Source organism: Reinekea sp. G2M2-21, from assembly GCF_015687175.1.
In the GTDB taxonomy this organism is placed as follows: Bacteria; Pseudomonadota; Gammaproteobacteria; order Pseudomonadales; family Natronospirillaceae; genus Reinekea.
Genome location: NZ_JADPQG010000003.1, coordinates 288358 through 346028 on the forward strand (window position 1 = coordinate 288358; position 57671 = coordinate 346028).

Genomic DNA, 57671 nt, shown 5'->3' on the forward strand with positions numbered 1-57671 from the left:
AACGCTCGACTTGCGCAAACATGATGTTAAACATGTTTACTGGAACCGAGATTAACACCACCTTCGATTGCCGAAGCAGGCTGACGGGCAGATTCAGAATCGCCAACCCACCCATGGAGTGCCCGATCAGCGCGTGCACTTGCTTACCACTGGTCTGCAAGTGAGTAATCACCAACTCAAGAGTCTCAATGAATGCAGGTAAATGGGCGCGGTTTCCTGCAGATGTGCCATGACCGATATGATCGATCGCTGCGACACTGAACCCCTGCTCCAACAACGATTCCACCAACGCCTGAAAGCTGCCGCTGGTATCGCCCCAACCGTGGCTGAGCACAGCGACACGATTGCCATCACCAAAAAGATGCACTCGTACATCACCTGCCTGTGAGGCAACCACCATCGGTTTCGACACCAGGTCTGCCCCAAAGGTGACCGTTCTGGGGGCCTTTGGATTCAATAGCAACGCATGACCAATACGCGCGGTAAGGTGAGGAAACCAACGGCTGAGACCCCCGGTAAACGATAGCGAAACCCGTTGCAGCCAGAAATCTCGCTGTGTTTGCTGAAAATAGTCAAATGCCATAAACCCTCCAAAATAGAACAACTGTTCTTATTTTAAGAATAGTACGGGCGTACTATTTTTGCAAGGCTTTTTTTTACCGTTCAGGGTTTCAATTGTTCTGCAGATTTGGGTTTCGGCCTTAACAATCCCAGCCGCCACCAAAAAAGGTCTGATCACACGTCTCAATTTCGTCTTCGACAGATTGTTCGCAACCGTCAACCATGGCCGACGCTGTTGTTCAAGCACCGCTGTATATCCAACCAGTGAGACGCGAATTGCTTTGTGTAATGGTTTGAAAGGCCGTGAAACAACCTGCGCCACATTCTCAATAGATAAACTAACTTCCAAATTCTATTTAGCCCGACCAGGCGTAGATAATCATTCCGTCGCATTTGATTTGGCTGACAGAATTGACACGTTGCAACGGATTCAAGGGCATGGATGCCCTTGCAAGCGCCGCGTGTGTGCAGGGAAGCACGCTCAAGCGACCGTTCGAAAAAAGTGTCAAATAAGGCAGAAAACCAAAGCGGGCGACAAAAGGAGGGTTAAAATCGAATCGTCAGATCTGACTGTTTCTTCACGGCAAAGGACACACATTTAAAACAGGTCGTAGCTACTCTCAAATTGATAATTCACATGCCTCGTGAGCTTATGCAAGTACCATTCTGGACACCCGTATCCGCACAACCCAAAACCACTCTCTACCTGCAATATGCCGGTGCAAAAATAGGTTCACCACTTTCAACCCCAACGACGTACTATGGCGACCTGTTCAATTGGAAAAATGAGGAAAGCCAATGATCAAGCATAATTCTTATTTCGACGGTACTGTTCAGTCACTGGCACTGGAAGGGCATGAAAAACCGGCCACTGTGGGCGTCATGGCCAAAGGCGACTATGAATTCGGCACCGAAGCGGCAGAGTTGATGCAAGTAGTTGCAGGTGAATTGATCGTAAAGTTACCAGGTTCAGACGAATTTGAGTCATTCAAAACCGGTAGCGAATTCCACGTACCCGCCAACAGTAAATTCCAGTTGCAGGTACCGGTCGATACCGCCTACCTGTGCATTTACGGCTAAACATTCGAAACGCTTATAAAACTGAAGCCGCCTTTCGCGGCTTTTTTTAGCAAGGTTGTTTGATACTCGAAACAACCTGTTCACACAGCCGGTGCGTTGAACGCACACCTTCCAGGTAACCTTGTTGCGCAACGCCTGCTCGTACCGACGCAACAAACGCCTCTAACATGGCAACGAAACCTCGTTTCTCCAAGGTGCTGGTCCAATCGTCCACGAGTAACACATGTCGTTGATTATCACGCAGGTGCACACCCGTTGTCAGATTGTCGAGTTGCCAGGCCTCATTCAATTGGCTGATATCCAACCGTTCGCAGGTTTGTCCATAAAGCCGATTCATACTGGCACACACCGCTCGACCGTTCTCCTGCCAATTTACCTGCAGACTGCCCAATGCAACGTCCTGAAAATAAGCCGAAACCATCGGTTCACTGACCAATTCATTCATAGCAAAACGTACGAAATCCAGTACATGAATGAAATCGTCATACACAAAGGTTCGCACATCCCCCGGCAAATTATGTCGATTTTTCTGATAGTGGATTTGCAGGGGTCTGTTTGCGAGCACAGGTTGGTACAATGGCACATAGCGACGATTAAAACCGCAGAACAATGGCGTATTTTTACGCAAAGCCAGATCAATCAACGTTTCGGTTTGATCGAGCCTGTCGCTGATCGGTTTATCAACGAAGACAGCAATGCCACGTGTGAGCGCCTGTTCGATTAACGCAGCATGTGATGACGTAGCGCTGTGGATCATAACCGCATCGACAGGTTGGTTGAGCAGTTGCGCGTAATCCACATACGTCTCCGACACGCGATACTGCGCCGCAAACTGCCTGAGTATTTGTTCGTTTCGGGTACACAGTATGGGGCAGATATCCGCCCGCTGCGTCATTAACGGCAAATAAGCTTTCGCTGCAATGTCGCCCAAACCCACCAGGGCGATACGCAATTGTCGAGTCGATGATTGACTCATATATTTCTCCAACTTCTTTTGTCCAGAAACATCACCGGCCACTGCGTTGAGATGACAGATTAACGACCAAACTTTCTTGCAATTTATTTCACGTACACAATGTTTTAACTACGGGAGTAACAACGCCCGGCTCTACTCGCAGTGGAACATTTCATTGAAGTGCGCACGTGTTGGAATGCACATGAATGGCCAATGACATAAGCAAGGCTAGCAAAAAAAAATGCGGTAAGTATTGCAATGCCGCAGTAAAAAACCAATGCCATTGGGAATATTAGGGCTTAAATGGACGCCATAAAGAAAGAAAGCCGAAAAAACCGGGCTTGAACAGCCCGGTCAGTTTAAGTTTATTTTTCGAGAATGGTCACATCGAAATACTTCACCAGACACTTCTCATAGTCACCAGCTTCGAGAACACTGTAAGCGGTTTGATAACCCACCAATTTACACTCGAACGATTTGCCGCCTGGGTTTTCAGCAACATAACGCCAGTCTTGATCCCAGTTCAGCAGTAAACCACCTGCGCCTTCGACGACATATGCGTCTTGCCCTGCGCAACCGAGTTCTTCATCTGCGGCGATATCGACACCGAGATACGCGGCGACACCGCGATAATACTGTATACGATTGGCCGACTGCGGCTTCTCGTGTATTCCATCGGTTGACTGACCGCATTCAATGCCTCCGTTGACGATATTGGTCGTAGCGCCAAAGCCCTTTTTAATACCACGACTGGCATCCACCGCGTTTGGCTGCCATGTTCCATCCACAACGTGCAGGATCGAAGGTTTTGGTGACTGAGGTGTCACCGTAAACCAGATGGCCGAAGCAATGGGGTAATAGGATGTAGCAACCTTATCGGGTTCCTGCAGGAAAATCGATGAGTCACCAAACAGGGCGGTCGAGAACGGTCCATAGTTGAAGTTATAACTTAACTGCTTGTAACCACGTCCATAATATTGTTTTCCCGCACCGCAGGCCCACTTTTGCCCTTGCCAGGAATTCGGATCGCAAGTGACATCATAACCGCAGCCCGGTGCACCTTCGGTACAACCCGCTTCGCGCAGGTAATACATTGACTGACGCCATTGTTCGATACTCGCGTTGGGATCGTGCGCGCCGGTTTCCTGTCCACCGTGTGCCACCAGCGTCGCAATCAGCTTACGGCAAATTGCATCGGAGTCTTTTCCTTCGTAGGTTGCGCAATAGCCTGGAAACTTGCCAACGGCCTGCAAGAAGCCTTGATAGGTATAAGCAGGGTGCCGCATAGAAAACATATATTCAAAGGCTGCAGGCGTGACAATACGCTCTACCCGTTTGACATTTTCCGGGTTGGCTAAACGCCCGGGCGCGATTGACTGAGTATCCGACTCGGGTAAAACCTGGATATCTTTCTTGACTCGGACGAACAGATCGCTCGCGGTTTTGGCGGACTCCGAGGTTTCAATATCGGATCGGCACAGTGTGTACTGGCCATTTGCGTCCGTTTGAATACCGCAGTCGCTACCTGGTAAATCCGGGTCTGGATCAGGGTCGGGACCTGTTGCACCGGCCACCGAAATCGTCACCGCCGACGACTGGCTGCAACCGTCTGCTGTACATAAACGAGCGACCAGCGAGTAACTTCCTGCTTCAAAGTCGGCTACACATTGCCCGGTTTGGGCATTGTTGCCATTGGCCGCAATGGTGGCAGAGCAAATATCGGCACCATTGGCTGCGACAGCCCATTGTGTGCCATTCGTACCCCACCACATGTTCCAGGTAATCGAAATGCTTTGACCGCTGTCGTACGTTGTCGGCATCCAGCTGATGGAGGGTTTCGCGGGAACCGCGGCGTGCGCAATAGACGCAGCAATAACGGCGAGCATACTCGCCATAACCAAGTTTCGTTTTAGCATAGTCTGAGTGTTCCTTTGTTATTGTTTTGGTCGGAAGCCTACGAGGTTGGACCCACAGAAAAACGCAGCTCGTCTCGTATGTCGCCGGTCATTCGCCAGAGACAAATCTTCCGGCGCGGAACGTAGCACCGGTCATTTGTTGACCACAATAAAAAGAAAGTTTGCGTGCCAATATTTAGGACTGTGTCACATGAATTGGCTTTTAGAAAAAACACCTTAGAGACCAATGCATGATTAAATTACTGTCGCGTGGACAGCGACTAAAAATCCTTACTTTAACTAAACGAAGTTAAAAAGTAGCTTATTGAAACACTGAGGGTTGATACTTTAAAAACAACAATTGAAGCGACCCCAGCGACGATAACAACCAGATGAGCACGGTCAACGCCATTGCAGCCTTAATAAGTTTATTACTTACACGAACCTTTCGATACATAACCAATATCGATAAAAGCACTACACCGATGATACTAGCCAAATGGCCGAGATTAAACTGACCAACGACTATGAACACAGAAGTTGGTCCATCATCACCACCGATAATCCCTCCACCCAGCAGAAAGGCATAGAACTCAGGATATAAAACCGAGCTAAGGACTAGAATTAAAAAATACACGGGATACAGCAGTATGAACGTCAGTTCGAGCCTACGACAAATGGAAGGATTCATAGTTAATTTTCAGTCACTCAGGCTGGATTTTACGGCGATTCTGAAGCATATCGTTCAGAGTATCCATGTCCGGCATGTCAGGATGTTGCGTGCCAGAATCACCAATCTCATCCCAATGCGCCTTGGAACCTACGCACAGGTGATAGGCGACCCGGCTTGACACATCGCCTGGCAGTAAACCACCAGGCACCCAAACCTGGGTTTGATTACCCATCGCATGAGGCACCGTACTACCACAGGTTGAACAAAAGTCAGAGCGATACCCAGAAGGCAGCGCGAATTGCCGGATATTCGCCTCCCCTTTTCGCCACCGAAACTGCTCTTTGTTGAGGAAGGTAGCGGTATCGGACGCTGACGCAGAAAGCCTGCGACACAATGAACAATGGCACTGATAAAAGTCCGGCAGATCACCTGTAATTTCAAACTCAACGCTACCGCACAAACAAGATCCCACCAGCATAATTCAAACATCCTTACTAAACTGAAAACAACAAACGCACTTACTTTAATACGTTACTTAGTGGCAACTCAATAAGAAAAAAAAACGACGAAGTCAAAATACAGTTACTCAACGTTCGCGCTTCTTATTAGACGTTGCAGACTCTCAGGTGAATCACTTATCCTGTCGTACAACACGAGGAAATTAATCAAGAACATTGACTTCAGGAAAATTTACTCATCTGGAAGACCTGTCAGCCTCAGAAGCAATCTGCGACATCATATATTGGGCAAAATCGACCAGTTCTTTCTGGTCAAAATCTATAGATACTGGTTCATGGCTTTTGTATGCTATGAGCGCCTTTCGCACCGTCTGCGCATACAGTTCTGGCAAGGTACCTTGCGCCCACTCACCCCCTTCAGCTTTTGACGCAATACCGCCTACCCGCATATATCGAAAACTCCGGCAAAGGTTGAGGATATTGTATACAGGGTTAGCAAGTATATGTTCATCTACGCGATCAAGATCGTTCATAACAGAAGCGAGGAAATATTGCGCGGAAACCGGCTGAAACACTTCGCCAATAGGTTGACCGTATAAACACCGCCCCCGGCTAATCGTTACCGCAAAGTGTGCCGCCAGGTCCGGGTCTTCACCATCATCGCAAAGATAGTCTTTGTCCTGACGATAACGCTCCTTATAATCATCGGAGTAATGGAGAACAAAAGGCGTTGGGTACTTAAAATCAGCAAGCACCACTTGAGATACGATACTCATTTCCATACCATTTTCGGGGAACTTATTGGCCAGATCCAACAAAAAATTAATAATTTCCTTTTTTTCTGTCTTACTTATCTCATTATTAACAACAGCCAAATAATCAATATCGCTGGATAACGGATTAAAACACCCCATTGCCAACGAACCGTGCAGATATATACCCACTAAACGGTCACCTAATACACGGTTGAATTCAGCTACCAGCGCAGCAAAAAGCTTATCTAAAACCATATATCAGCCTTACCTTACCCGTTGACCAAACCGGTTCATGTGAATACAAAGCCCTACAGAAAATACAGTATCAGTACGATACCCGCGTCGATCTTGAGACTTTTCAACCAGTTTTCAACTATGCATAGTTGTCTTCTAAAAATTGAACCCATTCATCGAACAAAGTGTCATCACTGATCTTAAGTACGTCACTAAAATCATCAGATACCAACATTTTCAATAAAGCATCTTTACCATATTTGAATACAATATATTCGACAAACTTATCTGCAAAATCGTATCCACCATGATTGGAAAACTTAACTGGATTGTTTGTGTACCAAACGTCTTTATCCGGTATATTTGAATACCCCTTAAGATCAAAATGATCAACATTTCTGTTGGACAAATACAACGCCAAACCCTCGTTAAGCCAAAGATTGGACTTAGGCGCGATTCGATAAACAACGGTATGCACGAACTCATGTCCAGTCGCATTCATTATGCTCTCATAGGTGTGCCCAGCGACACTGGCCGCAGGGGAGACAATTAACACATTTTCACCTATATTGTCGCCAATGTACCAACTTAAATCTAAAAATGAGGACAGAATGGGGTATTTTTTATTCTGAAAAGTCCCTTGCTTCTCATACACATAGACATTCGTAGTTCCGATTTCCAACTCAAAGAAATCAACCGATTTCAAGTATGCAGCTTCTAACACGGAATCCATTTCTTTGAGTAGCTCAGCATTCTCAAACTCCGAGTGTATATCAAAGTGGCTGAAACGACTTATCACCATAGGTGATGAATGCAGTTTCTTAACATTAAAATAAGAAACTGCTAAGCCAGACAACATAAAAACCGAGATCAATAGTCCAAATAATTTCCCATATCGCATAGCTTCACCCATTCCCATTCATCCTAATATTGATACGTTTCAGTGCACCACAGCTTGCCATCTCAAACAGATGAGAATTCCGCAATTTTTGCGTTAAACGCCAAACGACTTATCGCCTAAACCACAACATTCTTCTTCAATAAATTCAGAATATGAAGTGACCACCAAATGCGGATAAAAGCCACTCAAAAAAAGGAGCTCCCTTTATGACGTTAAAAAACTAATTACAGGTGTTTCTAGAATGAATTTCTCACCACTATCCAACGTAATTTCAATAAAGAAAATATGTTGACCTTCAAACTCGGGAGATTCGTTCAGTTTGAGTTGCATGTTGTAACTGGCATAAACTTCATCTTGTTCGAGGTAACGCTCGAGGCTGAAATAGCTGACTGAGCTATCTTCGTAGCTGTAGAAATAAGTGGCTGAATCAGCAAAAACAACATCAAACTTAGACACCAGCGAATCTCCGGCCGCCAACGAACTATTAAAGGCAGAAGAAGAACTAATTTTAACGGCGACTATTTTTTCCTTCGCACTCGGCATCATTGGAGAACAGGCATAGGCCGAACTTATCATTGAAAATAATGGACTCTTTCGTTTTCCAGTTTTCAGAGCAATCATCTGAACCTCCGAATCTATCGAGAAAACGATGTCACTGAAATTTACTTCACTATCTTCGCTATAAACCTCTCCCAAAATAATACCTGGGTAACTTTTAGATTCCTGTGCCTCCAAAATATGAACAGACATATTAATAATGTCGAACTCTGTCGGGTAGGAACTAAGATCCCCGCAAGGACTGAGTTCAGCAAACTGCTTATCACAACCATATATGACTAGAAACACAACAAACAGTAACAATGTTTTAACTTTCATGCTTATCCTTAAACTTTAATATGCTCTGTTTTTTAGACCAATCCAGCGGCAGCAACGGCCAGATTAGTCCCGAGTTTTATCCAGGTCTGATTTTAGAAGCCCATATATTTCACTATCATTCACAGCCCCATCAAACTCCCACCGGTGTCGCAACAAGCCTTCTTTGATAAACCCTGCTTTGGTCAGTACTCTTGCCGATGCGACGTTATCTGGGTTGATATCTGCCTCAAGCCTCCGTAAACCCAACTCGTCAAACAGATAATGCGTAAAGAAAGTCAGCGCCTCTTGCATATATCCCTGACCCCAGTAATGTCGATTCAGGGCGTAACCGATTTCTGATCGTTTTTTGTGTCCTGAGTCGGAAGTTCGTATAGTTTCAGAGCTATTGGGAAGCACTAGTACAAGGCGCTCTTCGCAGAGAATATCGAGATCTTTTCAAGAAGAGCAACGACGTAATAGTGTTTTCCATTAGCTCCCTTCGGGCGCGACATTCAAGCTCTCTAGCGTCGTTCTGTCTCTTGCCAATGGAAAAACCATTGACTGCGAGACACGCCTAGCTATAGATCTTGAATGACACGCTGAGTACATGCGAACTTCTGACTCAGGACACTAGCTTCATTTAAATTAAACATAAGCAAGATCCCCACTAACTTTTGAGTCTCATTCTCTATAATTCCCAAAGAAATGGATTGACCCTGGTTAAAGTTAAAATCTGCACTGGATATGATTTTTTCTATATCAGCTTTATGCACCAGGGGATGCATACCCCAATGCACCACAACATCCGCATCCGCGTATATCTCCATAAGATCATCACAATCATCTTGTCTGAGCTTTCTTATAGTAAGTCGACTGGTGGAATATTCTGAGAATGTAAAATCCAAATTAACCTCTTGATGACATCAAATCTTCGAATTGAAATAGGAAGTAGCCTGGCCCTCCATTGCAGTCAGCTTTCTGAACTAAGCCAAATGAAGCAACGCTTATTAGACCCTTAGCGATATAATTTCGGCTGACCAACAGAGAACGACGCTTTAACAATTAAGTCATTCTGTATTTTCATAAATACACAGCATTTCAATCTCGCCCTTCCCTTCAGCGAAATTTCTGGTAATGACTTCATGGTCAACGACGATAGTATCCATAACAATTCGACTTAACAGTTTTGCATATAAATCAGGCTCTTCGAATCGAACGGCTATGCGTTGTCGCATTTCGTCATGGCCAGACGCTGTACATTCGCCATGTAAATTGAATTGTTGTGCATCTGTCGCATAGGTATTTAGCCAACCATCAATATCCTTATTATTGTAAGCATCCAACTGACGTTGAACTAATGTCTCGTTCTTATCCATTCAAACACCTAGTTAACTTATCACCTACGTTGAAGCTGACGACAAACCCATTCTCAAACAACTGTCTTTTAGCGCAGCGAATTCACTTTTCTTCAAGTCTGAAATGAACCCGTCCATTCTGTTCGGATTTAGCGATGAATAAGACGACTACTGTAGAATCAGGGACTGCCTCAGTCCGAGCTCATTTGATCCGTTGTATAGTCTGGTTTAAAGCCAAACTTGTCAATTTCAAGATAGGTGATTACTGATCTGGATCGTTGAATAATAATTCAAATAAAAACCTAAGTTATCTCGTCCGATAGTAAGTGGACGTAATCGATAATACCGTAGCGTCAAAAGCCTAAGAATGATGATATAGCAATCCAATATGGTCTTACGCGCGGGTTTTATCGTTTTATACGCGTGCATTTTCGAATGCAAAACGGTTTAATACGCCTTCTAGTCTTCGCTCAACTAAGGATTAAACGCATGACTTTTCCATGGTCTGAACCTGTAACGCTCACTGGTAACCGGGTGACATTGCGACCGCTTTCAATAAACGATACCGACGCACTGGTTGCGGCCGCCAGCGACGGGAAGTTATGGGAGCTATGGTATACCGGGGTACCGACACCGGAAGGTACTCGCGATTACATTGAGGGAGCACTACGGGACGTACAAGCGGGCACGGCCAATGCCTTTGCCATTGTTGAAAACAAAAGCGGAAAGGTAGTAGGCAGCACTAGGTTTCTGAATATTGCCTTCGCCGATCGTCGGTTGGAGATTGGCGCGACCTTTTACGCACAGAGTGTGCAACGATCCGGCATCAATACCGAGGCGAAGTTCCTGTTGTTACGCCATGCGTTTGAAACCCTCCAGTGTATAGCCGTGGAATTTCGCACCCACTGGCACAACCGGCAGTCACGTAATGCGATTGCGCGCCTTGGTGCTAAGCAAGACGCGATATTGCGTAATCACAAAATTATGCCCGATGGCACCTATCGCGATACGGTGGTGTTCTCGATTATCGAAAATGAATGGCCTGCGGTTAAAAGCAATTTGAACTTTATGATGTCCCGGCACCCAGCATGATTACCCAAATTCAAGAAAGGGTGTCGCATAAGTTTCAGTTGTTTGACTCACTGGCAGAATCCTTAGACTTCGAACAGTTACACACTCGCATTGATTTGCCCAAATACAAAACCATTGCTGAACACCTTTGGTGTGTAGTCGGCGCGCGTGAAAGCTATGCAAAAGCCTTGATAGCCGGTCAATGGCAGGGTTTTGCGTGCTCACTGGATGAAGATGCAAGCTTAGCAATCTACCAAAAAGCGCTAAAGTCCAGCACAGTGGTTTGTTTAAAGGCGTTCAACCAACTCGACACCCCGTCGCAAAACCAGCTGACCTTGCTACTGGATTTACTGGAGCATGAAACAGTGCATGAGGCCCAGCTCATACGACTTTGCTATGCGCTGGAAATACCTTTCCCCGATATAAGTCGGTGGAGTTAGGCAATGGACACCCGTTGACAGTCAATTAACATCACGCATAGCAAAGGTGTTCGTTTACCTGGAAATTTGTGAGTAAAGCCTCAGAGGCGCCGTTCACTTTGGTATATCATTACGTTTTCGGGACTATCGTCAGGACACAACCTTTTGAATTGCAAACGGATATTCGCCAGCCTCCTACTCATCGCTACACCTTTTCTCGCCGGTTGCGATTTGGCTCAGCCGCCGTCAAAGCAAATACCCGACACAAAAAGTGCGGAAGGCACCGGTACAGCGCCGATTGTATTCTGGCCAACCCCGGTCTACGCGCATACCGGTATCCCACTGAACTTCACCATGGTTGCGTTTGACCAAGAGAACGACTTACTGACGTTTTCACTGATTGATGCGCCCACCGGAATGACGATCAATAGTGAAGGTACTATTCACTGGCCAGCACAAAACGTGGAAGGCACCTACACGTTTCAAATAAGTGTTGATGATGGCCAACAGAAACCGGTAACTCTATCCACAACACTGTATGTCGACGACGCTAACTTTCTGTTTGTTGCGTCAAACGGCGATAATAACAATCCCGGGACGTTAATAGCCCCACTCGCAGACATTGAAACAGGCCTTAGTAAACTAGCCGAACTGGGTAAAGGCACGTTGGTCATTCGTGGCGGAACCTATCAGGAAACTTGGATATGGGAAATCAACGGTAAAGTCTCTCCCACCAACGGGGCACATGGGAATCCTCAACAGCCCTTTGTTGTTATGGGGTATCCGGGTGAAGAGGTTATTCTGGACGCCGGCGGGCATGGCTTCTGGACATTCAATGCCAGCTATTGGCTGTACAAGAATCTGACCGTTATCAACGCACAGGTTGGTGAACGAGCAGGTATGATGTTAGGTGGTCATCACAACATTGCGCAAGAGGTGACCGTGAAAGACGCTGACTGGAGTCGCAGTAAAAACTGCACCGGTTTCTTGCTGCGTGGTAACCGCACCGTCTGTCATCGTTGCACGGCCGTCGATAACTATGACCGCTCGAGTGATCATTGGAACAGCAGTAACTTTCTCGCTTACGCCGACAACGTTGATGACAATACCTTTGTAATTGACAGCCATTCAGAAGGCAGCATTGTTGGGTACAAAATTAAGCATGCCGGAGCAGGTACTGCGGTCTTTCATGGCAATGTAGACGATAGCAGCGCCATAGGGTTCGGTGGGATAGATGATCACTCGCTGGTACAGTTTAATCAATTCCGTAATAATCAAAGCGCCATTTATGTGGGAATCGCTGACCCGAATGACAATACGAAGGGTGACATGATTATCCAACGCAACACCGTACTGAATGCAAGCGCCGAAAACCTGGAAATCCAAAATACCTACGCTCAAGATTCCGGCATTCAATTTTCAGACAATGTGATTAAATCCGATTCTGGTTTCAGTACCAATAACAGCCTTGCCAATGCGGTCACCCTTTGGCGATACACCCCAAAAGAGGACATTCCCGCTCAGCTGTTGACTGCGGATGGAAACTGTTGGATAGGCCCATCAGCCGGAGACGCATTTATCTTCGGCCAAAACAATGCTCTGACTTTTGCGCAGTGGCAAAGCCTGGGTTTTGGACCAAATTCACATTGGGAGACCAATCTCAATTCGTTATCCAACAACAACGAATTGAACTCGGATTCGCTTTGTTTTTTTGAAACCCGCCCCATTGGGGCTAACAGTCATGGGATGTGATAGTACCGCAACTCTATTCGCATTGTTAAAAGTGAAAGGTCAAATACATATAGACTGTGCACAAGAGCTCAGCCCATGCCAACGGTGCGGAACACGACGCTCTTCATTAAACTGAGGTTTGCGCCAAATAACTTAAAATGACATTGAACATGTTGTTAATAAAACCTTCGGTGTCCTTTCGCGCTCTGTTCGTGTCATTGTCTTTTAAGGTTAACCGTGCCTTCACAAAATGCCCCTGATGTTCTGTCACGACAAGAAGTGAATACAGAGCGAGATTTTCCTGGACCAGGCGGAGTTTGATAACGATAAATACGAAACCGCCGCTGTTGACTTCCCGACTGCTGAGTATGTCAATATTGCTGTAAAGACCCGCGTCTTGTGCGGAGACAATGTCCTGCAGGCTCCACTTTGCCACTTGATAGACTTTTTCCTTGTGCTCTAGTGGAATCACGGAATCGTCCACTGGCCAGATATAGAAATCCGCTTTGTGGACCGATTCACCCGATCTCGAATAACGAACAGAGTAACCAAGTCCCTCGTCGTATATATGGAAATCCTCATATTGATAGCCGTTTGTTGATTGTGGCAAGTATGAAACAATGTCAGGCTCTGCTGTGACGGTCGGCTGTGTTAAGTCTCCGGTGGCAGCAGGCTCTGTTGCTACCGACTGAGTGCTGCACCCTGTCAATAACACAACAAGCCAGGTTACAACGACGATGGTATAAAATTGCTGTAAGCGTATTGCCGTCATAAACCCACCTCTTTGGACCGAGTCAGAAATAATCATAGGATACAAAGCGGGTTTCTACCGATTCGAACTTGGCTTATCGCCAATGCTACTTGACCGACACAGATAAAATACTGTATATAAATACAGCACTATAACTCTATGACACACCATGCGCTTATTTATTGCTGAAAAACCCAGTCTGGGGCGAGCTATCGCAGCGGTTCTGCCCAAACCGCACAAGAAAGAAGACGGCTACATCGTGGCAGCGAATGGCGATACGGTGTCCTGGTGCATCGGGCATTTGCTGGAGCAACAAGAGCCGGAGGCATACAACCCAGAGTTTAAGCGGTGGTCACACGAGCACCTGCCTATTATTCCACAACACTGGCAATTAAAGGTGAAGGGAAAAACGGCGAAGCAAGTTGGTGTACTGCGTAAGCTGATCAAGCAAGCCAATACCCTGGTTCACGCGGGGGACCCGGACCGCGAAGGTCAGCTGTTGGTGGATGAGCTGATTCACTTTATCGATACTAAAAACAGCAAGCCGGTAATGCGCTGCCTGGTCAATGACCTGAATCCTGCTGCTGTCAGCAAAGCCGTGGCCCAATTACGGGATAACCGAGATTTCAAATCTCTGTCAACGTCGGCGTTAGCGCGTTCGCGAGCCGACTGGTTGTATGGCATAAACCTGACTCGGGCCTACACACTGCAAGGTAAAACAGCAGGCTACAAGGGGGTGTTATCCGTTGGGCGGGTGCAAACTCCGATCCTGGGTTTGGTCGTGCGCAGGGACATAGCCATTGAAAACTTTGTCAGCGTGCCATACTTCGATGTGTGGGCTACTTTACGCACAGAGTCAGGCGAAACATTTCTGGCCAAATGGCAACCCAGCGAAGCGTGTCAGCGGTTTCTGGACGAACAAGGGCGCAATTTATCAAAACCCTTAGCCGAAAATGTAGTGCAACGTATTTCCAATCAGCCGGCCAGCGTAACGACGGTAAAACGCGAACAGAAAAAACAGGTCGCCCCGTTACCTTACAGCTTATCCGCATTGCAGATAGACGCGGGTAAAGCTTTCGGTATGAGTGCGCAACAGGTATTGGATACCTGTCAGAACTTATATGAACGACACAAAGTGATTACCTACCCTCGTTCCGACTGTCGGTATCTGCCCTCAGAACACCATCGCGAAGCGTCCCAGGTGTTCGGCGCGGTACAGAAAACCATCAGCGGACTGAATAAGCAACCATGGGATGCCTTCAACTTCCAGTTTCAACAAAAAAACCGAGCGTGGAATGACAAACAGGTCGGGGCGCACCACGCGATTATTCCAACTCTGAAATCCAGCACCAGCCTGAACGCTGATGAAGAGAAAGTCTACAGTCTGGTTTGCCGAAACTATTTAGCTCAGTTTTTACCAGTCTACGAATTCGCGGCTACTCGCGCAACGATAGACATTCAAGGCGGGGAATTTTTAGCAAAGGCGAATGAAGTTCTCGAGACTGGTTGGCAAGTGTTGTTCCCGCGCAAGAAAGAAGATACCCCGCCATTGCCGACGCTGAACAAGGGTGACTCCCTTCAATCGCTAGAAGCGCAATTGCATGAAAAACAGACCTCACCTCCGGCTCACTTTACTGATGCAACACTGCTCGCGGCGATGACAGGAATTGCCAGTCATGTCAGCAATCCGGACATACGAAAAATTTTAAAAGACACCGATGGTCTGGGTACTGAAGCAACGCGCGCGAGCATTATTGAATTGCTGTTTAAGCGGGGATTTTTGCAACGCAAAGGCAAAACGATTACCTCAACCGTATCCGGCAGAGCCTTTATTACCGCCTTACCAGAAGCCTTAACCTTACCGGACATGACCGCACAGTGGGAGTCCACGCTCTCGGCAATCGCCCAGGGCGAACAAAAATATGAGGCACTGATGTCGCCTCTAAGCGAATCACTAAAACAGATGACGATAGAAAGCCGGTCGATTATCCCAAGTGCGTTGAATGGATTGGGGTCTGCAAAAGGTTTTCGCAAACGCAAGGGGACAAGGCGAACGAGAAAAAGCGATAAGGCTTAAGAAAAATCTTTAACTAAGCCCGCCAGTATCCTGAGTCAGATGAACCTTCAAGAAGTACCCTTAATTATTTCCGTATCATTTGTGATTCCAGTTCTGCGCGCCTCTCGTCGATCTGAAAAGAAAAAATAACGACCTTCGCCACTGCCTTTCGCTGCATACATGGCTATATCCGCCGAACGGGTCAGTTCAATATCATTCAGGCCATCGTGTGGATACACACTGATACCAACGCTGCAACTGATGGCAATATCAATACCGTTGATAGCATAGTGCTCACCGACAGAATCTATAATGCGTTGCGCAATTTCCTTTATGACGTCATGATCATCAATATCTTCAATGATCACTACAAACTCATCACCACCAATGCGCGCAACCGTATCTACTTCACGCATTAATGTCTTTAGCCGCTGCGCGACCTGCACCAATAAACCGTCGCCAATCTCATGACCGTAATGATCATTAACCGGTTTAAACTTGTTCAGGTCGATAAACAAAATTGCGCACTCCTTTGCATGTCGCTGAGCTCGCGCGATGGCCCGATGCAAGCGCGATTGAAAAAGAGAGCGATTAGCGATGCCGGTCAGGGTATCAAAGTTGGCCATGTGCTTAAGACGATCTTCCGCTGCTTTGCGGGTTTTTATATCACTGAACATGAGGACGTACTGGCCGTAATCGTGTTGGTCATCCTGCACGATGCTGATACTCAACCGTACCGGCGTCAGGTCACCTTGGGTGGTTTTAAAGTCAATATCCCCTTCCCAGTTCTCTTTGTATTTTAACGCTCGGGTAATGGCAAAACGCTGCTCCTCTTCCATCTGGTCATGGGTGATGGAAAATACCTGCCCAACTAACTTCTCAGTCGTACAGACCGCAAGCTTACAGAATGCCTCGTTCGAAGACATGACATACTGATTTTCATCGAGAATAACAATACCGTCCTGACTGTGGTCCATAACGATGGAGGATAAACGCAACTCCTGCTCCATGCGATGCTTCTCAGTTTGATCAATCACGAATGCCAGACCGGTTCCTCCATGCAACATAACACTGCCAATAAATACTGGAACCTTATGACCATCCATGTGCAAGAATTTTTTATCATAGGGGTTGCACGCCCCTGTTTCACGCAATTCAGCAACCGCTTTGTGATCCAATTCAGAGTATCGAAGGGGCGTTAAAGACTGCCAGTTGAGTTCATGTTCAGTGACATGCGTTTTGTTGTAGCCCAACATCTGCAGGAAACTATCATTCGCATCCAGAATGCGGCCATCAAAGTGAAACTCATACATACCCACCAGATCGGACTGAAACAAACTGGTGAAACGATTGTCACTGATTCGCAATTCAAGTTCAGTACGGTGAAGCTGCCGGGCGATCTTTTTGGAAAACAAAAAAGCCACCAGTAAGAGCAGCAAAAAAGAAACGGAGTTTACCCAGGTCAGTACCAGCCGAATCCAACGGGCGCCATCGCCGAGGGTGTCGGAAAACTGCAGTTCTTTTTCGGTGAGTCGGGCATCCAATGCATCCAGCTGGGTCAGCAATACGGCGACCCGCTGAGGTTGATCATGCTGGATCGCGAACTCAAGCTTAATGGCTAAGGCCTGCAGTTGCTCAATCAACACATCAGCTTCGCTCCAATATTCAATCGCTTTCTTCAAGTAGTAGACTTCGTGAAACATCAGAAAGAATGAAATCATGCCGGGAATATCATCCGGATGATTGCCTCCGGCCAAGAAACCAATTTGGGCCTGTTCTCTGTCGGCCGGGTTTGATTGCAGAGCTTCCCGCGCTAAGCGATCCCCTAAATTAATAGCCAAACTATTGTTAAAGTTTTCAAAGTGCAATGGGTCGGAGGTATATACATAACGGTAAAGCTCAGTGACAGCACTGTTCTGTGCTTTTGCCCATAGATTTTCACCACGCACATAGGCGCGTACGTTGTTCATCACTTCAGTGACGTATATCCCCAAGGCAAACATGACGGTAGCAACAACCAACATCAACCCCATGACCTGATACAGCCTTGTATGCATGGGAGTCTGTGTTGCTGCTGGAGAATTGACGAAAGACTGTTTTGTCATCGGTCCATCCGGTTGCGTTCCGAAGCGGATACCCGTTTGAGCATCGGCATAGCAGATGGTCTAACTGGTCATCTAGAAGAGTATAGATCGCCTTTCCCGTTTTTCTATCGGTCAACAATTTCCTCAACCTTTTTCCAAATCAAAGGACGTAAGGATTTATTGGCAATAGCAACTGCAGCAACTCGCCTTCCCAGATAACATGTACTCGCTCGGTCTGTCGGGTGAAGCTGACCACTGGTCACATGTGCGACAACACCCAACTGACACCCAAGCCGGTTCACACCAGAGTTTTATATCCGCATGCCGTATCCAAGCCCACCCAGAGCATTCCCTGCAGACTGGCAAGAGTATTCATCGCTTGCAGGCAGGCAGTTTGATCACCGTTTAAACTACTGCCACAGGTGAAACCCGCCGCTATCTTGTTTGCCCACCGTTGTTTTGACCACTCATCACTGGTGGCATCAATAAATGCTTTGAATTGGGCTGCTGCGCCGCCCATATAAGTTGGCGACCCCATGATGATGGCATCGACCGACGACAATTGCTTAAAAAAGATCCTTAACGACAAAGCGGCCAGCGAAAATTTTGGAAGCCTCAATCCGGTAGCAAAATTACGTCGATGTCAGAGTTATCTCCGGCGCCTTTCGTTATGGCGTCAGCCAATTGCTGTGTGCTGCCACGCTGACTGAAATAGGCAATAGCGATTCGTACCTGAGTCACAGTACTTCCACCTGTACGTTGCCTATCATCGGTTGTAACTGCGCATCGTTCATGACTTCCCGTTCGGCAACCAACCAAAAAAGCTTGTTTTGCGTTTGCTGGTAGTAGGCAAGACAAGCGGCCACCAGTTTCACGGTGTGATCGCGCGTACCATGCGCGGCCAGGGTTTTCAGCTGGGTCAGCGATAAGACCGGCGTGCTTTTTGTCGCGGGCATGGCCTTCCAACGCAAACCTTTTGATAACCAGGCTACAACCAGTGCTTTCCACATTGGCAGCAACAACAGAGTTTTGTCATCCAACCATTGGCTGACCCGTTCTGCAGCCAACATACCGGTCACGCCGTGTAGCAGAGTAAAATCGTCGTGCATCCACAAAGCGGAAATCGCCATGGTGCGCAGAGCGTCGAAGCTTAACGCCGCCGTCGCCTTTTTAAAGCGCAATTGCTGGTACGCCGGCAAAGCCGTCAGGACTGCAAATTCTTCCGTGATGGTCGGTCTGTTAATGCGCTGTGTTGGCCAATCCACTTCGTCCACCAGATGCTCGATCACTGTCGCAAGAGAGACATCCGCCTCGGTTCCAGTATCGGCCTGCGGAAAGGGAAGTGACTGGTAAGCCCATGCCCAATACGCTAACCCTGCGACAATTTCGGCATCGTTTTCGTCGTGCACTGAGTGCCCCAGACGAATCACCGGATGCAATGCCCCGCCCGTAATACCGTCTGCCAGCATGGGCACATAGCGGTTGACTAAAGACCGATTACCCAGGCGTTGTTGCTGAGATTCCATGTAAGCGTGCAACCCCGCGTAATTCTGTGTTTTGCCCAGCCAGCTTTTCAGATCGTTATCGTTCTCAATGGCAATAGCCTGAGCGTCCACCCAGCGGATTTTTTCCGCCATCATGGCCTGGTAACGGGCAATATGAATTGTGCTGGCGCCCAGCTCTTTTAACGCGCTGACAACCATAGGCTCGTGATTGGTCAATCCATTTCCGAAATCCGGATGTTGTAAAGGTGTGTTCATGATCCCTGACTCCTGTTTTGTGCAGATGCCCTCACTGTAGGTCCCCATAATTAAATAAACAATAAAGCTTATTTAATTAAACTCATAGCAGGAAGCTATAACACTTATTCAGGACCCTGTTCATCGCCCGACAGCTGGCAAATTAGCGCCTTAAAATAAGCGCTGACAGCGGCGTTGTCAGACAACCGGACAACGTGCTCGAACGCACCTATGGCTTGCGCGTGTTGCCCAAGTTCGCGGTGCAATGCACCAATGGCGGCATAAAATGGCAGGTAATCTGTTAAGGATGGGCGCAAGGTTTCAATGAAACGCTGGCCGTGCTGAGCACCAAACTCTTTGGCTAAAGCGATACCGTAATTGAGCCGGATCACAGGCGTATCCTGGTGGCGCAACAGAGTTTGATACAACAACCGGATCTGAGTCCAGTCCGTTTCTTCGTAGCTGGCGGCTTGATTGTGCAGCACGGAAATAGCAGCTTGAATCTGATAAGGGCCAACGCGCCCCATTCTAAGCGCTTTTTCGACCAAAACCTGTGATTCAATAATGGCCTGCCGATCCCATCGGGTGCGGTCTTGGTGGGCCAGCAAAATCAGCTCGCCTTCCGCGGAGCTTCGCGCTTGCGCCCGGGCTTGCTGCGAAATCATCAGAGCCAACAAACCCAACAGTTCGGCATACACGATACCGGTCTTATGACGTATCAGGGTATGTAGCCAGCGCGTCAGCCGAATGGCTTCCCGACACAGGTCTGCACGTTGCACCTGAAGACCCGCTGTCGCGCTGTAGCCTTCGTTGTAGAGCAGATAAAGCACATGCAGAACCACGGGCAACCGCTCGTTCAGTTCTTGCGTGGATGGTAAATCGAAAGACAGTTGCAGCGCGGTGATTTTCTGCTTGGCGCGCGTCAGGCGTTGCTCCATGGACTTCTCAGATACAAGAAGCGCACTGGCGATCTCTGCGGTGGTAAAACTCATTACGTGTTTCAAGGTCAGAGCCAGCTGCGTTTCCGGCGCTAACGCGGGGTGACAACACCCCAACATAAGCCGTAACACATCATCACCGATGGAATCCCCGAGGACATCTTCACTGAGTTCCTTACTGCGCAACCGTTCCGGAAGGTCCGTTTCGTCTTGTTCGAAGGGTTCTTGTTTACGATCCCGCCGGAATTGATCTATGGCGCGGTGTTTTGCGGCGGTAATGAGCCAAGCCACCGGGTTTGTTGGCATATTCCCCGGCCAGTTCAGCAAGGCCCGTTCTACCGCATCTTGCAGAACATCTTCGGCCAGCGCCCAATCTTGCAGGCTGGCCTGCAAGATCGAAAATGCTTGTGGGTATGCCAATTGTATTTGGCGATGTACATCCGACATCGGTTACTGATCGAACACCATAACCGGACGAACTTCGACGGTACCTGTCTTCGCAGCGGGCATTTTGCTGGCGAAGTGGATGGCGTCTTCCACGTCTTTGCACTCAAACAAATAATAACCACCCAACTGCTCTTTGGTTTCTGCGAATGGACCATCGGTGGCGACCACCTTACCGTCGCTAATGCGCACTGAAGTCGCGGTGTTGGTTGGCAATAAGGCATCACCGCCAACAAAGACACCCGCATCTTTCAATAGTTGGGTGTAATCCATCCATTCCTGAAAGTTTTTGGCTTTCCATTCGTCAGATTTGGCGGCCATTTCGGTTTCGTTGTCGTAAATTAAGGCTAAAAATTGCATGATCTCTCTCCTGGTGAATTTGCATGATCCGGCGACTGAATTGTCACTGGTTATCCCAATGACGAACCAGCAACACGATTTCCGACATCCTTTTGATTTATTTTTTTAACTTTTTTAGACTTTTTAACGTCATCGACAATTCGTCCTAATTAAACGCACGTTAAACGCCATAAACGAACCTGACCTCACAGCTCAAGGTGACTCACCAGGTAGGGCTCGTTGAGCAATGGGCCTCATTCTCCGATCAATAAACCATTCACTAGATACCGTCACTGAATACTTTTATTAGGTAATCGATATCGGCCTGGTCTTTCCGGCGTATTTCGCTTGTGGTGTATTTAAAGGCGAGCGTCACCAACGGGTTGACGAGGAGAATACTCCCTCTTTGAATAACAAAGTCCTGCTTCGCCCAACTCACCGACGGGTTGCGCCGAAACAACACCCGATCTCCCTGAACGGGATAGCTCAGCACCTCAAACCGATGAGCAACGCTGTCACTGATCCAGGCATTATGAACGCCTGTCGAAATAGCCTGTCCCACAAACGGGACGAGTTGCTGTTGTTCACACAATGACACCGCCAAACCCTGAGCAGACAGCCATAACAGGAGCGGCTGAAAATCGTCTGCGAATACACCAACGTCGATGTCACCATGATCACGCCAGGTTGCGTTGAGAAACATCGATATTGACTGCCCCCCAGCCAAAAACCAGCCCTCAAAACCGGCCAGAGCCCGCTGCAGGGTAGGAAAATCATACGGTTTCCATTCCATCCATCTTTCCTTTTCCAGAGCGTCCATCTATGCCGCAACATTCAGCGCAAGTCTAATACATAACCTTGGGGCGTTTCGACAAAACCCATCTTTTTCAAATATGCAATATGACCGGGCTTTTGGGATTTTGAAATGAGGGTGTTAATCGCCTCTGCACGCAATTGCGTGGAGTGCCGGTCAAAGAGAAAACGCGCGGTTTTAAAATCCCGGGCTTCCGGGATAACATAGTCCACCAGCACTTCAATCGTTGCCGGTTCATGCGGGTTGCGCCGATAGACAAACAGGCCCACGGGCTTCATGTTACGGAAGATAAGCAGAGCTATAGCGTCGTCCAATTGATCGACCTGAGCGTTGGGGAAAAACGTGAGAATGTCTTCTCCGTAGCGGGTCATCAGCAGATCAAACAAAGGGGTGTGAACCGAGCTGAGCCGGACCATATCAAAGTCGTCCTGAAACCGGTATATCCGCACCAGATAGTAGATATCGACCAGAACGATCCAACCATTGAGCAGAAACACAGGAATGGCTCCGATTAGAAAGCCATAGGTGCTGAAGACGAACGCACCGATCAGATTAATCCAGCGCAGGCGCTTGATATTCGACATCATCAATGAAATGGCGACCAGCACCGACCCTACATAACCAAACGCGTCTAATAAAGTCACACCCAACTCCCACGGTTTTTTTAGGAGTTTAGACGGGTTTCAGCGGGTCCGCGCGCTGACGCGAACCCGTCTGCTAAGGACCGCCTCAGGCCAGCTCTTTAACCTCATAGCCTTTGCACAACTCAATTTGCGTTTGTTGCGGCACTGGGTCGAAGTGAGACAATTCCAACGTGAAACTGCCTTCGCCGCTGGCCAGGGATTTCAGCCGATGTGAGTAATCACTCATTTCCGACAGCGGTGCTTTGCAGCGCAGTAAGGTCTTGTTTTTTCCTTCGATACGGGTATCCGTAATAACCCCCCGATGCGTGGCCATGTCGCCAGACACATCACCCATACAGTCACTGGGTATGGCAATCTGCACATCAACGACCGGTTCCAGAATAATGGGGTGCGCGTCTTTCACTGCGGCCAGGAATGCCTTGCGACCGGCGTTGACGAAGGCAATTTCTTTTGAGTCGACCGCATGGTGCTTACCGTCGTAGACCTCGACTTCAATATCCTGCATCTTGAAACCAGCAATGGCGCCTTCTTCCATGATTTGCCGGATACCTTTTTCGATAGCGGGAATAAATGAGCCGGGAATCACACCTCCGACAACCTTATCAACAAAGCGGAAGCCTTCCCCCCGCTTTAACGGTCGCACACGCAGATAGACTTCACCAAACTGTCCGGCACCACCGGTTTGTTTCTTATGACGATGATGCCCTTCAGCGGGCTTGGTAATGGTTTCTCGATAATCGATGGACGGAGCCGAGGTCTCAACTGTTAATTTAAACTGCTCTTCCATTCGGTCGATGGCGACCTGCAGATGCAACTCACCCACACCGGTCAGCAGGGTTTCATTCAAACTGGCGCGATGCGTCACCATTAAACTGGGATCTTCCGCAACGATCTTCTTTAACGTCTCGGACAATTTCTGCTCATCGCCGCGGCGCGTTGGGTGAATGGCCATACTGAACATCGGTGGCGGCAACTCCAGTGATTTCAGATGGAAGTAGTCTTCATCGTGTGAGTCGTGCAGAACGGCATCGAATGCCAGATCATCCTGCTTGGCAATCGCACACAAGTCACCAGCCACAGCGCGCTGAATTTCAATGCGTTCCTTACCCTGCAACTGAAACAGGTGAGCCACTTTAAAGGGTTTCTTCGCATCGCCAATGTACAGCTGACTGTCGGGCGTAATGCAGCCCTGATGGACACGTAACATGGCCAAACGCCCCATGAACGGGTCTATCTCAACTTTAAACACATGCGCAATAACATGATCATCGAGCGATGGTTTTAACGTGACCGGTTCGTCGTGGTTATAAAACAACGGTGGGTTACCTTCCAGCGGCGTCGGCATCAGTTCAGTGATCACTTTTAACAACAGATCCACACCGGCACCAGTTTTCGCGGAAACAAAACACAATGGAATCAGATGATCACTACGCAGCGCTTGTTCAAAGGGCTCATGTAATTGTTCTGGGTTCAGAGCTTGACCCTGTTCCAAATACATTTCCATCAGTGCCTCATCCACTTCGACAACCTGGTCTACCAAGGCGTCGTGGGCTTCCTGCACAGAACTGAACAGCGTCGACGCATCGTAGGCAGGTTCGAAATAACAATCGATCACCTCGGTGCCGGTTTCATCCGGTAAATTAATCGGCAGAACTTCGGTACCGAACTCATCCTGCAACTCGGTCAGCAATTCTGACAAAAACAGATCGTCCGCGTCGATTTTATTCACCACAATCAGTCGGCATTTTTTCCGATCGCCCGCGACGTTATACATCCGTTCGGTCACGATTCCGGCACCATCGCTGGCATCAACCACCAGTGCGACGGTCTCCACAGAGGGCAAAATGCTGATTGAACGTCCGATGAAGTCGGGCATTCCCGGTGTATCGAGCACGTTCACCTGATGATCGTTGTGACTAAAAAATACCGCGGTAGGATTGAGCGAATGCTGGCGGTCTTTCGATTGAGTATCGTAATCACAGAGGGTGGTTCCTTTTTCGATTTCCCCCATCTGCGGAATGGAATTGGTGGTAAACAGTAGGCGTTCTATAAGAGTGGTTTTTCCGGCGCCTGCTTGCCCAGCAAAGGCTATGTTGCGAATGTTTTCGACAGACATAGTGTGGTCTCCTGATGTGTTTTTATTGTTTGTATTGGCAATGCAAAGATGTGCGGCGGGGGGATTCATTAAGGCCAGTTGTGTTTCCGGATTCCGCCTCGGCCGTAATGCGTGTGACATAGGCTGTCTACACGGGCAGAGGTCGGATTTTGGCGCAGGATAGACGCCATAGGCATGCGTCCTTTTGCAATACGGTAAAATCAGTTTGGACCCATTTTCAGAATTTTCCTTTGATACGTGTCAGTTTTCGTGGAAAACCTCTGAACAGGGCTCTATATGACTCAATTTCGTTCTAAAACTCCATTTTTTAAGTGGATTCGGTAATTTAATAACACCTCGTCTTTCTTACTCAGCACGGGGGATTTCGAATCTTCCTCAATTAAGACGCTGAAAGCAATGTCGAGGCAGAATAGGAGGACAGTATTATGATCTTGGCAAATAATCAAACACCCTCATTGCTCGCAGAATGTTTTCAGGCGTTGCAGTAACCCCGCTTCAGATTTCCGCATAAAACTGACCATTAACTTGCTAAGCAGTTTCATCACCAAATTTTTCGGCTCCACCCGCGCTTCGAGCGTTACTCGACACGTGGTATCGGACGTTGGGTCGAAAAAAAACCGATAGTAACTCTTCATGCTCTTCATATCGGCACCGGCACAATGAATAAAGGGAGGCTGACCTTGCGCGGGGGAATGACTCTCGAACACCTCCAGTGTCATGGTATGCACCCGCTTGCCTTCGCGACGAGTCTCTTTCCATTGACTGCCGACGGTAATCTCACCCTGATACAGCTTTTCGATACCTTCAACCTGGGGGATCCACTGCGCGCAGGCATCCAGGTCGGTCGCTTTGGCATAGCAATGTGCCGCACTGGCATCGATTTCAATAGACTCGTTCCAACCGATCATACTACCCTCCCAATTTTGGTAATTTTCTGTAACTATAGAGCAGTTTTTTCAACAGGGATACGAAGACATGGCGGCTTTCTTTTCGGAATTATCGGATAAACATCAGCACTTTATCGCCCAACAACATCTGTTCTTCGTCGCAACGGCCGCTGAACGTGGCGAAGTAAACCTTTCGCCGAAGGGCATGGACAGCCTCAAAGTTCTCTCACCAAACCAATTGCTTTGGCTGAATCTGACCGGCAGTGGCAACGAAACCGCAGCGCACTTAAAACGCTTAAACCGCATGACGTTAATGTGGTGCAGCTTCGACGAAACGCCGCTTATTTTGCGTGTATACGCCCAAGCACGCACCGTTCACAACACCGACCCGCGTTGGAAAACTCTGATCAGTCACTTTCCCGTAACCCAGGGTGCGCGTCAGATTTTTGAGCTGCACATCCATAAAGTGCAATCGAGTTGTGGGTTTGCGGTTCCGTTTTATGAGTACCAAGGTGAGCGCATAATGTTGACCGAGCACTGGCAAAAGAAAGGTGACGACGCTCTACCTGAATACTGGGCAGCAAAAAACAATCAATCGATAGACGGGTTTGATACCGGCATACAACAAGCAACCCGACCATTAGAGGAAGAAACATGAGCATAGCAAAAACCCCAACACCGCCCTATTACGCCGTGATATTTACCAATGAACTGTCGGATCAGGTCGACGGTTACGGCGAAATGGCCGACCGTATGGTTGAATTGGCCCAACAACAACCGGGGTATCTGGGTCACGAGAGTGTTCGCGATGGTCTGGGCATAACCATTTCCTATTGGCAAGATGAAGCCGCCATTGCCGCGTGGAAACAACACGCAGAGCATCAACTCGCGCGGCAGACTGGTCGAGAAAAATGGTATCAAACTTTCAAAACACGAGTAGCTAAGGTTGAGCGAGACTATGGTTTCAATCGTTGAGCATTGTTGAGTGTTTTGAAAAAACTCACCATTCTTTTCAGTGTTTGCTTCGTTTTGCGCGTTGCTAGCAAACGCGCAGAGATCGACAGATCTCTTAAAGCAGCCCTTAAGCATCAACACCGTATTGCAACAGAGTGACCTGATTGCGGCCAGACTCCTTGCTTTCGTAACAGGCCATGTCGGCCACCCGCATAAGTCGTGAAAAACTGACCTGCGTATGTGTGTTGTAGCTGACACCAATACTGGTACTCAGACCACCGTATTGCTCGGGAAATTTAAGGTTAGCCACGTCTTCACAGATTCGATTCGCGATCGCCATGACATCCGTTTCATCGTGAATAAACAGGATGACACAAAATTCATCACCACCTAACCGAGCAGCGATATCATCGGAACGGATGGCGTGCTTTATGATACCGGCCACCTTGATCAACGCGTCATCACCCGCCTGATGCCCTAGTGTATCGTTTAGGGGTTTAAAGTTATCCAGGTCTACAAACATCATGGCGATTGCTTTTTTGGACCGAGGGGCGCGCAACTCAAACTGATGTTCCAGTTCTTCACGGTTAAACAATCCGACCAATGGGTCGTGTGTTGCTCTGTAACTCATCTCAAACGTCATATTAAAATTATCGCGTATCGATGTTGCTGACTGTCGCGCCGAACGATCCATCACAAAGGTAAAGATGGTAATCAGAAAGGCGACCACACGATAGGTTGGATCACCCGTTAAATATAAGACAACGGCCGAAGGGATAATGATGGCTAACATGAACAGCCGGAATGTATATCGATCGACAGCGTGGGTACCAACGGCAGCGGCAGGCATGCCGACCACAATAAACATAGTTAACACCTGCAATGGCGTTGAGGCACCTTTAAAAAACAACACCGTCATAAAGCCGTAAACCAGTCCTGATAGTAAGGCAAGAATCCGGTAGCTGACCAGCCACTGATGAATAGACAAGCCATTGTCTGGCTGCACATACCGGTAATAATGGAATAAACGAACACCGCCCAGCAACAAGGCGGATGCTAGCCAGATATCAGCACCGACGGATACTTTCAGTTGCGACCAGTTTATCCACGAAAAAATCAGCACCACTATCAGACTGGGGATGATCGACGACAGCGCGTTTTGCATTAAGAATCTCAGGACGTTTTCCTGTACCCACTGCTCTTTTCCGATCGAATTGGCGTCAACGCGTGCCTTCAAATACCCAGCCTCAAACAGAGTTAAAAAGACCAGTTTAGCGCAAAAGCCAACTCTTGCATCCGCTAAAACAGCGTTCAAATGCTGGTTATGTTCACACTACATTCGTTTCCAACCGGTTACGCGCTCAGTATTGCTAACGAAATAACCGACTATACTCGGCTCTATCCAACAGGAAACCAACAAGATGAAAGTAACTTTGTTTGCTGTCTTCATAGGGTTGCAATGCGCAACACTCTCAGCAAAAACGATTGAACTGGGTACCAGTACAACCGTAGAAACCTATTTTCCGGGTATATCTTCAGCGGTTGTGGAAGCGTTTAAAATGGCGGGCCATCAAGTCAATAAACTGTTGCTTCCAGGCGAACGAGCCATTGTGATGTTTAAAACGTCCGAGTTGGATGCCGAAATCATGCGTCTGGCAACCTTTGATGAAATCGTCAGCGATGCGATCCCCGTGAACGTTGTACTGACCAACCTTGAACTGGTGGCGATGGTCCGCAAACGGTCCGGTTTTGAAACGATCGATGACTTAATCGGTAAGCGCATGGCGGCAGAGCGAGGAACCAGGGTGCAGATGATGGTAGCCGAAAAAATGAACGCAACCTTGGTGCAACAACAATCGATTGAAGCGACGTTTAAAATGATGAGCGCTGAGCGGGTTGATTTTGTTGCAGTCACCCGCGATATCGGCCAGCAACTTATCGACCAAGGGTATGATGTGCGCTTAATCGACAAACCTCTGTTGACCATTCCTTTCTACGTGTGGCTCACAAAAGAGAATGCCGATCTGCTTCCCGACATTGAAAAAAATCTGAACATATTGAAAGCGGAAGGTCGGTTTTGAATGTGTCGATGTAATAAAAAACCCAGCACCAGGCTGGGTTTTTTAAAGTGTTTACGGGTTTATGGATGCGCGCAGGTGTCACTCCAGGCATCGGCTGCCAAGTCGTAACATCCGTCGCCTTCGCGATACAGGTCCGCGGTCTGGTTTGCGCCATCGTTAAAAATAACGTTTGCGGCGAAAACGCCATCCGGGAAGGCGTAGCTGTACCAATTACTGCCCAGATCCGTCATTGCGTTGCCGGGCCAAGCTGGGCTGGGCGCAGTGGCATTGAAGAAGTAGGTGTTCAGTTCCGTGCCCCAGTCCGCTGGTTTTTCAAAATAAACGGTCATCGACACGGTGCAGTCGTCACTCCAGGTTGCGGTGTCGAACTCATAGCAACCGTCACCCTCGCGATAGAGGTCTCCAGTCTGTGCGCCTGAACCGTTATTGAAAATCACATTGGACGCTGTTACACCTTCTGGAAATTCAAACGTCCACCAATTGCCATAGAGTGGTGTTGCCGCCACACCCGGCCAGTCGACAGTGGCGGGCACGGGCGCCGTGTTCCAGTAATACACATTGACGTTTGCCCAATCAGCTGGCGCTTCGAAACGAACAGACAAGGTATCAACCGGTTCTGAATCGCCGAGATACGGAGGACAGCTGTCCTGCCAGGTTGCGTCTACATAGCAGCCATTCTTATCGCGATACAGATTCGCCGTCTGGTTAGCGCCGTCGTTGAAAATTACGTTGGCCGTGTTGGAACCTTCGTTGAAGGTAAAGCCAAACCAGCCATCACCTAAGTCGGCCATAGCGATGCCTGGCCAAGTTGGCGTTTCCGTCGTAGCCGCTTCCCAGAAATAGATATTGATCGCGTCACCCCAGTTGTCTGGCTTCTTGAAAACCACTTGCAGCGCTGGCTCGTCGGGGCTGACGTAATCGGAAGACACGGTCAGTGTCTCGTCGTACAGATAGGTGAAGGTGTAGTTGGCATCGTACTGAGCGTTCAGCGCGATGTTCGCGCCACTGGTGACGACCGTTTCTGCGACATCCAGATCCGCCTGTCCATCGGCAATAACACGCTCCCAACTCCAGTCGTTGTTCGCGAGTTTGAATTGATAGTCCCCTGCGGTTAGCGCTACCGTCGTTTCAAAGGTATTGTTGCCGATATAAGTCAACGGCGTGTCATTGGACCACCCATTTAAGGAACCTTTGACGAAGAGCGTTTCACCGACCGGTCCCACTTCTTTGTTGATGAAATGCAGGATAACCGGATTCCCCTCAAGCTCTGTGGAGACCAAATAGAAGTTATACAGCGCGCGTTCATCAAAATGATTGGTCAAGTTGCCTGGGTTGGAACCACGCACCAAACCGTACTCAGAAACACGGCCACCGATGTTGACGGAAGACCAGGTACTGTCGGCAAACTTGAATTCAACGTCGCCTTTGTCGACGACAAGCTGCGCTTTATAGGTTTGATTTCCGACATAGGTCATGGCATCGGTACCCCAGCCATTCAGCCCGCCTCGCACGTTCAGATCATCTCCCAACGGTGCGGGCGCGCCAGCGTCCAAGGGCAATTCCGTCGCCAGGAATCCGGTGTCGTTGTCTTCTTTGGCCACATCACCCGCGTTGTTCACGTACACGTAGGCTTGCAAATTGCCTTCTGCATTTTCTTCAGACAACGCCACAATATTGGAACGGGTAATCTGCACAGGTTTGTCTATGGCAAACTCATCACCATTTTGGTTCACAAACACCAACAGCTGGCTGTCGTCGTCTTCATCCCAGTTGAAGGTAAAGGTACCGTTGTCGAGTGCGATCGGTCCTTGCAAGCCACCATTGTGATCGGCGACATAAAGACTATCGCGCAGGTTACCGTTTTCGTAATCGACAGTGACCGTTTCCGGAACGCGGGAGTCGATGATCATCGACAATTGCGAAGTGGTGGTTTTGCCTTGGCCATTGTCTAACGTAGCGCGAACAATGACATCGGTACCATCCGCCAGATCACCGGTTTGCCAGAACAGGCGATATGGCGCCGTCCGGTCGGTAGCCAGAGTGGTATAACTCAAACCACCGTCCGTCGAGGCTTCGAAAGTCGCGGTGTAGGTTGGTAAGACGGACAGTGATTCTTCAAGCTCCAAGCTTAAATCCACACGACCCGCCACCGCAGCACCATCGGGTACGCCGGTCAGCATAAAGTTCGATTTCGGTGATTTACGCACGGGGCTCGCCGCTTGGTAGATCACAAAATCTAACGCAGCGATATCCAAGGTGATGTCACCCTCGGCATCCGCTTTAATTTTGTCCGCACCAACCACAGGCTTATACAGGTTTGCCGTCGCGGGCAGAGTCAAACTGCGGTTGCTGGTATCAGCATTAAACACCACCAGGTATTCACGGTTGTCTTCGTCCACTCGTGAGAAAGCGTACAGGCCGCCATCTTCACTGTAGCGATTGACTTGTACACCGTAACGCAGGGTTCGGTGCGCTTTATAGACATCCGCATAGTCGGCGATAGCCTGATACAGCGGATGCTCCGGATCAAAATTGGACACCGCGGTAGTCGCGTTAGTACCAATCAGATCGTTGTCGTTATAAATGTCAACCATCGAAGGAAACATGTCTTCACGTGCGTCCTGATCGCCACCGTCACCGGTGAAACCCTGCTCATCCCCGTAATAAATGACGGGAATACCGCGGGCAAAAAACATAAAGGCGTTAAACAGTTTCGCGCGGGCGAGTTTTTCATCATCACTGGCCAGCGGGTTGCCATTATTAATGAACATACCAATGCGACCCATGTCGTGATTGCCGCCGAAGTTCATGAGCAGGGAAGCATCGCTGTCGGCATCGCTGTAAACATCATCTTGTGCAAACAGATTGCTCAGCGCATGGGTACCGCCATTGTTCGCAAACACAGAACTTGCCGCACCCTGAATCCCAAAGTCTAAAACGGAAGGCAGTTTGCCCACGGTGGTAAATTGACTCAGATATTGCGGGTTACCGTCGTAGACTTCGCCGAACATAAAGAAATTTGGAATGCCTTCTGACTTAGCGTGCTCCAAAATCGCTGGCGAAAACTGCTGCCAGAATTCGATGTTGACGTGTTTGACGGTATCAATACGAAAGCCATCGGGCTTGAATTCCGAGACAATGTTTTTGAAAATGTCGATCATCCCTTCCACCACAGCCGGTTGTGTGGTGTCCAGATCGTCCAGACCACTGAAGTCGCCATAAATCGCATTTTCGCCTGAGAACGTGCTGTCACCCTGATTATTGTAATACTGCGGATCATTCAACCATTCGGGCACTTTAGAGTTTTCCATACCTGCAGGAACAAACGGGGTGAGTCCGTTACCGTTGGCCTTTTCTTCCAGCGATACATAGCTGCAAGGTTTGCCGTTACTGATGCCGTCCGCGTCATGGCATTCTTCGTACTTGATCACGTCCGCGGTATGGTTGGTGATGATGTCAAAGTACACCTTCATATTGCGCTCGTGCGCGGCGTCAATCAGTGACTGCAAGTCGTCGTTGGAGCCCAGGTGCGGATCAATCTGCGTGAAATCGAGCGTCCAGTAACCGTGGTAAGCCGAACTGAAGTCTTCCGGGCTGCCTTGAACAGCCTGGTTTTTCAAAATAGGGGTCATCCAAATTGCGGTGATACCGAGGTCTTTCAGGTAATCCAACCGGCTCTCCAAGCCAACCATGTCACCGCCGTGGTACATCCCTTTCGAGAAAAGGTCGAATCCGTGAATGTATTTGTCACCGCTCAAGCCACCCAGGTCATTGCTGAGGTCGCCGTTTTCGAACCGATCGGGCATGACAAAATAGAAAACATCGTCGCGAACATCGCGATCGAGATAGGGAACTTCCGGTAAGCAACCGGTTATCGTGAATGCCGACGCGGCCAAAACCGCTGCCGTCAGCCTGTTTGCCTTCAACTTCATTGCTCTTACTCCGCCAGTGTATTGTTGTTGTGCGAAGCCAAATCCTTTAACGAGACTGCGTTCCTTCGCTAAAAGGAGGCTAAATCCAGCGCTTAGTATATGGTGTTAAAGAAGTGGGTAAGGGTTGAAGCGCCAAACCCTGAAGATGGAAAAAGTGGACCCGTTGATTTTCATACCATTCATAAAACTTATAGTACGTAAAAATGAGCTGAAGCCGGATGCCTGCTGCGGTAGCCAAAGGCCTACATTTAGCGCATTACAGTGTTAAAAATCTCTCGAACAATGTTATTTTTTTTGTCGCACGACCTTCGCAGACGTGACGCGATCCGACTTAAATTGACCAGTATTTTCGCGCCTATCATCATTGCAATTTATACTGCATTGAAAGAAAAACGGTCGCTTTGAATTTTTTTTAAAAAATTTTTCCGCTGAGGTGTACGGATAAAAAAATCCCCACCCCCGGGAAAAATTTTGGCTTATCCAACCCTATTTTTTTTCTATCCGTTCTTACCCTCTCTTGCTTCATACACTACGCGCAAGAAGTACGGCTGAATAAGTGCCGTTAAATCCAACAACAAAAAAAGAAGTCATCATGAGCCAGAAACGTTTTGTAGTCAGCGCGCTCACGGCCGCTGTTTTGCTTGCCACCGGATGCAACTCATCCAAACCTTCCGACACCGATAACAACAGTGCTCCAGAAATACAGTTCAGTTCATCCACTCTGAATTTAAACGCGCTGGAAACGACACTCGTCACCTTTAGTGCGATAGACGCCGACAACGACTCGCTGGATATCCGCGTCGAAGATAATCCCGGTTGGATTTATCTGGGCAACAACAAACTCGAAATGAGTCCAGCCAACCCGGACGCGGGCAGTCATACCATTGTGATAACCGCGGATGATGGAAAAGCGAAAACCGAAAAATCCATCACAATTAATGTTGCGCAGAACAATCCATTACCGGAACTGAGTGACTATAAAGCCCGTGCGCTGGAAGATGAAGTTTTTTACTTTGTCATGACCGACCGGTTCGCCGACGGTGACCCGATGAACAACGAAGGCGATATCAGCGACCCGTTGGCTTTCGGTGGTTTCGATAAAACACGTGACGGTTATTACCACGGTGGTGACCTGCAGGGTTTAACCGCAAAGCTGTCTTATATAGAAGATCTGGGCATCAGTTCAATCTGGCTCACACCAATTCTGAAAAATAAGGCCCTGCAAGGAGATTCGGCGGGTTATCACGGTTATTGGACATTGGACTTCACCTCGATCGACCCACACCTGGGTGGTGATGAAGGATTGCGTGAATTTATTGCCGCGGCACACGCGCGGAACATTAAGGTATTCTTTGACATCATCGTCAATCACAGTGCCGATGTCATCAAGTACGAAGAGTGCCACAACCCGGATGGTTCATTGCTGACCGGCGTTGAGAAGTGCGACTACAAATCACTGGCACAGGTCGCCAGCGGCGACGACTACACGCCTTTCATTCCGGTCGGTGAAGAAACAGCAAAAACTCCTGCCTGGCTGAATGACACTCAGTATTATCACAACCAGGGTGAGTCGACCTGGGCAGGCGAAAACTCCCTGTATGGGGACTTCGTTGGCCTAGACGATATCGACACGGACAATCCCGTTGTGGTTGATAACTTCATAGACGTATTCAAAGATATCGTCCGGGACTTCCGCCCTGATGGATTCCGCGTCGATACCGTGAAGCACGTTAATACGGAGTTTTGGCAAGAATTTACGCCCGCTGTGCTGGCTTACGCTCGTGCAGAGGATGACGATAGCTTAGGTACCAACGGCGCTGGCATTCCACATTTCACCATGTTCGGCGAAGTCTATTCGTCCGATCCTGGCACGTTAAGTTACTTTACCACCGAAGCCAAAATTCCGTCTGTGCTGGACTTTGGTTTCCAGGCATCCATGACCAGCGCCATCAACAATAACGGTGTTGTGGCCAGTGATGCCACACATCCGCTTACCGATCTGTTTACCAAAGACGACCTCTATTCGGATGCCGACAGCGATGCGTCGACTTTGATTAACTTTGTCGGCAACCACGATATGGGCCGATTCGCGTCGTTCCTTGGCGACACTCTGGATTGGGAAGATAAATCGTTGGCTAAGGTCGATCTTGCGCACGCAGCGATGTATTTCAGCCGAGGCATTCCGGTGATTTATTATGGAGCAGAACAGGGCTTTATTGGAACGGGTGGTGACAAGGCATCAAGACAGGACATGATGCCATCCGAAGTCGAGTACTACAACGCGACCGACATTCTGGGCAGTGACAAAACGTCGGCCGACAATAATTTCGATACCGATCATCCGCTGTACTTGAAATGGCGCGAATACGCTCGCGTGTTGCGCGAGCACGACACATTACGCCACGGTATTCAGCACATTCGTAAGACCGATACATCCAACGGCTATGCGTTGGCACGTTTCAATCCAGAAACACAGGAAGAATACCTGGTGGTGTTCAACTTCAATCCGGATCGACGCAAAACCATTGTGGTACCTGCTCTGGGCAATACCTATTCCGCTGTCTATGGAATCGACACAGATATCACCAAAGATGTCGACGACAAGCTGAACATTCCGGTTCCAGCCAGCAGCTTGGTCATTCTTAAGACCACCGGCATCGCCGATATGCCCGCACCGGTGATCAACACGATTACCGGACCTGAAGATGGTAGTTACGTTTCTGGGAATCTGGAATTTATTGCCGAACTGACGGACGCGGACAGTCGAGATATCCCGACTTACACCGTCACCCTGCAATACTCGATGGATAACGGAACAAACTGGTCGGTCGCCGCTGTTGATCACGATTACCCTTATCAACTCTATTTCAATACCGCCGATATCGACGATGGCACGGACATTCAGGTTCGGATAGTCGCTGAAAACCTCGCAATGGATGCCGCAACGTCAGCGGTCACCACCTTAACGGTCGACAGTCGATCACCAATGGTCACCTTGGATTATGAAGGAGCAACCGCCGGTAAAAAAGTCGCGATCACCTTCGACAACGGTTCAACGCAAACGCTTGCCGCCGACAGCACCGTCTCGTTCTCATGGACAGAAAAAAGCAATGCTCTAGTGACCTTCTTTACAACGTCTGGCGGTTTCAGTGCGGATCAACCGGTATGGATCACTCGTGATCAAGTGATGGCCAATGCCAGCGCCAATGTTGGCACCGGGGAATTGGAATCCACCCTGTTTATCAACACCGCAGGCTCCGTCGCCGGTACTGACAATGACACCGGTAATCCGGTGGTCAAATTTGATCAATCCGCTGCGGCGCCATTTACGCCAGTCCTAAATGTGCGCGGTTCACTGAACAGTTGGGGGGTCACACCGATGACCTATGCCGACGGTACCTATTCCGCCACGGTGACGCTGCCGGTTGGCGATATTGAATATAAATTCGCGGATGCGGCCTGGGCCAGCGTGAACATTGGTGGCCCGGTGTCGGAGTCTGGTCTGGTTCGCAGCAGCAACCCTGCCAACCTCAATCAAACCATTAGCAGCGCCGGTAACTACGACCTGTATCTGTTGGTCGGCGATATCGATGCGAATGGATCAGCAAGTGAGTACGTGCACATTATTGATCCGGCGGAATAACAACAAACCTTGCGGCACCGGGAGCATTCCCGGCGCCGCGAATTTCCATCCCACTCAACACTTATAAAAACAAAACAGGAAATGACATGAGTAAAACCAGTACGCTGTTTAAGTACTCGGCATTGGCACTGGTCATCGGCCTTTCGGCCTGTGACAAGTCTAATCCGGGCAACGACGATCCATTAACCTGCATCGCACCGCAAATTCTGAATGAGGCGGGTGACGCCTGTATTGACGACGCCAACGCGCTGGTTGTTCCAGCAGCCAACCAAGCGGTCGTTTATTACAAACGCCAAGACGGCGACTACGACGGCTGGGGTCTTCATCTTTGGGGTGATGACATGGCGGAAGAAGGCATCACTTGGGGCACGCCTTTGCTGCCCGACGGAGTTCACCCGTTGTACGGTGCGTATTTCCTCGTTGATCTGACCGATGAAAACTGGACCGGCTTTAACTTCATCGTACACAACGGTGACGCGAAAGACATCGGTGGTGGAGACCTGGTATACGATCGGGTTGAATTCGGTGATGACGTGTTTTCATTCCAGGGTGTCGCCGAACTCTTTGCCGACCCGATTGAAGAAATTCCTGTCATGCTGTCCGGCGCATCTGCACACTTCATTGATGTGCTGGATGCGGACGGAGCCAGTATTATGTTCCCGGCACGGGTAGAGTCCAACGCATTCAAACTCTGGCACTCGCCCACCGCCAGCCTGGTTTTCGATGCAGAAACGAAAACCGTATCCGGTGGCACCGCGATCGATATGGCATTAGAGCCAATGTCTGAAACCCAGCAAGATGCGATGCCTCATCTGAAGGGCCTGACAGGATTCTGGGTAGATACCACGGCCAGCGAAGCAAAGTCTTTGTTAAAAGAGCAACTCTGGGTTGTTGAGTCGAACGCGGACGGTGAAGCGGTTCAATTAACCCGTGTACAAACACCGAATGTATTGGACGCCTTGTATGCAACGGCAGCGCAAGATGCCCAACTCGGTGCCTATGACAACAGCGGTGTAACTCACTTCGCGCTGTGGGCACCTACTGCACAAAGTGTTTCCGTTCAGGTGTTCAATGCACCGACCGATTTAACACCAAGCGAAACCATTACGTTGACCGAAGACGCAACGACAGGGATTTGGGGCGCTGACGCATCGTCGGACTTAACCGGTAAGTACTATATCTACGACATCAGTGTTTTCCATCACGCCACTGACGCAATTGAAAGCTACACCGTTAGTGACCCATACAGTTTGAGCCTGTCGACCAACTCACTGTTCTCTCAGGTTGTTGATCTCGACGACGTATCCTTGCAACCGGCTGGCGGCTGGACCGTTAACAAAGCGTTTGCGGATGTCACCAACCCCGAAGATATTTCTGTCTACGAAACCCACGTGCGGGATATTACGTTGTGGGATGGCGCGGGCACTGAAGCGCTGAACGGTAAGTTTAAAGCGTTCACTGAGTCATCGCGCGAGTCGATGCAACATCTGCAGGCACTGCGCAATGCCGGTATGACGGCCGTCCAGATTCTGCCAGCATTCGACATTGCCACCATCGATGAAGATGAAAGCATGCGCGTCGACATCACTGACACCATGGCCGACTACTGTGCCATCAGTACAGACGCAGCGGCCAAAGCGGCAGACCTCAGCCTGTCATGTGATGCAACCGTGATTGAAACGGCTCTGGGTACTCTGGACGTTACGACCGGGGATGCTCAGGACTTCTACAGCCACCTGCGCGGTGTTGACAGCTTCAACTGGGGTTATGACCCATTCCATTACACTGTTCCGGAAGGCTCTTACGCCACAGATCCGGAAGGTACAACCCGTATTGTTGAATTCCGTGAAATGGTCGAAGCACTGCATGACATGGATTACATGGTGGTAATGGACGTGGTGTATAACCACACCAACGCCAGTGGTCTGCACGAGAAATCCGTACTCGATAAAGTCGTTCCCGGTTACTACCACCGTCGCGATATTGCATCGGGCGCCGTGACCAAAGATTCCTGTTGTGATGATACCGCGACCGAACATGACATGATGTCAAAACTGATGGCCGACTCACTGGTTGTTTGGGCTCGCGATTACCAGGTAGACGCATTCCGCTTTGACCTGATGGGTCTGCAAACCAAAGCAGCGATGGAAAATGCGCTGGCGAAAGTGAAAGCGGTGAATCCGGATGTCTACTTCTACGGCGAAGGTTGGGACTATGGTGCGGCCGGCAGCAATGGCCGTGGTGAAAACGCATCGCAATCCAATATCGCAGGTTCTGAAATCGGTACCTTTACCGACCGACTGCGCGACGGCGTACGGGGTGGTGGTCCATTCGATAATATGGACGGTGACGAACAGTCACTGCGTCGCAATCAGGGTCTGTCAAACAGTGCCGTTGCAAATGAGCTCAACCTGGTCACCTCTGTCGACCCTGACGCAGGTACTGCTGACGATAATGCCAAAACACCGGATCAAGAATTAGCGGAAAATATCCTGAAAAATGCTGACCTGGTTCGTTTAGGTCTGGCAGGCAACCTGAAAACCTTTGGCTTCAAAGGCTACGAGGACACATCCGTAACCGGAGCGACGGTCCTGTATGGCGACAGCGCAGCGGGCTATGCCGATGATCCGCAGCAAATCATCAACTACGTATCCAAGCACGACAATCAAACCTTATGGGACATCATTGCGTATAAAGCAGCGGATACGGTCACCAGTACAGAGCGCGCTCGTATGCAAGCGCTGGCAGTTGCCACCAGTACTTTTGCACAAGGTGTACCGTTCTTTCATATGGGTGTTGACCTGTTGCGCTCCAAGTCGATGGAAAGAGACTCCTATGATTCCGGCGACTGGTTCAACAAAGTCGACTTTGCAGCCAACGCGGATTCAAACTGGAATGTCGGATTACCACGTGAAGACAAAGATGGCAGCAACTGGGATATCATTGGCACGATCATCGCGGACGCCGATTCCGACCCAAGCACGACGGATGTCCAATGGATGCGTGATCAGTTCCAGGAAATGTTGACTATTCGCGCCGACAGCCCTCTGTTCCGTTTAACCACTGCTGACGAAATCAAAGGCCGTATTGCGTTCCATAATACAGGTGCGGATCAAACCGCCGGTGTGATTGCGATGTCCATCGACGATGGTGTGAACGCGCCAAGCGATCTGGACACAAATTACGACGCGATCGTGGTGATTTTCAACTACACCAATACTTCACAAGACGTTGTGGTTGACGGTGCCGCTGGCTTCACCCAGCACAGCGCCCAAACAGAAACCACTGGGGTAGCTTTTGATGCGGGCACGTCAACCTTTACGGTTCCTGCCTTAACGACAGCGGTATTCGTTGCCGATCAGGGCGGCGCACAGGGAGCCGGTATTCCCGCTGGTGATGTGGCGCCGTTTGGAGACACAACACTTTTTGCGGTTGGCTCACTTTCGGGTTGGTCACACGTCTATGATGGCTATTATGCCGGTGAAGGCGTTTATAAGTTTGCTGTCCATATAGATGCTGCCGGCGACTATGCCTTCCGATTCACGGATGCCAGTTGGGGGAACAGTACGAATGCCGACAGCTTCACCAACGGTGTGGATTCGGCTTTTGTGTTAACGGCAGCTGGAGATGGCGATAACAACTTTGCACTGACCGTGGCTGAGGGTGAACAAGGTGATTATGAGTTTACTCTAGACCTCAGCGACTCCGTACCAGAAGTAACGATTGCTGCAAAAGACTACGCACTAGCAAACGACATCTATGTTCGAGGTTCAATTACCGATGCTGGATGGGCAGCTGTTTCCACTGGACTCTTCACCTACGACAACGCAGGTGAATATTTCGTATGGATCAACGCTGCTACTGGAAACTATGCATTCAAAATAGCGGATGACGCCTGGACGGCTGGCACTAACTTTGGTTCGGGCAGTGTTACCGATGTTGTTTTGGGTACAGCATTACCATTGGATGGATCTGGTGACATTAACATTGCTATACCCAGCGATGGTTACTACAAGTTTAAAGTTGATACGATGAAGAGTTTGTTGAACCCTGAATTGACGGTCTCCGCCGATGTCGCACCACAAGGGGATCTGTATATCAGAGGATCGATGAACGGCTTCGGAACAACCGATCAAATGACTTACGATGGTCTCGGCATCTACAGTCTGACGCTGACACTGGATGCGACCACCAGCTATCAGTTTAAAGTAGCCCACTCCGACTGGGGACAAGCGAACTGGGGCTTTGGTACCGATACGACGGGAACCGAATTCGCACTGACGAACAACGGCGGCAATTTCGAATTTACGACGACAACCGCTGGCGATTATGTATTTACATTTAACGCCAACGATACCATTGTCACAGTCACTACTGCGCCTTAAGTCAGCATCATAGTAAGGACAACAAGCCCTCCTCGGAGGGCTTTTTTGTTTCCGTAGTGAATAAAAAAATTACACGTTCAGAAACTCAATGGCCTCGCCGCGATTGCATTCGCGAATAAAATCACGCAACGCCCGACTGTTGATTTCCCGCCACTCACCTTCAATGGTCAGCTTAACGCGGTAATTGGCAAATTTCTGCAATATGTCCCCGGCTAACCGGGTACTCAGATCAAAAAATTCATCGGCAAAATGGCATTGCCGGGCAATAATATGCTGCGCACCGAGGTAACTGGCGTTACCCAGTAAATCCAGACTGTCATTGACCGTCCAGATCACCACATCGTCTGCCACCAAAGTGACGGACTGAGGTTTGGTTTGCGGATTCAAGACTAGTTTCACGGTCACTCCTCATTAACGGTTAACTCACATCCTTGTGAGCGATAATCGTCCCTGTTACGAACACGGTGGAGGCTTCTCTTATGGGGCCCGCGTAACAGCGCCGAATACAATGTATTCCTGAGTACGGGGTGCACGTTCATGCACACGTCGCTCACTGTTCACGTTGTCCAGCCCCAAGTCGCGGCGCAGGTGTTCATTGGCTCCGATCAGGCGAATGCTTTTCGCCGCACGGCGTGGAAATAATGCACGTACACGAGCAAAGGTATTTGCTAAGTTCATAACGTAACTCCAATAAAAAAAATTATCAGTTGGTTAGTGATGAACCGGGGAAATCAGAATAGGAATAATGAGAAGTGTTCTCGAACCGCTGCTAATTTCCGCGGTTCGATTAAAAAAAAGATTAAACGAATCGCGTGGCCACTGGTGCTTTTTCGCAGACAACAGACCATTCCTGACCGTATGAGGTCAGACGATTTAACGTATTAGGCATATGCTTAATCATCATCGTTTAGATCCTTTGTTGCGCGAGACCAGAATGGTTTAATTCGCAGTTCGTTTGCCAATGTTGAATTGACAGGCGCTAGACTACCACTACGATGCAAAAAAACAACCGCAATATTTCACTAATTGCAAATTAATTTTTATTCTGTGATTCAAACTTCATTTCGCCATGCGCTAGCGAGGTTACGAAGACGTGATAAACTGCGTTCACATTCCGGTGTTGATGATTCATGCTCTATACCTATCCATCAAACAAACTCGAAAATCTGGTCAGCGCGCTGGACACACTGCTGCGCAATCTGGAACGCTCGCCCCTCTCTGCCGATACAATTCTGGTGCAACATCCGGGCATGCAACATTGGCTCAGCATGGAGTTGGCTCAACGCTCGGAACACCAGATTTGCATGAACGCAGAGTATCCATTACCGGTCCGCTATTTTTGGGATCTGATTCGGCTGATTCTCGGTCCGGGCGTTGTTCCTGACCGCTCAGTCTACACACGGGAAATTCTGGCCTGGCGCATTTTTCGTTTACTGGATGATGAAAAACTTAAACACCAGGATCAGATGCGTGAACCGACTGCGTATTGGGTAGATCAACCCTCCGGTTTGCAGGCACGACGACGATTTCAACTCGCCGAACAATTGGCCGACCTGTATGAGCAATACCTGATGTTTCGTCCGGAATGGATTGAGCAGTGGGAACAAGACCCGGCACAACACTGGCAAGCGGCAATCTGGAAACGATTGGTCGCAGCGGATGCCAACCACCCTCTGCGGCTGATGCGCCAAGCAATCGCCAACATTCAACAGCCAGCGCTACCGTTACCGGACCATTTCTTTATTTTTGGTTTGAATGCACTGGCCCCAATCTGGCTCGATTTTTTGACCGCGATCACTGAGCAAACCAGTACCGACATTCACCTTTTATATCTAAATCCCAGTGCCGAGCACTGGGATGCACTGCAATCCGAAATACAACAGATAAAACGGCTGGTGCGGGAAAATGCCCAACCTCGCGCCGCCTGGTTACAAGACAATGAGGATGGTTTTTGGACATCGGAGGCCGGGAACCCCTTACTAACCAGTCTCGGGCAACAGGGCCAGGCTTTTGTCAAACTGCTATCGGAACGCGCCCATTATGACGCGCACGTTTTTTCCACTATTGAAGCGACAACCACATTAAGTTGGCTACAAGCAGATTTACTCAATGCCCGGGACGGCCGAAGCGAGAAAACCGACCGTATGATGGACGACAGTATCACCATTACGTCGGCTCACAGCGCGTTTCGAGAAGTTCAGGGCCTGCACGATTGGTTGCTGCATCAGTTCAATAACGACCCAAGCCTGACGCCGAAAGATGTCTTAGTGATGTGTCCAAACGTCGAAGACTATGCGCCCTTTGTGCACGCCGTGTTCGCACGCAGCTTTGCGGAATTACCCGATGAAGTGCCACCTCTGCCCTGCTCAGTGGCCGACCGAAACCTGAAGGACGCCGACCCGTCGGTGGCAGCTTTTCTGGAATTATTGACCTTGCCCGATGCTCGCTTCGAAGTCAGCCAGATTCTCAGCTGGTTAAGGGTTCCCGCTATCGCCCATAAATTTGAATTAACACCGGCAGACCTGCAAACGCTGACCCGCTGGCTAACCGCCGCAAATGTTCACTGGGGATTGAGTGCTAACCACAAATCGCAATGGTTGGATGTCGACACCAGCGCACACTTCACTTGGCAACAGGGCTTAGATCGATTACTGCTGGGGTTTGCGTACAGCGATCAGGAAGGTTTTGTGCAGGGATACGCATTGATGCCAGAAGTCGAAGGCAGCGAAGCACTGCTGTTGGGCAAAATCACCGACATTATTGAACGTTTGCAGCAATTACGTTCGGACCTGACCCGGTCGCGCACACCGAGTGAGTGGCAAGACTATCTGATCCATCAATTGCAAATCGCGCTTTTGTCCAGCGAGCAAAGTTTTGAACGCAGTAACCAGTCCATCCTCAAAGCCATCAACGATGTCACCGAGTTTGCCAACAAAGCCGGGTTGGATGACATCGAGATTCCACTGTCGGTCATTCGGCATGTTCTGGAAAACGCCTTCGCCAGCCCGGAACAAACCGGCAGCCAATTTATGACGGGTCAGATTACCGTTTGCTCTATGGTACCTATGCGCTCCATTCCGTTTCGCGTGGTCGCCATTCTCGGTTTAAATGACGGACAGTTTCCAAGAACCCGTCCACCGCTTGGTTTTGACTTGATGGCCCAGGATAAACCCCGGCTTGGTGATCGTTCAAGGCGCGGAGATGACCGCTATCTGTTCTTGGAGGCGATGTTGTCCGCACGGGATTCCCTGTACCTGAGTTATCAGGGTTTCGATATTCATAAAAACGAACAGCGGCCACCGTCATTGGTCTTGGAAGAACTGTTTGCCTATTTGTCGCCCGCCTTTGGCTTCGATAAAAAACAACACATTCGCGTGATGCCTTTACAGCCGTTCAGTGACAAAAATTACGCAGGTCCTTACCCAAGTTTTGAAGATCGATGGTCTCATCTGCGCGGGCAAAATACCCACGACAGTCACGAAAACCTAGTGCCGACAGACGCCCCCCAAAAAGACTGGTTGCTGAACGAATGGATTCAGTTCTTTACTCACCCAGCAAAGGTTTTTGCGCAAAACCGACTGGGTTTGTATCTGGATCGCTACGACGACAACCTACCAAAGGACAGCGAACCCTTTACGTTGAGCCACCTGGATCGATACCAGATTCAACACACTGCCATCGCGCAGCTGCTCGATAGCGGGACCGTGGAAAACATACTGGAGCGGCAACTGGCTGCCAGCGCATTTCCATTATCGTCCACGACAGAATCCACCGTACTCGAATGGCAGAGTCAGGCCATGTCGTTTACCAACGTGTTGAAAACGCACGGCGCATCCTCGGTTACATCGCTGCCGCTGGTGATCCAACTCGACAGTGCCACCCTGGCGACCAATATTCCGCTGACCAGCGATGGCGAGATCTTGATCTGGCGCTTGGCCAACATCAAAGGCAAAGACCTGATCACACTTTGGTTATTGCATTTAGTGGCCAACTGTCAGCAACCGACCACCAGCAAAGGCCTGTTTCGCGGCAAAGAGGAGAGCATTGATCAGGTAACTTTCGCGCCCATCAGCCATGCACGAGCTCAATTACAAATACTGCACAGCACGTTATTGGAGGGGTTAACAACGCCACTGTTCGCGCCGTCGGAATGGTTAAAACCGCTGCTCGACGACAACGATGATGAAAAAACCTATAACACGTTATGGGCAGATACCTTCCGTGCGCGCGGACTCAGTTACGACCCCTATATTCAATTTTTCTGGCCGGAACAACCCGACTACAGCCGGACACTGGCCACGCTCCATCAGATCTACGACAGCTTGTTGAACAGCGCAACAATAGAGCCTTTGGAGGAGACGATGAATGGCTGAGATTATTGCAGAGCTCGACAGCAAAACCTTACCTCTCAACGGCAGCCATTTGATTGAAGCCAGCGCCGGTACGGGTAAAACCTATAACATCGTTCGCCTGTATTTACGCCTGCTGCTTGAAAAGGAATACAGCGTCGATCAGATTCTGGTCATGACCTTTACGGTGGCAGCAACCGCGGAAATCCGCAATCGCCTCAACGAGTTTTTGCGCGACGCTCTCGAACAATGGGATGTCAGTGACGATGAACTGATTCAACAACTGCGCCGGTCACTCGACCCAACCCGAGCCAGGTTGCTATTAAAGCAAGCCATTCTGACGTTGGATGAAGCGGCGATCTACACTATTCACGGTTTTTGTAAACGCGCGTTATCGCAACAGGCATTTTTCAGCGGTTTAAGTTTCAACGCTGACATGGAAGCCGACGCAAGTCTGCTGAAACTTCAAGCCTGTGAAGATTGGTACCGTACCATTCAGCAAACCGATGTATTTCTGGATATCGTTGACCGTTGGCCAACACCAGACAGTTTTGCCACACACTGGCAATCGGTTCTCGACTCAGACATAGCCATTCACGCGCCGGCTGAACAGGACATAACTGAACTCATGGACCAGGTGCGCGCGTATTGGCCAGCCGAACGCGAACAGTTTGCCTCGTTGAATAAAGTGACCGCGCGCAGCAACGCAGCCACAGTGGCCGCCTACGAGAGCGTATGTGAAAAGCTGGATGCTATCCTGGCAGAAGACACCCAGCCTGAGTTCAGCAAGTTTGAACTCGACAAGGCTTACAGCACAGCCAAAAAACAGACGCTGATGCCCACCAGCTTCCAGTTAATCCGCACCCTGATCAAGAATCAGGCGGCCCGAAAACTGAGCGCCGCGCTGACGGGCGCGCAGTACATCCGCGAGCACATCCGTGCAGATAAGAAGCGACTCGACCAACTTGATTTCAACGACCTGATTCTACAACTGCGCGATGCGTTGTGCGGCAGCCATGGCACCGAAATGAGCCAAGCGCTGCGCAGTCAATTCCCGGCCGCATTGGTCGATGAATTTCAAGATACCGACCCGGACCAGTACAGCATTTTAAACACCATTTACCGACAACAACCGGGTACCTTTCTGTGCATGATCGGCGACCCGAAACAGGCGATTTACGGATTCCGGGGCGGTGATGTTTTTGCCTACTTAACGGCAAAACGTCATGTCGATTATCAGTGGACCATGAATACCAACTATCGATCATCGCCTGCGGTCATTAACGGTTACAACCAGGCCTTTCTTCAGGCAGCGACAGACTCAAACAGTGACGTCTTTGGCTTCGGTATTGACTACCGTCGGGTGAACGCGGCGAAGGACAAAACGAATCCTGTCTTCTCAGACAACAGGGCGGCTGTTCAGTGGGTTCATTTTCAACCTGACGAACTACCCTCGCGCGGACTTGCGAAATCCTTTCAGGAACGCATTACGCAATGGGTCACTCAGGAAATCGTCGTGTTACTCAAACAGGTCTCCTGCGATGGGCATCCCGTCAAGGCTGGTGACATTGCGTTGTTAGTCCGGTCCTACCGCGAAGCACAACTTTTGCAGTCCTACCTGACCGATGCCGGTTTGGCGTCGGTGTACCTGAGCTCACGTCAAAACGTGCTGCAAACCGAAGAGGCCACCTCACTGCTGACGTTACTAAAAGGTATCTGGCAGTTAGAAAACGACCGCCTGTTCATGGCCGCCCTGGCCAGTTCCTGGATTGGTCTCGACGTGGCCACACTCGATGCAATCAATCACGATGAGCATCGTTGGAGCCAATGGCAATTACAGTTTGAACGTTGGCGCACGGACTGGCAGATGCGTGGTTTGATGAGCATGCTGCTGGATGTGCTGCAAACGGCCTACCGGCCACGCACCACCACGTTAGAGCGCAGTTTAACCAACCGTCTGCATTTGGCAGAACGGCTGCAGATGGAAAGCGGGCGCCATCGCCTGCCCGATGCTTTGCTGCATTGGTTTGAACGTGCGTTAACCGACGACAGCCGCGCGGACGAAAATCTGCTGCGTCTGGAGAGCGACGACGCGTTGATCAAAATAATCACCATGCACGGCGCGAAAGGGTTGGAGTACCCGATCGTATTCTTACCGTTCATCAGTTACTACGGGGCCAGTCCAATGGCACCGGCCGTATATCGCTACCATGACCGCACCAGTCTGGATCTGAAACTATCCTTTCTCGCCGGGCCTGAAGAAGTCGCCCTGACGATGGAAGAAGAAAAGGCCGAACTTGTCCGGTTGCTCTATGTCGCAGCCACCCGAGCAGAAAAACGCCTGTATGCCTGCATGGCTCCCTTTGCAAGTTTTGCTCAGTCCGCGTTAGCGCAAACGCTGAAGGTCTCTGCTTATGATCTGAGCGTCATAGAACAAAAAGTCTGCACCGGGAACGATGCCACTCTACTCACGGTGACGGAACCCGACATCCACCTCGCACAAATCACCCATCCACAACCGACTCAGACATTAGCGCCGGCAACCTTTCACGGCCATATTGAACGGGACTGGTGGTTAAGTTCGTTTTCAGCCCTCACCCGGCATGTTGGCCACAGCGCCCACAGCGCGCCGGATCGAGATGAAGAAGACAAGGTCATTCCATTGCCAGAAGATCAACCCTTACGTTACCGACTGACCAAAGGTGCGGAAGCCGGTAACCTGCTGCACGATACCCTGGAGCATTGTGACTTCAGCGCGCCGAACTTTTCTGAATTGCTGGCCACAGCCCGTGAGCGCTATAGCAGTCTGTGTGCAACCTTTACAGATACAGAGCTGCAACAATGGTTGCAGGAAATTCTGGACACTCCGTTGGCAGAAACGTCCCTGTCGCAATTGCCCTACGCGCAAACGCTGCGAGAAAGTGAGTTTTATTTTCCGATGCAGGGCAGTCACATTCGCCGTTTATCCGAGTTCATCAGCCAACGACGCCAACAACCTTACGAATTACCGGATCGCCACAAGTTAAAGGGAATGATGCATGGGTTCATTGACCTTATTTTTGAAGTCAATGGCCGCTATTATGTCGCCGACTACAAATCGACCCACCTCGGTTTTCACCTGGATGACTATCAACCCGAGCAACTGCGCCACAGCATTTATAACAGCAGTTACGACGTGCAATATTCCATTTATGCGCTGGCATTACACCGCTATCTGAAAACACGCATCCGCAATTACCAGCCAGAACAGCATTTCGGCGGCGTTTATTACCTTTATTTGCGCGGCATGCATCCTGAACAGTCGTCCGGCATCTTTTACGATAATTTCTCGGCTTCGGAATTAGCAACACTGGATGACATCTTCGGTCATGCTCACGCAGGAGCCAGTGACCATGTTTAATCTGAAATCACCTTTTCAACCTATCGACTGTGCGTTAGCCGACCGTATCTGTCAGTGGCATCAAAGCGATGACGCCCTGCTGTGGCAGACCATCGCTGCGACCAGTCTGGCGCTGCAACAGGGACACAGTTGTCTGAACCTGACGTTGTGCCAGCACGAGCCTCCTTTCCACCAAATGGAACTCTATGGTGGTGAAAATTTCCCAACGGCAGCGCAATGGTATGAACGGTTATCCGCTTTCAACTTAGACCCATCGTCCAACTCACCGTTGATCCTGGACGACCAACGGGTGTATCTGCGGCGCTATTGGCAATTCGAATCCGAACTGGTGCGGTTCTTCAAGCGTCAACGACAAACAACGCACGATCTGACACCGGCGCAAATAAAAAAAGCCAAGCAGTTATTGATGGACTATTTCCCGAACTCGGGGCAACAACCTGATCACCAGAAATTAGCCGCGATTAATAGCTTGTTCGGTAATCTCAATATTATTGTGGGCGGACCGGGTACCGGAAAAACATACACCGTCACGCGCATCATGGCGTTACTGGCCTCGTTAAGCGATCACCCACTGGACATCAAGTTAGCGGCGCCCACCGGCAAGGCCGCACAACGACTCGGGGAAGCGATTCGCGAGGCCAAGCTACAGATGAATCTGGATATGCTGTTGACGGCGGTCATACCGGATGACGCACAAACGATACATCGTCTTTTGGGCGTGATACCCAACCACATTCAATTCCGGCACCATGCTGACAACCCCATAGAAGCCGATGTGCTGTTAATCGACGAAGGGTCGATGGTCGACTTGCCATTGATGACACGTCTGTGCAGAGCGATAAAACCGACAACTCGATTAATCCTGTTGGGTGATGCCGACCAACTGCCCTCGGTCGCCGCGGGCAGCGTACTGGGCGATTTGGTCAGCCGACCGCACCCCGGCTACAGCACGGATCGCGCGCAGGCAATTCATCAACTCGACAGCCAATTTCCCGTTCAAACATCATCAGCTCCAGCAGATCATGTCAGTGAATTAATTCACAGCCGCCGCTTCGATGGTCAATCGGGTATTGGTGTACTAGCACGCGATGTCATTGCCGGTGATTATCCATCTTCATGGTCACGGTTCGCTCAATTTGATGACGTAACTCAGATCGCAACCGACACATTGAGTGAACAGGTTCGACATTGGATTCAGCAGTATTACGCCGCTATTGCATCGCAACCGACGCTGCCTGAAGCCTTTGCGCAGTTAAAAACCTTCCGCATCCTGTGCGCCGTAAAAGATGGAGACTTTGGCGTCGATCACATTAACGAAGTAATCCGCAAACAGCTGGACCGGCTTCGCCAGCCGTTTTATAAAGGCCAGCCCATCATGGTGACGCAAAATCACTATGGTCTGAAACTATTTAATGGGGATATCGGCTTGGTTTGGCCAGATGGCAATGGTCAACTGTTGGCCTGGTTTGAAGCACAGGACGGTTACCGGCCCGTTGCTTTGGGCCGTTTGCCTGCCACAGAAACCGTGTACGCCATGACCATACACAAAACGCAAGGTTCGGAATTCAACCACGTGGCGATGGTACTGCCACCCATACCTCAAGCGCTGATCACTCGGGAGCTGCTGTATACTGGCCTCACCCGAGCCAAACGGCAATTCACACTGATCGCGGACGAAAAAAGCTGGCGCCATGGCGTGCAAACCAAAGTAGAACGCTGGGCCGGACTGGCCGAGCGCTTAGCGGATCAGGTTAACGACTGCCATTGATTGATCCATTCAGCAACGGATTCGAATGGCATCGGGGCGGCAATGAAATATCCTTGTGCCATTTCACAGCCCAGATGTTGAACCAGCTCCCACTGGTGGAAGGTTTCCACACCTTCCACCACCACTTTCATACCCAAGCGTCTGGCCATGTTGATAGTCGACTCGAGCAACGCCCGCTGAGCTTCTGAAATCTGGGTTTTAGGCAAAAACTGCTGATCGATTTTCAGTTCTGAAAACGGCAATGAATGCAGACGCTCCAATGTTGCTTTACCACTGCCAAAATCGTCGATCGACAAGCCACAGCCGGCTATCGCCAAACGCGCGGTACCTTCAAGTTCGTTCAGCGGCTTGGTCGCGATCGTTGTCTCGGTTATTTCCATCATGATGCGTTCATTGGCCATGGGCGAATCATGAATTAACTGAATCAATTGCTCGATAAAGGTTTCAGAGTCAAACAACGTCGCAGATAAATTAAACGACAATGTGCACTGCTGATAGGCGTCCGGCAGACTGCAAAACCGGGTAATGGCCTGCTTAAACAATTCAAAGGTAACGACCTGAATCAACTCAGACTTTTCCAATGTTTGCATAAATTGTTGTGGCAACATCAGGCCATGACGCTTATGGCGAATTCGGCACAGCACCTCAAAGCCCACCAGCCGCCGACGGATCAGTTCAACCTGCGGCTGAAACCAGGGTTCAACTTTGCCATTTTGTAAGGCGTCGAGAATCTCATACGTTTTAATCTCTTCGACGACCGTTCGTTGACGTTCATGGTTTGTGAGCTGCGTCAGGATGTGCTCAACCGCACTGACGTCAATGGGTTTACCGATGGTACCTACCACATTTAACCGATATTCCTTGGAAAGTTTTTCAATAGCACCGAGAATTTGCCGTGACAGGCCACTGATAATCACAATGGGCGCTGAAAATTGCAGCTCGGCCAGTCGCTTTAACAACTGCACGCCGTCCATTCTGGGCATATTCAGATCGATTAACGCCAGGTCGAAAGGAGGACTGGACAAAATCACTTCCAGCGCGTCTTTGCCATCGAGGGCGGTTTGAATAGTCGCTTCGGTTTTCTGCTCCAGCAAAGCGACTAAAAATTTGCGAATGCTGGGACTGTCATCGGCCACCAGAATATTTTTTAGCACCTCAACACCCCTGTTGAAAACAGTAGTCCAACCTGAAATATAGGGCACCTCTGAATAAATACCAGCGGATTCAAAGGGTTCGAACTTAGACGTTAGTCCAGTGAGGCTCAGATCGCAAAAAACGGAAAACTCACCATAACGAGGTTTATTGCCAATTCCAGAGCAACCCGATATGGTTCGGGCCTCGAATAACGCCCACAATGCTTGTGATTAACATGTATCAATATACCGAACATTTCAAAGTACGAGATTATGAATGCGACCTTCAGGGAATCGTGAACAATGCGGTCTACCAGAATTATTTGGAGCATGCCCGTCACGAGTTTCTGCTATACCGAGGTGTCGACTTCGCCGACCTGGCCCGTCAGGGTGTCAATCTCGTCGTCATTCGCGCCGAACTTGACTATAAACGCCCCTTAACCAGTGGCGATGAATTTTACGTCGGTGTGAACTTTTCGATGAGAGACCGGGTCCGGTTTCAATTTGAGCAAATAATTCACCGCCGTGACGATGACGTGGTGTGCGTCCAGGCAATGATCACCGGCACAGGCATGAACGAACGCGGACGGCCCAGCATTCCGCGAGACTTAGCCGCTAAACTGATGGGGCAGACCGCTTCAGTCTGAATGCCTGTCCGGCAGCCGCCAGCGGGAGACATGCATTCACGTTTGCAAAAACCAACGTTATTCCGGTTCCGAAAATGGCCAGCCAATGACGCCCGATGTGCTTTACTCACCGCACTCAACTAAGGAATGATGATGAACCGAACCAATGCATTGTTACTGCTGCTACTTTCCGCCATTTGGGGCGCTTCCTTTCTGTTTATGCGGGTAGCATCCCCAGAATTTGGCCCCGTCACGCTCATTTTCTTACGTATGGCCATCGCGGTTATTGTGGTATCGCCCCTGTTATTGAAAAAAACGTTCCGGCTACGGATCCTTGGCAGTCTGGTGCCACTGTCCGTGCTCGGGTGCTTAAACCATGTCCTTCCCTTTACTCTGCTGGCTTTTGCAACCTTGCGCTTGGAAGCCGGATTTACCTCACTGATCAATGCCACGACGCCGATTTTTACTGCCATTGTAGGTGCGGCTTGGTTTTCCACACCAATCACACGACAACAGAAGTTTGGATTGGCATTGGCTTTTTCAGGTGTTTTCATCCTATCCGCGGATAAATTAACCTTTCACAGCGGCGGCACTGGCTGGGCAATTATGGCGGGTTTACTCGCCACATTCTGCTATGGCATTTCAGTGAATTTTTCCAAGCGATATCTCAGCCACCTGAACGCACGCGAAATTACCGTGGGCAGTATGGGCGCCAGTGCAACTCTCCTACTCATTCCGGGCATCTTGTTTTGGCCAGACATCAACCCGTCAGCACAAGCCTGGGGCAGCACCCTTTTGCTAGCAGTCGTCTGTACCGCGTTAGCATTTCTGTTGTTCTTCAAGGTATTGGCAACATCAGGTGCCATGGCTTCCTCGACAGTCACCTTTTTGGTTCCGCTTTTCGCTATCAGCTGGGGAATACTACTGCTGGGTGAAGAGATCAGCGCGCAGTTGATCATAGGCATGGTTGTGACCCTGCTGGGAACAGCTATTACGGTACAGCTGATCAAACCTGCCTTGAAACCCACGCCCGAATAACGCCCGGGCGATATGGTTTGATCAGCAACAAGGAAAAAAAACAGAAGCTGTGTGACTCCGCGTTTAGTTCAGAACACAGCATTCAATGCCAGCATTTGCCGCCAAACGCTCAATCAATTTTTCGCCCAGTAAGCTGGCGGGTGTCCAGAAACCACCGACCTGATCATCATTCAAGTCAAAAGCCAATGCCAGCGCCGCCTGGCTGAGCATTTTTGAGGTGGAACCATAACCCGGGTCCTGATCCCCTTTTACCTGAACGGAAAGCCGGTGACCAGTCTCGGTTTTTCCGTGCACCTGTACCACGAAAAAACCCGCCTCTTGCTCCGCTGGCGAGGGTCCTTCACCGGGTTTTGGCAACACGAAAGATTGCAGCAACCAGCGTGTTGGAGCCATGGCAGCGCCAACCACAATGGTTTTAATGCCCGCTGATATCAGTTTGGCTGAACGCCGGCCCTTACTGCCTTTGCCACCGAGCATCCCTTCGTTATAACGAAAACCGTCAGGGTATAAATCTGGCAATAACTGCGCGCTGCGCATAACAATTTTACTGTTGATGGGTGCCATGACAAACGGCGCAACCCATTGATCGGTCACCCAATCGGACTGAGCCTTACCAATATAGGTTTGCTTTATGCCTTTGTTTTGCGGACACAGGGCGTAGGGGTCGAACAGCACTTTTTTAAGCGACGGGGTCCTCCGGACGTCAGACACAATATTTATCAGGCTTGCAATGGTTCCGCCAGAAAACCCGCCCTTCATCGCTTTAACCCGCATATCGACATCTACGCACTGGCCCATTCCGGCCTCCTGCGCGCGCTTTTGAAGAAAGTAGGTTCCAATGTCGGAAGGAATTGAATCGAAACCGCAACAATGCACAATGCAAGCGCCGCTGTCTTTGGCGATCTGTTCGTAGTTCGCCAACATTCGGTGAATAAACTGCGGCTCACCAGTCAAGTCGCAGTAGTGAGTGCCATTCTCAGCACAGGCCTTGACCAGTGCATCGCCATAGAGATCGTATGGACCAACGGTCGATACGACAACTCGGGTCCGTTTCGCGATCAGGGTCATATCGTGTTCGGACATCGAATCCCCTTTTAACACGGGTATTGCCACATTGGGAAACTCGCGCTTTAGGTCATCAATAATGGAGGCCAATTTCGATTCAGACCGGCCAGCGAACGCCAGTCGAAAAGCCTCAGGTTGGCGGCTGAGTAGCTTCGCAAAGCGTCTCGCTGTAATTTTACCAACGAAACTAGTGGCGCCCATCAGGACAATATCGAACTCTCTGCTCATGGCGATTACTCTTGTTGTTTTCTGGCATTGTAGAGAGAGTTTGGAAACAGGCTCAACAAGTAATTCATAATCCCAGAAATATGAGGCGCACAGCAGGCATCAAACTGAATGGGTGGACCATTAAAATTCCTGACAGCTGAAAAGTCGACGATGTCGGAAAACTTTACAAAACCTTAGAATCTACCGTACAACGAGCGAACGCAACGAAAATAATGGCCAAGCCAAAAATGTGATACACATCACACATTTTTTCGATACATGTCACATATTTTGTGTCGATAATTTTTACAAATCCATTCCTAAAGAAACGAGAAATTCGCCAAGAGACACGTAGATTAAGGCCTAAAGAAATATGGCACGATAATCGCTTAGAAAAAGCAATTATCATTCGCTCAATGGACGACAAATTATGAACATCAAACAAATCCTAGGAACTGGCTTTGCGATAGCCACACTGTGCGGCGCCGCCCAAGCCTACTATGTAGAAGTAGACAGCGTTAGTTACGACGTTGGCGAAATGGACACACTGGAAATAGCTTGGGATTCCAAAAACAGCAGCTCTTATTCAGACTGGTATACCGGAAGCGCCAGCGGTGTAAACCTTGAAACAGCCATCGTTTCTGGCTACTTGGGCACTGATGCGACCCTTGAAGGAAAAACCAATGACGGTGACCAAGTCACGGCTTATCAGGTGTTCAATGATGATAAAACCGAGTTTACTGGACATCTGGCTTTCCGTTTGGATTTCGGGCCTGGCTACTATCTGATAAAAAATGCCAGCACTAACGCCGGCGGCACCTTTGATACTGCGTTGTTCCTGAATAACAACGATACCTCTTGGGGCTTCATCAACTTTTCCAATTTAGACATTGCAAACCTCAGCAACCTGACAATCAGCCACGTGACTGAATTCAGCAGTGACGTTGCCGAGCCAGCCACATTGGGACTGTTTGCATTGGGTATTACAGGGTTGTTCGCTGCGCGACGTCGCAAAACAGCTTAATTTTGATTTTCCAAAAAAATCCCCGTGAATTCGGGGATTTTTTTTGCCCGCAAAAAACAAACGAACTCACTTTCAGATACAAACTACCAGATCTAACCTCCCTACAAAACTAACGACCTGAACAATAGCGAGTTACGTTTATGCCAACAGGGGAAAAGGCACATTAGACACACGAACTCCAAAACACACTTTTATAACAGACAAAAAAACCAGCCGAAGCTGGTTTCTTGTTGGCGAACAATAAAGTTGTTAACAAATAGCCCTCTAAGTCATTGATTTTCTTGGGGGGCTTTTTTAAGGAAATAAATAAAGTTGTTAACTTTTCGCTCCTCTAGTCATATTCACCCCTAAAAACGCAACAATAAAGTTGTTAACAAATACATCCATGCGTTGTGTGGAACGCAGGTGATAGTTCGGCTTGAGCACCTTGTTAGGTATTACTTCCTTCAAGCGAAAAACCTGGAGGATACTGATGAAGCCCATCAAAGGCACCTTTGGTAAGAGGTACACCTCTAAACCGTGCTATAGCGTAGACCATACCAAAATGAAAATAGAAATTAGGATACGCAAAACGCACTAGAAAATCCTCTGCTTTCATGGAGATTGGCGCAGGACCAGCTATATCCTCAATTTCTACTTCAAGGTTATTCTCCTTTTCATCTAAACTTGCAACATAGTTTAATGTGTCTTCAAGTTGGGCCCTTAGATTTGCAAATGACTTAACCTCACGAGAATACGAATTGACTTCCACGCCCGCAATTGGACTACAAGACCTTAAGGCAAAACTCGCTACTATCTCTACTTGAACGTACAGCGGGAACATATCTGGACTAAGACGTCCGTGGAGAATACTTTCATCACCACCAAAATGTTCCTCGATCTTTTCAAGTAGGTTCGATAGTAACCTTAAGTACTGAACAAAAATTTCAATATGCTTGTTTTTCACTAATGACCCTATCTACACCTAAAACGCCGCCCTCTGCCGCTTGTCTGCAGCAGCGCCTTGATACATATTGGTAAGCGATGAGTCATGCCATACATCATCATAATCATAATCATAATCATCAGCGATTAAAAATCTATACCCTGGCGGTAACGCTAAATATCCCTTTCACTGTACTATGCCAAGGTCTTCCATATATGGGGTAACTAAACTTAAATTGTAATATACGGACCCATCTTGTGTAGTTGGGTCCGTATAGTGCACTGCTATGTCCAATTGGAGATTAGGTAATGAATCTAGGGAAAGGTATTCCTCAATTACCTTCTGGTGATATTGAAATCACTGCTGAATTCTTTGAATCGATGCTCGGCTTTAAAGTAAAAGCAAAATTTCCAGATTATGGGCACTTAATTCTTACCCGGGATGATGCTGAAATTCACTTTTGGCGTCCGGAAAGCGAAAATCATGCTAGAACTATAGGTTCTGATAGTAGTTGCAATATTAGAGTTGAAAATGTGCCTGAGCTTTATAAAGAGCTGAAAGAGTGAGAGGCTCCATTCCGCTAAGAGTTAACTGAACAACCATGGGGTATGAGTGAAATGCAAATTGATGACCCATTTGACAACGCAACTCGTCTTGGCGAACCTGTCGCTAGTTTGCGATATTATCGGATAGCCGGAGGTATCTAGCCACTCTTCTATCGAACGTCGATCTTTTAGCTGACCCCGACGATCAATCTTGCCATATCGCTTTTTCCGCTGCTTCTGACACCGCAAGTGTTTGACGATGTCCCCCCCCCCCCTGCGCTGATCTTTATACACATTCATATAAATACTTTCGTGACTGACCGAATAGGAGGTATTGCGCTTAAGCCATTCAATTGTCTGCTGAGGGCTCCAATCCTTTCGTATCAAGGATTCCGCAGCTTTCCAAGGGTCATGATTCAGTTTAGCGGCATTGTTCGTTTGTCAACGCGCTAAAGACAGCTGGTGCACTTGCTTAGGTCGGTAACCTCGTTTCCCACTGTTTCGTTTAATCTCTCGGCTAATCGCCGATTCATGGACTTCCAAACATTCGGCGATCTTGGTTTGGGTATTTCCCAGTGAAAGTCCAATCCAAATCTGAAAACGTTCGATTTCTGTGAGTTGGGTGTAGCTTCTATTCATGTTTCTCATTCTGGCCGGAACGAAAAGCGACGAGGTTACCCTAACTCACTCTCTGATCCGACAATTGAGTTGCACTTCAAATTTGAAACCGCCACTAAATAAAAGCAATCTGGTTTCTAATTTCAGCCAGTTGCATATCTATATCGAGCCAACTTTAATTAGGCATAACCTCATAACAACTATCAATTTCGGTTTGATTCGA

The 57671-nt window shown here is 49.1% G+C and carries 48 protein-coding genes (2 of these 48 only partly in view); 18 read left to right on the plus strand and 30 right to left on the minus strand.

Annotation, left to right across the window (positions count from 1 at the left end; all coding sequences use genetic code 11):
- Window positions 1-583: the 5' portion of an alpha/beta hydrolase gene (locus IYN85_RS13590; RefSeq protein ID WP_196159451.1), read on the minus strand. 284 nt of this gene lie to the left of the window's left edge; the window shows 583 of its 867 coding nt (coding positions 1-583); its start codon is at window positions 581-583; the stop codon falls past the left edge of the window.
- 615 nt (window positions 584-1198) lie between these two features.
- Here IYN85_RS13590 and IYN85_RS13595 point away from each other — a divergent pair.
- Entirely contained in the window at window positions 1199-1363 is a 165-nt protein-coding gene (locus IYN85_RS13595) for a hypothetical protein (RefSeq protein ID WP_196159452.1), read from the plus strand.
- Window positions 1360-1641, plus strand: a complete 282-nt coding sequence (locus tag IYN85_RS13600; protein WP_196159453.1) for a pyrimidine/purine nucleoside phosphorylase — start codon at window positions 1360-1362, stop codon at window positions 1639-1641. The genes IYN85_RS13595 and IYN85_RS13600 overlap by 4 nt, the downstream gene beginning before the upstream one ends.
- Before the next feature lie 46 nt (window positions 1642-1687).
- On the opposite strand, the gene IYN85_RS13605 is transcribed toward IYN85_RS13600, so the two are convergent.
- The 9 genes from IYN85_RS13605 to IYN85_RS13645 all read right to left on the minus strand — a co-directional run bounded on the left by IYN85_RS13605 (window position 1688) and on the right by IYN85_RS13645 (window position 9743).
- Window positions 1688-2617 carry a Gfo/Idh/MocA family protein gene (locus IYN85_RS13605; protein ID WP_196159454.1) on the minus strand — a complete coding sequence of 310 codons (930 nt, stop codon included), beginning with the start codon at window positions 2615-2617 and terminating at the stop codon, window positions 1688-1690.
- Between the two features lie 344 nt (window positions 2618-2961).
- Entirely contained in the window at window positions 2962-4512 is a 1551-nt protein-coding gene (locus IYN85_RS13610; protein ID WP_196159455.1) for a glycoside hydrolase family 19 protein, read from the minus strand.
- 683 nt (window positions 4513-5195) lie between these two features.
- Window positions 5196-5642: a GFA family protein gene (locus IYN85_RS13615; protein ID WP_230390736.1), complete on the minus strand. Its 447-nt coding sequence runs from the start codon at window positions 5640-5642 to the stop codon at window positions 5196-5198.
- A gap of 216 nt (window positions 5643-5858) precedes the next feature.
- Window positions 5859-6632 (minus strand): aminoglycoside adenylyltransferase domain-containing protein, encoded by a 774-nt coding sequence (locus IYN85_RS13620; RefSeq protein ID WP_196159456.1) that lies wholly within the window; start codon window positions 6630-6632, stop codon window positions 5859-5861.
- A 118-nt stretch (window positions 6633-6750) separates the two neighbouring features.
- Window positions 6751-7524 (minus strand): hypothetical protein, encoded by a 774-nt coding sequence (locus IYN85_RS13625; protein ID WP_196159457.1) that lies wholly within the window; start codon window positions 7522-7524, stop codon window positions 6751-6753.
- 192 nt (window positions 7525-7716) lie between these two features.
- Window positions 7717-8388 (minus strand): hypothetical protein, encoded by a 672-nt coding sequence (locus IYN85_RS13630; RefSeq protein WP_196159458.1) that lies wholly within the window; start codon window positions 8386-8388, stop codon window positions 7717-7719.
- Between the two features lie 63 nt (window positions 8389-8451).
- The gene (locus IYN85_RS13635; RefSeq protein WP_196159459.1) at window positions 8452-8784 is read right to left on the minus strand and encodes a GNAT family N-acetyltransferase; all 333 of its coding nucleotides are present in this window, start codon (window positions 8782-8784) and stop codon (window positions 8452-8454) included.
- A gap of 161 nt (window positions 8785-8945) precedes the next feature.
- On the minus strand, window positions 8946-9272 hold the full coding sequence (locus IYN85_RS13640; RefSeq protein ID WP_196159460.1) for a GNAT family N-acetyltransferase: 327 nt from the start codon (window positions 9270-9272) through the stop codon (window positions 8946-8948).
- Window positions 9273-9434: 162 nt separating this feature from the next.
- Entirely contained in the window at window positions 9435-9743 is a 309-nt protein-coding gene (locus IYN85_RS13645; RefSeq protein ID WP_230390738.1) for a nuclear transport factor 2 family protein, read from the minus strand.
- Between the two features lie 468 nt (window positions 9744-10211).
- Between IYN85_RS13645 and IYN85_RS13650 the strand changes: the two genes are divergently transcribed.
- The 3 genes from IYN85_RS13650 (at window position 10212) to IYN85_RS13660 (ending at window position 12964) form a co-directional block, all read left to right on the plus strand.
- On the plus strand, window positions 10212-10814 hold the full coding sequence (locus IYN85_RS13650) for a GNAT family N-acetyltransferase (RefSeq protein WP_196159461.1): 603 nt from the start codon (window positions 10212-10214) through the stop codon (window positions 10812-10814).
- The gene (locus IYN85_RS13655; protein ID WP_196159462.1) at window positions 10811-11233 is read left to right on the plus strand and encodes a hypothetical protein; all 423 of its coding nucleotides are present in this window, start codon (window positions 10811-10813) and stop codon (window positions 11231-11233) included. Before IYN85_RS13650 ends, IYN85_RS13655 begins: the two co-directional genes overlap by 4 nt.
- Before the next feature lie 144 nt (window positions 11234-11377).
- A complete protein-coding gene (locus IYN85_RS13660) occupies window positions 11378-12964 on the plus strand; it encodes a putative Ig domain-containing protein (RefSeq protein ID WP_196159463.1) in 1587 nt (528 codons plus the stop codon).
- 106 nt (window positions 12965-13070) lie between these two features.
- On the opposite strand, the gene IYN85_RS13665 is transcribed toward IYN85_RS13660, so the two are convergent.
- A complete protein-coding gene (locus IYN85_RS13665) occupies window positions 13071-13715 on the minus strand; it encodes a hypothetical protein (protein WP_196159464.1) in 645 nt (214 codons plus the stop codon).
- Between the two features lie 148 nt (window positions 13716-13863).
- Here IYN85_RS13665 and IYN85_RS13670 point away from each other — a divergent pair, with 148 nt between their 5' ends.
- The gene (locus tag IYN85_RS13670) at window positions 13864-15771 is read left to right on the plus strand and encodes a DNA topoisomerase III (protein ID WP_196159465.1); all 1908 of its coding nucleotides are present in this window, start codon (window positions 13864-13866) and stop codon (window positions 15769-15771) included.
- Between the two features lie 47 nt (window positions 15772-15818).
- Here IYN85_RS13670 and IYN85_RS13675 read toward each other — a convergent pair whose 3' ends face one another.
- From IYN85_RS13675 to IYN85_RS13715, 10 genes are all read right to left on the minus strand, one after another.
- Window positions 15819-17855 carry a bifunctional diguanylate cyclase/phosphodiesterase gene (locus IYN85_RS13675; RefSeq protein ID WP_196159466.1) on the minus strand — a complete coding sequence of 679 codons (2037 nt, stop codon included), beginning with the start codon at window positions 17853-17855 and terminating at the stop codon, window positions 15819-15821.
- Between the two features lie 277 nt (window positions 17856-18132).
- On the minus strand, window positions 18133-18423 hold the full coding sequence (locus IYN85_RS25920) for a flavodoxin family protein (protein ID WP_230390739.1): 291 nt from the start codon (window positions 18421-18423) through the stop codon (window positions 18133-18135).
- A 26-nt stretch (window positions 18424-18449) separates the two neighbouring features.
- Window positions 18450-18575 (minus strand): hypothetical protein, encoded by a 126-nt coding sequence (locus tag IYN85_RS26165; protein ID WP_255533745.1) that lies wholly within the window; start codon window positions 18573-18575, stop codon window positions 18450-18452.
- Window positions 18572-19594 carry a questin oxidase family protein gene (locus IYN85_RS13685; protein WP_196159467.1) on the minus strand — a complete coding sequence of 341 codons (1023 nt, stop codon included), beginning with the start codon at window positions 19592-19594 and terminating at the stop codon, window positions 18572-18574. The genes IYN85_RS26165 and IYN85_RS13685 overlap by 4 nt, the downstream gene beginning before the upstream one ends.
- Before the next feature lie 104 nt (window positions 19595-19698).
- Window positions 19699-20958, minus strand: coding sequence for an RNA polymerase sigma factor (locus IYN85_RS13690; protein ID WP_196159468.1), 1260 nt, complete (start codon window positions 20956-20958; stop codon window positions 19699-19701).
- 3 nt (window positions 20959-20961) lie between these two features.
- Complete coding sequence (locus tag IYN85_RS13695; RefSeq protein ID WP_196159469.1) at window positions 20962-21315, minus strand: YciI family protein; 354 nt, start codon at window positions 21313-21315, stop codon at window positions 20962-20964.
- A gap of 259 nt (window positions 21316-21574) precedes the next feature.
- Window positions 21575-22087: a hypothetical protein gene (locus IYN85_RS13700; protein WP_196159470.1), complete on the minus strand. Its 513-nt coding sequence runs from the start codon at window positions 22085-22087 to the stop codon at window positions 21575-21577.
- 41 nt (window positions 22088-22128) lie between these two features.
- A complete protein-coding gene (locus tag IYN85_RS13705; RefSeq protein WP_196159471.1) occupies window positions 22129-22752 on the minus strand; it encodes a hypothetical protein in 624 nt (207 codons plus the stop codon).
- Window positions 22753-22837: 85 nt separating this feature from the next.
- Window positions 22838-24868, minus strand: a complete 2031-nt coding sequence (gene fusA, locus IYN85_RS13710) for an elongation factor G (RefSeq protein ID WP_196159472.1) — start codon at window positions 24866-24868, stop codon at window positions 22838-22840.
- 452 nt (window positions 24869-25320) lie between these two features.
- The gene (locus IYN85_RS13715) at window positions 25321-25776 is read right to left on the minus strand and encodes an SRPBCC family protein (protein ID WP_196159473.1); all 456 of its coding nucleotides are present in this window, start codon (window positions 25774-25776) and stop codon (window positions 25321-25323) included.
- A 67-nt stretch (window positions 25777-25843) separates the two neighbouring features.
- On the opposite strand from IYN85_RS13715, the gene IYN85_RS13720 reads away from it, so the two are divergent.
- Together IYN85_RS13720 and IYN85_RS13725 are read left to right on the plus strand one after the other, a co-directional pair.
- The gene (locus tag IYN85_RS13720; RefSeq protein ID WP_196159474.1) at window positions 25844-26413 is read left to right on the plus strand and encodes a pyridoxamine 5'-phosphate oxidase family protein; all 570 of its coding nucleotides are present in this window, start codon (window positions 25844-25846) and stop codon (window positions 26411-26413) included.
- On the plus strand, window positions 26410-26730 hold the full coding sequence (locus IYN85_RS13725) for an antibiotic biosynthesis monooxygenase (RefSeq protein WP_196159475.1): 321 nt from the start codon (window positions 26410-26412) through the stop codon (window positions 26728-26730). Before IYN85_RS13720 ends, IYN85_RS13725 begins: the two co-directional genes overlap by 4 nt.
- Window positions 26731-26836: 106 nt before the next feature.
- Here IYN85_RS13725 and IYN85_RS13730 read toward each other — a convergent pair whose 3' ends face one another.
- Window positions 26837-28024 (minus strand): diguanylate cyclase, encoded by a 1188-nt coding sequence (locus tag IYN85_RS13730; protein ID WP_196159476.1) that lies wholly within the window; start codon window positions 28022-28024, stop codon window positions 26837-26839.
- Between the two features lie 106 nt (window positions 28025-28130).
- Here IYN85_RS13730 and IYN85_RS13735 point away from each other — a divergent pair, with 106 nt between their 5' ends.
- Window positions 28131-28790, plus strand: a complete 660-nt coding sequence (locus IYN85_RS13735) for an ABC transporter substrate-binding protein (protein WP_196159477.1) — start codon at window positions 28131-28133, stop codon at window positions 28788-28790.
- Between the two features lie 59 nt (window positions 28791-28849).
- Here the strand turns inward: IYN85_RS13735 and IYN85_RS13740 are convergent, their stop codons facing one another.
- Window positions 28850-32722 (minus strand): alpha-amylase family glycosyl hydrolase, encoded by a 3873-nt coding sequence (locus tag IYN85_RS13740; RefSeq protein ID WP_196159478.1) that lies wholly within the window; start codon window positions 32720-32722, stop codon window positions 28850-28852.
- A gap of 592 nt (window positions 32723-33314) precedes the next feature.
- On the opposite strand from IYN85_RS13740, the gene IYN85_RS13745 reads away from it, so the two are divergent.
- Window positions 33315-36365: an alpha-amylase family glycosyl hydrolase gene (locus tag IYN85_RS13745; RefSeq protein ID WP_196159479.1), complete on the plus strand. Its 3051-nt coding sequence runs from the start codon at window positions 33315-33317 to the stop codon at window positions 36363-36365.
- Window positions 36366-36451: 86 nt separating this feature from the next.
- Window positions 36452-40750, plus strand: a complete 4299-nt coding sequence (gene pulA, locus IYN85_RS13750) for a pullulanase-type alpha-1,6-glucosidase (protein ID WP_196159480.1) — start codon at window positions 36452-36454, stop codon at window positions 40748-40750.
- A gap of 69 nt (window positions 40751-40819) precedes the next feature.
- On the opposite strand, the gene IYN85_RS13755 is transcribed toward pulA, so the two are convergent.
- The gene (locus IYN85_RS13755; RefSeq protein ID WP_196159481.1) at window positions 40820-41149 is read right to left on the minus strand and encodes a DUF4180 domain-containing protein; all 330 of its coding nucleotides are present in this window, start codon (window positions 41147-41149) and stop codon (window positions 40820-40822) included.
- A 78-nt stretch (window positions 41150-41227) separates the two neighbouring features.
- On the minus strand, window positions 41228-41428 hold the full coding sequence (locus tag IYN85_RS13760) for a hypothetical protein (protein WP_196159482.1): 201 nt from the start codon (window positions 41426-41428) through the stop codon (window positions 41228-41230).
- 452 nt (window positions 41429-41880) lie between these two features.
- On the opposite strand from IYN85_RS13760, the gene recC reads away from it, so the two are divergent.
- Genes recC through recD form a run of 3 tightly spaced genes read left to right on the plus strand, consistent with a single transcriptional unit; the run spans window position 41881 to window position 50267 of the window.
- Complete coding sequence (gene recC, locus IYN85_RS13765) at window positions 41881-45123, plus strand: exodeoxyribonuclease V subunit gamma (protein ID WP_196159483.1); 3243 nt, start codon at window positions 41881-41883, stop codon at window positions 45121-45123.
- The gene (recB, locus tag IYN85_RS13770) at window positions 45116-48499 is read left to right on the plus strand and encodes an exodeoxyribonuclease V subunit beta (protein WP_196159484.1); all 3384 of its coding nucleotides are present in this window, start codon (window positions 45116-45118) and stop codon (window positions 48497-48499) included. The genes recC and recB overlap by 8 nt, the downstream gene beginning before the upstream one ends.
- Window positions 48492-50267 carry an exodeoxyribonuclease V subunit alpha gene (recD, locus tag IYN85_RS13775; protein ID WP_196159485.1) on the plus strand — a complete coding sequence of 592 codons (1776 nt, stop codon included), beginning with the start codon at window positions 48492-48494 and terminating at the stop codon, window positions 50265-50267. The genes recB and recD overlap by 8 nt, the downstream gene beginning before the upstream one ends.
- Here the strand turns inward: recD and IYN85_RS13780 are convergent.
- Window positions 50246-51421, minus strand: coding sequence for an EAL domain-containing protein (locus tag IYN85_RS13780; protein WP_196159486.1), 1176 nt, complete (start codon window positions 51419-51421; stop codon window positions 50246-50248). The two genes, recD and IYN85_RS13780, sit on opposite strands and share 22 nt — an antisense overlap.
- A 215-nt stretch (window positions 51422-51636) precedes the next feature.
- Here IYN85_RS13780 and IYN85_RS13785 point away from each other — a divergent pair, with 215 nt between their 5' ends.
- The gene (locus IYN85_RS13785) at window positions 51637-52047 is read left to right on the plus strand and encodes a thioesterase family protein (protein ID WP_196159487.1); all 411 of its coding nucleotides are present in this window, start codon (window positions 51637-51639) and stop codon (window positions 52045-52047) included.
- Window positions 52048-52179: 132 nt separating this feature from the next.
- On the plus strand, window positions 52180-53064 hold the full coding sequence (locus tag IYN85_RS13790; RefSeq protein ID WP_196159488.1) for a DMT family transporter: 885 nt from the start codon (window positions 52180-52182) through the stop codon (window positions 53062-53064).
- A gap of 63 nt (window positions 53065-53127) precedes the next feature.
- Here the strand turns inward: IYN85_RS13790 and IYN85_RS13795 are convergent, their stop codons facing one another.
- A complete protein-coding gene (locus IYN85_RS13795; RefSeq protein WP_196159489.1) occupies window positions 53128-54357 on the minus strand; it encodes a trans-acting enoyl reductase family protein in 1230 nt (409 codons plus the stop codon).
- A 409-nt stretch (window positions 54358-54766) separates the two neighbouring features.
- Between IYN85_RS13795 and IYN85_RS13800 the strand changes: the two genes are divergently transcribed.
- The gene (locus tag IYN85_RS13800; RefSeq protein WP_196159490.1) at window positions 54767-55360 is read left to right on the plus strand and encodes a PEP-CTERM sorting domain-containing protein; all 594 of its coding nucleotides are present in this window, start codon (window positions 54767-54769) and stop codon (window positions 55358-55360) included.
- A 430-nt stretch (window positions 55361-55790) separates the two neighbouring features.
- Here the strand turns inward: IYN85_RS13800 and IYN85_RS13805 are convergent, their stop codons facing one another.
- Window positions 55791-56306 carry a DUF1993 domain-containing protein gene (locus IYN85_RS13805; RefSeq protein ID WP_196159491.1) on the minus strand — a complete coding sequence of 172 codons (516 nt, stop codon included), beginning with the start codon at window positions 56304-56306 and terminating at the stop codon, window positions 55791-55793.
- Window positions 56307-56593: 287 nt separating this feature from the next.
- On the opposite strand from IYN85_RS13805, the gene IYN85_RS25925 reads away from it, so the two are divergent.
- Window positions 56594-56851, plus strand: coding sequence for a hypothetical protein (locus IYN85_RS25925; RefSeq protein WP_230390740.1), 258 nt, complete (start codon window positions 56594-56596; stop codon window positions 56849-56851).
- Window positions 56852-57271: 420 nt separating this feature from the next.
- Here IYN85_RS25925 and IYN85_RS13815 read toward each other — a convergent pair whose 3' ends face one another.
- On the minus strand, window positions 57272-57469 hold the full coding sequence (locus IYN85_RS13815; protein WP_196159492.1) for a helix-turn-helix domain-containing protein: 198 nt from the start codon (window positions 57467-57469) through the stop codon (window positions 57272-57274).
- 154 nt (window positions 57470-57623) lie between these two features.
- Window positions 57624-57671, minus strand: partial view of a hypothetical protein gene (locus IYN85_RS13820; RefSeq protein WP_196159493.1) — the final stretch only. The gene runs 327 nt beyond the window's last position; only the last 48 of its 375 coding nucleotides appear in the window; its start codon lies beyond the right edge, outside the window; it ends in the stop codon at window positions 57624-57626.

Bases quoted from the DNA above. Each gene is read 5' to 3' on its own strand.
- IYN85_RS13595 (WP_196159452.1), top strand. From the start codon at position 1,199: ATGCCTCGTGAGCTTATGCAAGTACCATTCTGGACACCCGTATCCGCA.
- IYN85_RS13600 (WP_196159453.1), top strand. From the start codon at position 1,360: ATGATCAAGCATAATTCTTATTTCGACGGTACTGTTCAGTCACTGGCA.
- IYN85_RS13605 (WP_196159454.1), bottom strand. From the start codon at position 2,617: ATGAGTCAATCATCGACTCGACAATTGCGTATCGCCCTGGTGGGTTTG.
- IYN85_RS13610 (WP_196159455.1), bottom strand. From the start codon at position 4,512: ATGCTAAAACGAAACTTGGTTATGGCGAGTATGCTCGCCGTTATTGCT.
- IYN85_RS13615 (WP_230390736.1), bottom strand. From the start codon at position 5,642: ATGCTGGTGGGATCTTGTTTGTGCGGTAGCGTTGAGTTTGAAATTACA.
- IYN85_RS13620 (WP_196159456.1), bottom strand. From the start codon at position 6,632: ATGGTTTTAGATAAGCTTTTTGCTGCGCTGGTAGCTGAATTCAACCGT.
- IYN85_RS13625 (WP_196159457.1), bottom strand. From the start codon at position 7,524: ATGGGTGAAGCTATGCGATATGGGAAATTATTTGGACTATTGATCTCG.
- IYN85_RS13630 (WP_196159458.1), bottom strand. From the start codon at position 8,388: ATGAAAGTTAAAACATTGTTACTGTTTGTTGTGTTTCTAGTCATATAT.
- IYN85_RS13645 (WP_230390738.1), bottom strand. From the start codon at position 9,743: ATGGATAAGAACGAGACATTAGTTCAACGTCAGTTGGATGCTTACAAT.
- IYN85_RS13650 (WP_196159461.1), top strand. From the start codon at position 10,212: ATGACTTTTCCATGGTCTGAACCTGTAACGCTCACTGGTAACCGGGTG.
- IYN85_RS13655 (WP_196159462.1), top strand. From the start codon at position 10,811: ATGATTACCCAAATTCAAGAAAGGGTGTCGCATAAGTTTCAGTTGTTT.
- IYN85_RS13665 (WP_196159464.1), bottom strand. From the start codon at position 13,715: ATGACGGCAATACGCTTACAGCAATTTTATACCATCGTCGTTGTAACC.
- IYN85_RS13670 (WP_196159465.1), top strand. From the start codon at position 13,864: ATGCGCTTATTTATTGCTGAAAAACCCAGTCTGGGGCGAGCTATCGCA.
- IYN85_RS13675 (WP_196159466.1), bottom strand. From the start codon at position 17,855: ATGACAAAACAGTCTTTCGTCAATTCTCCAGCAGCAACACAGACTCCC.
- IYN85_RS13685 (WP_196159467.1), bottom strand. From the start codon at position 19,594: ATGAACACACCTTTACAACATCCGGATTTCGGAAATGGATTGACCAAT.
- IYN85_RS13690 (WP_196159468.1), bottom strand. From the start codon at position 20,958: ATGTCGGATGTACATCGCCAAATACAATTGGCATACCCACAAGCATTT.
- IYN85_RS13695 (WP_196159469.1), bottom strand. From the start codon at position 21,315: ATGCAATTTTTAGCCTTAATTTACGACAACGAAACCGAAATGGCCGCC.
- IYN85_RS13700 (WP_196159470.1), bottom strand. From the start codon at position 22,087: ATGGAATGGAAACCGTATGATTTTCCTACCCTGCAGCGGGCTCTGGCC.
- fusA (WP_196159472.1), bottom strand. From the start codon at position 24,868: ATGTCTGTCGAAAACATTCGCAACATAGCCTTTGCTGGGCAAGCAGGC.
- IYN85_RS13715 (WP_196159473.1), bottom strand. From the start codon at position 25,776: ATGATCGGTTGGAACGAGTCTATTGAAATCGATGCCAGTGCGGCACAT.
- IYN85_RS13720 (WP_196159474.1), top strand. From the start codon at position 25,844: ATGGCGGCTTTCTTTTCGGAATTATCGGATAAACATCAGCACTTTATC.
- IYN85_RS13725 (WP_196159475.1), top strand. From the start codon at position 26,410: ATGAGCATAGCAAAAACCCCAACACCGCCCTATTACGCCGTGATATTT.
- IYN85_RS13735 (WP_196159477.1), top strand. From the start codon at position 28,131: ATGAAAGTAACTTTGTTTGCTGTCTTCATAGGGTTGCAATGCGCAACA.
- IYN85_RS13740 (WP_196159478.1), bottom strand. From the start codon at position 32,722: ATGAAGTTGAAGGCAAACAGGCTGACGGCAGCGGTTTTGGCCGCGTCG.
- IYN85_RS13745 (WP_196159479.1), top strand. From the start codon at position 33,315: ATGAGCCAGAAACGTTTTGTAGTCAGCGCGCTCACGGCCGCTGTTTTG.
- pulA (WP_196159480.1), top strand. From the start codon at position 36,452: ATGAGTAAAACCAGTACGCTGTTTAAGTACTCGGCATTGGCACTGGTC.
- IYN85_RS13760 (WP_196159482.1), bottom strand. From the start codon at position 41,428: ATGAACTTAGCAAATACCTTTGCTCGTGTACGTGCATTATTTCCACGC.
- recC (WP_196159483.1), top strand. From the start codon at position 41,881: ATGCTCTATACCTATCCATCAAACAAACTCGAAAATCTGGTCAGCGCG.
- recB (WP_196159484.1), top strand. From the start codon at position 45,116: ATGGCTGAGATTATTGCAGAGCTCGACAGCAAAACCTTACCTCTCAAC.
- recD (WP_196159485.1), top strand. From the start codon at position 48,492: ATGTTTAATCTGAAATCACCTTTTCAACCTATCGACTGTGCGTTAGCC.
- IYN85_RS13785 (WP_196159487.1), top strand. From the start codon at position 51,637: ATGTATCAATATACCGAACATTTCAAAGTACGAGATTATGAATGCGAC.
- IYN85_RS13790 (WP_196159488.1), top strand. From the start codon at position 52,180: ATGAACCGAACCAATGCATTGTTACTGCTGCTACTTTCCGCCATTTGG.
- IYN85_RS13795 (WP_196159489.1), bottom strand. From the start codon at position 54,357: ATGAGCAGAGAGTTCGATATTGTCCTGATGGGCGCCACTAGTTTCGTT.
- IYN85_RS13800 (WP_196159490.1), top strand. From the start codon at position 54,767: ATGAACATCAAACAAATCCTAGGAACTGGCTTTGCGATAGCCACACTG.
- IYN85_RS25925 (WP_230390740.1), top strand. From the start codon at position 56,594: ATGAATCTAGGGAAAGGTATTCCTCAATTACCTTCTGGTGATATTGAA.
- IYN85_RS13815 (WP_196159492.1), bottom strand. From the start codon at position 57,469: ATGAATAGAAGCTACACCCAACTCACAGAAATCGAACGTTTTCAGATT.